The 57,671-nt window shown below is 44.3% G+C and carries 53 protein-coding genes, 1 riboswitch and 1 other annotated feature (1 of these 55 running past the window's edge); of the genes, 31 read left to right on the forward strand and 22 right to left on the reverse strand.

Going from position 1 to position 57,671, the window contains the following annotated elements:
• Positions 1–242 precede the first annotated feature (242 nt).
• The 3 genes from purB to mnmA form a co-directional block, all read right to left on the reverse strand.
• Positions 243–1,613 carry an adenylosuccinate lyase gene (gene purB, locus OQJ75_RS08905; RefSeq protein WP_265972612.1) on the reverse strand — a complete coding sequence of 457 codons (1,371 nt, stop codon included), beginning with the start codon at positions 1,611–1,613 and terminating at the stop codon, positions 243–245.
• 143 nt (positions 1,614–1,756) lie between these two features.
• Positions 1,757–2,374, reverse strand: coding sequence for a high frequency lysogenization protein HflD (hflD, locus tag OQJ75_RS08910; RefSeq protein ID WP_009848813.1), 618 nt, complete (start codon positions 2,372–2,374; stop codon positions 1,757–1,759).
• Positions 2,375–2,417: 43 nt separating this feature from the next.
• Positions 2,418–3,554 carry a tRNA 2-thiouridine(34) synthase MnmA gene (gene mnmA / locus OQJ75_RS08915; protein ID WP_265972619.1) on the reverse strand — a complete coding sequence of 379 codons (1,137 nt, stop codon included), beginning with the start codon at positions 3,552–3,554 and terminating at the stop codon, positions 2,418–2,420.
• Positions 3,555–3,758: 204 nt separating this feature from the next.
• Here mnmA and OQJ75_RS08920 point away from each other — a divergent pair, with 204 nt between their 5' ends.
• Entirely contained in the window at positions 3,759–4,028 is a 270-nt protein-coding gene (locus OQJ75_RS08920; protein WP_010439986.1) for a hypothetical protein, read from the forward strand.
• A gap of 102 nt (positions 4,029–4,130) precedes the next feature.
• Positions 4,131–5,435, forward strand: a complete 1,305-nt coding sequence (locus tag OQJ75_RS08925) for an inosine/guanosine kinase (protein WP_017631378.1) — start codon at positions 4,131–4,133, stop codon at positions 5,433–5,435.
• Between the two features lie 215 nt (positions 5,436–5,650).
• On the opposite strand, the gene OQJ75_RS08930 is transcribed toward OQJ75_RS08925, so the two are convergent.
• On the reverse strand, positions 5,651–6,061 hold the full coding sequence (locus OQJ75_RS08930; RefSeq protein ID WP_017060262.1) for an H-NS family nucleoid-associated regulatory protein: 411 nt from the start codon (positions 6,059–6,061) through the stop codon (positions 5,651–5,653).
• Positions 6,062–6,425: 364 nt separating this feature from the next.
• Positions 6,426–6,603, forward strand: a riboswitch (Lysine riboswitch).
• 112 nt (positions 6,604–6,715) lie between these two features.
• Between OQJ75_RS08930 and OQJ75_RS08935 the strand changes: the two genes are divergently transcribed.
• The 9 genes from OQJ75_RS08935 to hisIE all read left to right on the forward strand — a co-directional run bounded on the left by OQJ75_RS08935 (position 6,716) and on the right by hisIE (position 15,978).
• Positions 6,716–8,308 (forward strand): Na+/H+ antiporter NhaC family protein, encoded by a 1,593-nt coding sequence (locus tag OQJ75_RS08935; protein WP_026084180.1) that lies wholly within the window; start codon positions 6,716–6,718, stop codon positions 8,306–8,308.
• 190 nt (positions 8,309–8,498) lie between these two features.
• Positions 8,499–8,634: a sequence feature (His leader region), on the forward strand.
• A 53-nt stretch (positions 8,635–8,687) separates the two neighbouring features.
• On the forward strand, positions 8,688–9,584 hold the full coding sequence (gene hisG, locus OQJ75_RS08940; protein WP_265972634.1) for an ATP phosphoribosyltransferase: 897 nt from the start codon (positions 8,688–8,690) through the stop codon (positions 9,582–9,584).
• Entirely contained in the window at positions 9,584–10,885 is a 1,302-nt protein-coding gene (hisD, locus tag OQJ75_RS08945) for a histidinol dehydrogenase (RefSeq protein WP_265972636.1), read from the forward strand. Before hisG ends, hisD begins: the two co-directional genes overlap by 1 nt.
• A gap of 9 nt (positions 10,886–10,894) precedes the next feature.
• Positions 10,895–11,935 carry a histidinol-phosphate transaminase gene (gene hisC, locus OQJ75_RS08950; RefSeq protein ID WP_265972637.1) on the forward strand — a complete coding sequence of 347 codons (1,041 nt, stop codon included), beginning with the start codon at positions 10,895–10,897 and terminating at the stop codon, positions 11,933–11,935.
• Positions 11,936–12,067: 132 nt separating this feature from the next.
• A complete protein-coding gene (hisB, locus tag OQJ75_RS08955) occupies positions 12,068–13,156 on the forward strand; it encodes a bifunctional histidinol-phosphatase/imidazoleglycerol-phosphate dehydratase HisB (RefSeq protein WP_176681632.1) in 1,089 nt (362 codons plus the stop codon).
• A 24-nt stretch (positions 13,157–13,180) separates the two neighbouring features.
• Entirely contained in the window at positions 13,181–13,795 is a 615-nt protein-coding gene (hisH, locus tag OQJ75_RS08960; RefSeq protein ID WP_017630681.1) for an imidazole glycerol phosphate synthase subunit HisH, read from the forward strand.
• Between the two features lie 43 nt (positions 13,796–13,838).
• Positions 13,839–14,576, forward strand: coding sequence for a 1-(5-phosphoribosyl)-5-[(5-phosphoribosylamino)methylideneamino]imidazole-4-carboxamide isomerase (gene hisA / locus OQJ75_RS08965; RefSeq protein WP_017073339.1), 738 nt, complete (start codon positions 13,839–13,841; stop codon positions 14,574–14,576).
• A complete protein-coding gene (gene hisF / locus OQJ75_RS08970; RefSeq protein WP_017630683.1) occupies positions 14,558–15,331 on the forward strand; it encodes an imidazole glycerol phosphate synthase subunit HisF in 774 nt (257 codons plus the stop codon). Before hisA ends, hisF begins: the two co-directional genes overlap by 19 nt.
• Positions 15,328–15,978 (forward strand): bifunctional phosphoribosyl-AMP cyclohydrolase/phosphoribosyl-ATP diphosphatase HisIE, encoded by a 651-nt coding sequence (gene hisIE, locus OQJ75_RS08975; protein ID WP_176681629.1) that lies wholly within the window; start codon positions 15,328–15,330, stop codon positions 15,976–15,978. Before hisF ends, hisIE begins: the two co-directional genes overlap by 4 nt.
• Before the next feature lie 183 nt (positions 15,979–16,161).
• Here the strand turns inward: hisIE and OQJ75_RS08980 are convergent, their stop codons facing one another.
• The 4 genes from OQJ75_RS08980 to OQJ75_RS08995 form a co-directional block, all read right to left on the reverse strand.
• Positions 16,162–16,686: a YchJ family protein gene (locus OQJ75_RS08980; RefSeq protein WP_265972645.1), complete on the reverse strand. Its 525-nt coding sequence runs from the start codon at positions 16,684–16,686 to the stop codon at positions 16,162–16,164.
• Between the two features lie 118 nt (positions 16,687–16,804).
• Entirely contained in the window at positions 16,805–18,022 is a 1,218-nt protein-coding gene (locus OQJ75_RS08985) for an EAL and HDOD domain-containing protein (RefSeq protein ID WP_265972647.1), read from the reverse strand.
• A 111-nt stretch (positions 18,023–18,133) separates the two neighbouring features.
• Complete coding sequence (gene lpxH / locus OQJ75_RS08990; protein ID WP_122082428.1) at positions 18,134–18,880, reverse strand: UDP-2,3-diacylglucosamine diphosphatase; 747 nt, start codon at positions 18,878–18,880, stop codon at positions 18,134–18,136.
• Between the two features lie 350 nt (positions 18,881–19,230).
• Positions 19,231–19,725, reverse strand: coding sequence for a peptidylprolyl isomerase (locus tag OQJ75_RS08995; protein WP_017060275.1), 495 nt, complete (start codon positions 19,723–19,725; stop codon positions 19,231–19,233).
• Positions 19,726–19,915: 190 nt separating this feature from the next.
• Here OQJ75_RS08995 and cysS point away from each other — a divergent pair, with 190 nt between their 5' ends.
• Positions 19,916–21,301: a cysteine--tRNA ligase gene (gene cysS, locus OQJ75_RS09000; protein ID WP_265972651.1), complete on the forward strand. Its 1,386-nt coding sequence runs from the start codon at positions 19,916–19,918 to the stop codon at positions 21,299–21,301.
• A 96-nt stretch (positions 21,302–21,397) separates the two neighbouring features.
• Positions 21,398–21,976 carry a thymidine kinase gene (locus OQJ75_RS09005; protein ID WP_048658319.1) on the forward strand — a complete coding sequence of 193 codons (579 nt, stop codon included), beginning with the start codon at positions 21,398–21,400 and terminating at the stop codon, positions 21,974–21,976.
• Positions 21,977–22,076: 100 nt separating this feature from the next.
• Here OQJ75_RS09005 and OQJ75_RS09010 read toward each other — a convergent pair whose 3' ends face one another.
• The 3 genes from OQJ75_RS09010 to OQJ75_RS09020 all read right to left on the reverse strand — a co-directional run bounded on the left by OQJ75_RS09010 (position 22,077) and on the right by OQJ75_RS09020 (position 23,934).
• Entirely contained in the window at positions 22,077–22,742 is a 666-nt protein-coding gene (locus OQJ75_RS09010) for a YdcF family protein (RefSeq protein ID WP_265972653.1), read from the reverse strand.
• A complete protein-coding gene (locus OQJ75_RS09015; protein WP_265972654.1) occupies positions 22,735–23,589 on the reverse strand; it encodes an NAD(P)H-binding protein in 855 nt (284 codons plus the stop codon). Before OQJ75_RS09015 ends, OQJ75_RS09010 begins: the two co-directional genes overlap by 8 nt.
• A gap of 114 nt (positions 23,590–23,703) precedes the next feature.
• Positions 23,704–23,934 carry a TIGR02647 family protein gene (locus tag OQJ75_RS09020; RefSeq protein ID WP_017630468.1) on the reverse strand — a complete coding sequence of 77 codons (231 nt, stop codon included), beginning with the start codon at positions 23,932–23,934 and terminating at the stop codon, positions 23,704–23,706.
• A 260-nt stretch (positions 23,935–24,194) separates the two neighbouring features.
• Here OQJ75_RS09020 and OQJ75_RS09025 point away from each other — a divergent pair, with 260 nt between their 5' ends.
• Complete coding sequence (locus tag OQJ75_RS09025; protein ID WP_017630467.1) at positions 24,195–25,499, forward strand: hypothetical protein; 1,305 nt, start codon at positions 24,195–24,197, stop codon at positions 25,497–25,499.
• A gap of 362 nt (positions 25,500–25,861) precedes the next feature.
• Positions 25,862–26,704 (forward strand): formate transporter FocA, encoded by an 843-nt coding sequence (gene focA, locus OQJ75_RS09030; protein ID WP_265972657.1) that lies wholly within the window; start codon positions 25,862–25,864, stop codon positions 26,702–26,704.
• Between the two features lie 344 nt (positions 26,705–27,048).
• Here the strand turns inward: focA and OQJ75_RS09035 are convergent, their stop codons facing one another.
• On the reverse strand, positions 27,049–27,843 hold the full coding sequence (locus tag OQJ75_RS09035) for an ABC transporter permease (protein WP_265972659.1): 795 nt from the start codon (positions 27,841–27,843) through the stop codon (positions 27,049–27,051).
• Between the two features lie 437 nt (positions 27,844–28,280).
• On the opposite strand from OQJ75_RS09035, the gene torE reads away from it, so the two are divergent.
• From torE to torA, 3 genes are read left to right on the forward strand one after another with little or no spacing between them, the layout of a single operon-like run.
• Positions 28,281–28,463, forward strand: coding sequence for a trimethylamine N-oxide reductase system protein TorE (gene torE / locus OQJ75_RS09040; protein WP_017060298.1), 183 nt, complete (start codon positions 28,281–28,283; stop codon positions 28,461–28,463).
• 50 nt (positions 28,464–28,513) lie between these two features.
• Positions 28,514–29,695 carry a pentaheme c-type cytochrome TorC gene (gene torC, locus OQJ75_RS09045; RefSeq protein ID WP_017060299.1) on the forward strand — a complete coding sequence of 394 codons (1,182 nt, stop codon included), beginning with the start codon at positions 28,514–28,516 and terminating at the stop codon, positions 29,693–29,695.
• 24 nt (positions 29,696–29,719) lie between these two features.
• Entirely contained in the window at positions 29,720–32,182 is a 2,463-nt protein-coding gene (gene torA / locus OQJ75_RS09050) for a trimethylamine-N-oxide reductase TorA (protein ID WP_265972661.1), read from the forward strand.
• A 291-nt stretch (positions 32,183–32,473) separates the two neighbouring features.
• Here the strand turns inward: torA and OQJ75_RS09055 are convergent, their stop codons facing one another.
• The gene (locus OQJ75_RS09055; RefSeq protein WP_265972662.1) at positions 32,474–33,700 is read right to left on the reverse strand and encodes a putative manganese transporter; all 1,227 of its coding nucleotides are present in this window, start codon (positions 33,698–33,700) and stop codon (positions 32,474–32,476) included.
• A 201-nt stretch (positions 33,701–33,901) separates the two neighbouring features.
• Between OQJ75_RS09055 and OQJ75_RS09060 the strand changes: the two genes are divergently transcribed.
• Together OQJ75_RS09060 and OQJ75_RS09065 are read left to right on the forward strand one after the other, a co-directional pair.
• Positions 33,902–34,807, forward strand: a complete 906-nt coding sequence (locus OQJ75_RS09060) for a manganese-dependent inorganic pyrophosphatase (RefSeq protein WP_017104082.1) — start codon at positions 33,902–33,904, stop codon at positions 34,805–34,807.
• A gap of 140 nt (positions 34,808–34,947) precedes the next feature.
• A complete protein-coding gene (locus OQJ75_RS09065; protein WP_004734596.1) occupies positions 34,948–35,337 on the forward strand; it encodes a DUF2750 domain-containing protein in 390 nt (129 codons plus the stop codon).
• A 98-nt stretch (positions 35,338–35,435) separates the two neighbouring features.
• Here OQJ75_RS09065 and OQJ75_RS09070 read toward each other — a convergent pair whose 3' ends face one another.
• The 7 genes from OQJ75_RS09070 to pspF form a co-directional block, all read right to left on the reverse strand.
• Positions 35,436–36,215: a DUF2927 domain-containing protein gene (locus OQJ75_RS09070; RefSeq protein ID WP_265972672.1), complete on the reverse strand. Its 780-nt coding sequence runs from the start codon at positions 36,213–36,215 to the stop codon at positions 35,436–35,438.
• Positions 36,216–36,251: 36 nt separating this feature from the next.
• Positions 36,252–37,034, reverse strand: a complete 783-nt coding sequence (locus OQJ75_RS09075; RefSeq protein WP_265972674.1) for an ATP-binding cassette domain-containing protein — start codon at positions 37,032–37,034, stop codon at positions 36,252–36,254.
• Positions 37,031–38,032, reverse strand: coding sequence for an oligopeptide/dipeptide ABC transporter ATP-binding protein (locus OQJ75_RS09080; RefSeq protein ID WP_265972675.1), 1,002 nt, complete (start codon positions 38,030–38,032; stop codon positions 37,031–37,033). The genes OQJ75_RS09075 and OQJ75_RS09080 overlap by 4 nt, the downstream gene beginning before the upstream one ends.
• On the reverse strand, positions 38,032–38,919 hold the full coding sequence (gene sapC, locus OQJ75_RS09085) for a putrescine export ABC transporter permease SapC (RefSeq protein WP_265972677.1): 888 nt from the start codon (positions 38,917–38,919) through the stop codon (positions 38,032–38,034). The genes OQJ75_RS09080 and sapC overlap by 1 nt, the downstream gene beginning before the upstream one ends.
• Positions 38,906–39,868: an ABC transporter permease gene (locus OQJ75_RS09090; protein ID WP_265972679.1), complete on the reverse strand. Its 963-nt coding sequence runs from the start codon at positions 39,866–39,868 to the stop codon at positions 38,906–38,908. Before OQJ75_RS09090 ends, sapC begins: the two co-directional genes overlap by 14 nt.
• The gene (gene sapA / locus OQJ75_RS09095) at positions 39,868–41,490 is read right to left on the reverse strand and encodes an ABC transporter substrate-binding protein SapA (protein WP_265972681.1); all 1,623 of its coding nucleotides are present in this window, start codon (positions 41,488–41,490) and stop codon (positions 39,868–39,870) included. The genes OQJ75_RS09090 and sapA overlap by 1 nt, the downstream gene beginning before the upstream one ends.
• 102 nt (positions 41,491–41,592) lie before the next feature.
• On the reverse strand, positions 41,593–42,615 hold the full coding sequence (pspF, locus tag OQJ75_RS09100; RefSeq protein ID WP_265972682.1) for a phage shock protein operon transcriptional activator: 1,023 nt from the start codon (positions 42,613–42,615) through the stop codon (positions 41,593–41,595).
• 274 nt (positions 42,616–42,889) lie between these two features.
• Between pspF and pspA the strand changes: the two genes are divergently transcribed.
• The 9 genes from pspA to OQJ75_RS09145 all read left to right on the forward strand — a co-directional run bounded on the left by pspA (position 42,890) and on the right by OQJ75_RS09145 (position 51,808).
• Positions 42,890–43,561, forward strand: coding sequence for a phage shock protein PspA (gene pspA, locus OQJ75_RS09105; protein ID WP_010440091.1), 672 nt, complete (start codon positions 42,890–42,892; stop codon positions 43,559–43,561).
• A 14-nt stretch (positions 43,562–43,575) separates the two neighbouring features.
• Positions 43,576–43,809, forward strand: coding sequence for an envelope stress response membrane protein PspB (gene pspB, locus OQJ75_RS09110; RefSeq protein WP_076654417.1), 234 nt, complete (start codon positions 43,576–43,578; stop codon positions 43,807–43,809).
• Positions 43,802–44,188 (forward strand): envelope stress response membrane protein PspC, encoded by a 387-nt coding sequence (gene pspC, locus OQJ75_RS09115; protein ID WP_265972702.1) that lies wholly within the window; start codon positions 43,802–43,804, stop codon positions 44,186–44,188. Before pspB ends, pspC begins: the two co-directional genes overlap by 8 nt.
• Positions 44,189–44,345: 157 nt before the next feature.
• Positions 44,346–45,380: an efflux RND transporter periplasmic adaptor subunit gene (locus tag OQJ75_RS09120; RefSeq protein WP_102435353.1), complete on the forward strand. Its 1,035-nt coding sequence runs from the start codon at positions 44,346–44,348 to the stop codon at positions 45,378–45,380.
• Between the two features lies 1 nt (position 45,381).
• A complete protein-coding gene (locus tag OQJ75_RS09125; RefSeq protein ID WP_102435352.1) occupies positions 45,382–46,467 on the forward strand; it encodes an efflux RND transporter periplasmic adaptor subunit in 1,086 nt (361 codons plus the stop codon).
• Positions 46,460–49,570 (forward strand): efflux RND transporter permease subunit, encoded by a 3,111-nt coding sequence (locus OQJ75_RS09130; RefSeq protein ID WP_265972704.1) that lies wholly within the window; start codon positions 46,460–46,462, stop codon positions 49,568–49,570. The genes OQJ75_RS09125 and OQJ75_RS09130 overlap by 8 nt, the downstream gene beginning before the upstream one ends.
• A 162-nt stretch (positions 49,571–49,732) precedes the next feature.
• On the forward strand, positions 49,733–50,299 hold the full coding sequence (locus OQJ75_RS09135; RefSeq protein ID WP_265972705.1) for a DNA-3-methyladenine glycosylase I: 567 nt from the start codon (positions 49,733–49,735) through the stop codon (positions 50,297–50,299).
• 109 nt (positions 50,300–50,408) lie between these two features.
• A complete protein-coding gene (locus OQJ75_RS09140; RefSeq protein WP_265972707.1) occupies positions 50,409–51,347 on the forward strand; it encodes a winged helix-turn-helix domain-containing protein in 939 nt (312 codons plus the stop codon).
• Positions 51,338–51,808, forward strand: coding sequence for a hypothetical protein (locus OQJ75_RS09145; protein ID WP_048614470.1), 471 nt, complete (start codon positions 51,338–51,340; stop codon positions 51,806–51,808). Before OQJ75_RS09140 ends, OQJ75_RS09145 begins: the two co-directional genes overlap by 10 nt.
• An 85-nt stretch (positions 51,809–51,893) precedes the next feature.
• On the opposite strand, the gene OQJ75_RS09150 is transcribed toward OQJ75_RS09145, so the two are convergent.
• Positions 51,894–53,078 carry a cystathionine beta-lyase gene (locus tag OQJ75_RS09150; protein WP_265972709.1) on the reverse strand — a complete coding sequence of 395 codons (1,185 nt, stop codon included), beginning with the start codon at positions 53,076–53,078 and terminating at the stop codon, positions 51,894–51,896.
• Positions 53,079–53,259: 181 nt separating this feature from the next.
• Positions 53,260–54,714 (reverse strand): cardiolipin synthase, encoded by a 1,455-nt coding sequence (cls, locus tag OQJ75_RS09155; RefSeq protein WP_265972711.1) that lies wholly within the window; start codon positions 54,712–54,714, stop codon positions 53,260–53,262.
• Positions 54,715–55,081: 367 nt separating this feature from the next.
• Here cls and OQJ75_RS09160 point away from each other — a divergent pair, with 367 nt between their 5' ends.
• The gene (locus OQJ75_RS09160) at positions 55,082–56,515 is read left to right on the forward strand and encodes a sodium-dependent transporter (RefSeq protein WP_265972712.1); all 1,434 of its coding nucleotides are present in this window, start codon (positions 55,082–55,084) and stop codon (positions 56,513–56,515) included.
• Positions 56,516–56,738: 223 nt separating this feature from the next.
• On the forward strand, positions 56,739–57,671 hold the 5' portion of the coding sequence (locus tag OQJ75_RS09165) for a methyl-accepting chemotaxis protein (protein ID WP_265972714.1). 684 nt of this gene lie beyond the right edge of the window; the window shows 933 of its 1,617 coding nt (coding positions 1–933); its start codon is at positions 56,739–56,741; its stop codon lies off the right edge, out of view.

Raw genomic sequence — 57,671 nt, forward strand, 5'->3', positions numbered from 1 at the left:
AACCAACTCCGTTATTACTCAATTGTAGTTGCAATAACGGGGCGGACCATACATTTTTGATCTTGGCGTTTAAGAATGTTTGTCTAATGTGATTTGCAGTATTTGAATGGGGGAGGTGAGTAGGAGAAGTCAGATTTGATTGACGACTGTTATTTTACTTAGGGACTAGTGTTCGAAACATTTGTTCTACCCAACAAAAAGGCTTCCACGTGGGAAGCCTTTGTTTATTCGTTTTTCGAATCTTACAGCTTGTCAGTCAGCTCGATTGCTTGACCGATGTAGTTCGCTGGTGTCATCTCTTTCAGGCGAACTTTCTCGTCTGCAGGGATTTCAAGACCGTCGATGAATGCACGCATGCCTTCGCCATCTACACGTTTACCACGAGTTAGCTCTTTTAGCTTCTCGTATGGCTTCTCGATGCCGTAACGTCGCATTACTGTTTGTACTGGTTCAGCCAATACTTCCCAGTTTTTGTCTAGCTCAGCAAGTAGCGCTTCACGGTTAACTTCAAGCTTGCTAATACCTTTCAGAGTCGAAGTGTATGCAATGATTGCGTAGCCAACACCAACACCTAGGTTACGAAGAACCGTAGAGTCAGTAAGGTCACGCTGCCAGCGAGAAACTGGAAGCTTTTGTGCAAGGTGGCTGAATACTGCGTTCGCTAGACCAAGGTTGCCTTCAGAGTTTTCGAAGTCAATTGGGTTAACTTTATGCGGCATTGTAGAAGAGCCGATTTCGCCAGCAATAGTCTTCTGCTTGAAGTGACCAAGAGCGATGTAGCCCCAAACGTCACGGTCGAAGTCTAGAAGAATCGTATTGAAACGAGCAACAGCGTCGAATAGCTCAGCGATGTAATCGTGAGGTTCGATTTGAGTTGTATACGGGTTCCAAGTTACGCCAAGAGATTCAGTGATGAACTCTTCGCTGAATTCGTGCCAGTTAACTTCTGGGTATGCCGAAAGGTGTGCGTTGTAGTTACCTACAGCACCGTTGATTTTCGCTAGGATCTCAACGTTTTCGATTTGCTTGTATTGACGTTCCATACGGTACGCAACGTTAGCCATCTCTTTACCCATAGTAGAAGGAGAAGCTGGCTGACCGTGTGTACGAGACAGTAATGGAATATCACGGTACTCGTTCGCAAGTGCTTTGATAGCATTAATTACGTTACGGATTTCTGGAAGAATTACTGTGTCACGAGCTTCTTTAAGCATAAGCGCGTGAGAGGTGTTGTTGATGTCTTCAGAAGTACATGCAAAGTGAATAAATTCGTTTACAGCGTGAAGTTCAGGAACGCCAGCAACTTTCTCTTTCAAGAAGTACTCAACCGCTTTAACGTCGTGGTTAGTCGTGCGCTCGATCTCTTTGATACGTAGAGCATCTTCTTCACTGAAGTTAGCAGCTAGTTCATCAAGAAACTGGTTAGCTTCTGCACTGAACGCTGGTACTTCTTTGATTGCATCTGTAGCTGCAAGCTTTTGTAACCAACGAACTTCAACGATAGAGCGGTACTTTAGTAGGCCAAACTCACTAAAGATGCTGCGTAATGCAACAGTCTTGCTTCCGTAACGGCCGTCTACTGGTGAAACAGCAGTCAATGCTGACAGTTCCATGGTGTTCTCCTGAATTGAATTTTCTAAATTTTGAGAGGTTTATACCAGTAACAATCTCAATTGTCACGCATATTGCGCAATCGTTTGCGTGATAATTGCATTGGTACAAAAAACAAGCTCGCGACGAGGCGCGAGCTAATAAATTACATGCGAGCTAGCAGGATTTGAGCCTGCTCGATCATTTTTTTGCGACCGAAGATAAGGTGGCGACGTTTGCCGCCAACTTGACGCCATAACACGGCGCTTCGAATTCCTGATAGCAGCAGAGCACGAACCTTGTGTTGGCTCGATGTCTGTTGAAGTACTGCTGGCGTACCAGAAACCTGAATACGAGGGCCAATAGGGCTCACTACATCTAAGTAGATGCTCGCAAGGTTGCTGATCATTTGCTCGTCAAACAGATCGAAGTGCTCAGTTTGACGCTCTGCAGTTTGAATACGATCGCCAAGCTGTGACATAGAGTCGTTGCGAGAAGATAGCTTACGCTCAAGCGCCATCAAGCTGATGATGTAACGAGTGATATCGCTACCTGCTGGAGTACTATCGATACCTTTTACTAAGCACTCAAGGCCAAGCTTTAGGTTCGCTTCACGTCCAAACACACCCACGGTATTCGCTGGGTTGGTATTTAAAATGGCACTGAGTGAAGCTTCGAAGGCATCTTTATCACAATGGCCGTCTTTCGCTACTTGTTGAACCAAAGCCACAGCTTGGCAAATTCCGGCGAAAGCAATAGTACGGTCATAAAGTGTATTAGCCACGTAGTAACTCCTAGTTGTCTTCTATCGTTTGTCGTTTGATTGATTAGATGCGCTTTTCGATGATACCACCACCAAGACATACTTCGCCTTGGTAGAACACTGCAGATTGACCTGGGGTCACCGCGATTTGTGGCTCATCAAAAATAACCTTAATGTTCTCATCATCAATTGGGATGATTGTACAAGGAATATCTGTTTGACGGTAACGTGTTTTTACCGTGCATGTCATAACTTCAGTAATTGGTGTGCGATTTACCCAATGAAGTTGAGATGCGATCAAACCTTCTGATTTCAAAAGAGGGTGGTCTTTACCTTGTACGGCGATAAGTACATTACGCTTAAGGTCTTTTTCACCAACAAACCATGGTTCTTCATTACCGCCGCCACCTTTAGTGCCGCCGATATGTAGGCCTTTACGTTGACCTAGTGTGTGGTACATCAAGCCTTGGTGTTGACCAATCACTTGGCCTTCTGGCGTCTCAATGTTACCTGGTTGTGCTGGTAGGTATTTGCCTAGGAACTCAGTGAATTTACGCTCACCAATAAAGCAGATACCTGTAGAGTCTTTTTTCTTCGCAGTGATCAAGTTTTGCTCTTCAGCAATGCGTCGCACTTCAGGCTTCTCTAGTTCACCAACAGGGAATAGGCTGCGTGCTACTTGATCTGAGCTTAACGTGTATAGGAAATAGCTCTGGTCTTTGTTGCTGTCTAGACCACGTAGCATTTCTGGTTTAACGCCAGCATCTAGCTCTTCTTGAGTTGGGAAAGTACGACGAACGTAGTGACCCATTGCGATGTAGTCTGCGTCTAGTACTTCATCAGCAAACTCTAAGAATGCTTTGAATTTGATTTCTTTGTTACAAAGGATATCTGGGTTAGGCGTACGGCCTGCTTTGTATTCTTCAAGGAAGTATTCAAAGACGTTGTCCCAGTATTCTGCAGCAAAGTTAATGGTGTGAAGGTGGATACCTAGTTTGTCACATACCGCTTGAGCATCAGCAAGATCTTCAGCTGCCGTGCAGTATTCTTCGTTATCGTCTTCTTCCCAGTTTTTCATGAAAAGGCCTTCTACCTGATAGCCTTGTTGCTGAAGAAGATACGCCGATACTGACGAATCTACACCGCCGGACATACCGACAATTACTTTCTTTTCGCTGTTTCCAGAGCTGATATCTGACATGTCTAAACACCGTTACTATTACTTGGTCGCAGATTCTAACAGAAAGAGAAACGCCGTGACAGATCCGAGACCGGAATCACAGTTTCATTTGCACAAATAGTGCGCTGACTTTGTTAGAGAATCGCATGAGAGCGAGGTGAGTCGCTAGGATGTCAGAAGTATATGTGGCATAGTCGCTCGAAATCCAAGACCTGAGATAAAAAAATGTCTGAACAAAATGAATTTATGCAAGAAGAAGAGCTGATCGAGATTATTGAAAATCAGCTTGAAGATGGCGAACCTGTAAAAGTAAAAGAGACGCTAATGCGTTTAATGATGACAGGCACTCCTCGTGAAGAGGCGATTGCTGCAATGGCATGTGCATTGGCTATTGAAGTATTTGACGTGATGAAAAACGGCGCTGAGTTTAATCAAAAGCGTTACGCTGAGCATTTGGGCATGCTGCCTGATTTAAGCTTTATGGAAGGCGAATAAAAAAATACCCTAGCAAACGTTTGCTATAGTTTGAAAGATTGCCGCGTTAAATATAGCGCGGTAGAATCCGCCACCTATTTCCCCTTGACTTAGACTAGCCCTATGAAATTCCCTGGACAACGTAAATCAAAGCACTATTTTCCGGTTCACGCACGTGATCCTCTAGTGAGCCAAGCTCAAAGCAGTAAAAGAATGTCACGCACTCATATTATCGGTATTGACCAAACTTTGGTGGATATTGAAGCAAAAGTGAGTTCTGAACTTATTGAGAAGTACGGTTTAAGTAAGGGACATTCACTGGTTATTGGTGACGAAGCCGCTGAATCTTTATATCAAGAATTAAAAGAACAGTGCCTGATTACCAATGAATACGCTGGTGGCACAATTGGTAATACATTACACAACTATTCAGTATTGGCGGATGACCGTTCAACACTATTAGGTGTAATGAGCCAAGATATTAAGATTGGTAGCTATGGTTACCGCTATTTATGTAATACATCAAGCAGAATGGATCTGAATCATTTACAAGGGGTAGATGGCGCAATTGGTCGCTGCTTTGCATTAATTACAGAAGACGGTGAACGTACTTTCGCAATTAGCGAAGGACAAATGAACCAACTAAAACCAGAAAGCATTCCTGAAAAGATCTTCAAAAGTGCTTCTGCTTTAGTATTAACCGCTTATTTAGTTCGTTGTAAGCCAGGCGATCCTATGCCTGAAGCAACAATGAAAGCGATCGAATACGCGAAGAAATATGATGTGCCAGTTGTTTTAACACTAGGTACTAAGTTCGTTATTCAAGACGATCCAGAGTTCTGGAAAGACTTCTTAGAGCAGCACGTAACGGTTGTTGCAATGAACGAAGACGAAGCGGAAGCCCTAACCGGTGAAAGCGATCCGCTGGCTGCTTCAGATAAAGCGCTAGAGTGGGTGGACTTAGTTCTATGTACGGCGGGCCCTGTTGGCCTATTCATGGCGGGTTACACGGAAGACGCAGCGAAGCGTGAAACATCACTGCCTCTACTTCCAGGTTCAATTGCTGAATTTAACCGTTTCGAATTTAGCCGTCCTGCACATAAAGAGTTATGTGAAAACCCAACTAAAGTGTATTCGCATATTGCGCCATACATGGGTGGTCCAGAAAAAATCAAAAATACTAACGGCGCAGGTGATGCTGCTTTATCGGCTTTATTACATGATATGGCTGCGAATAAGTACCACAAAGAAAACGTGCCAAACTCAAGTAAGCACCAACATTCATTTTTGACCTATTCTTCTTTCTCACAAGTTTGTAAATATTCAAACCGTGCTAGCTACGAAGTGTTAGTTCAACACTCTCCACGTTTATCTCGTGGTCTTCCTGAAAGAGAAGATAGCCTAGAAGAAGCGTACTGGGAAAGATAAGAGACTTTGTTTATCCGATGCGTACGAGTTTATCAAATGCGCATCTATGTTTATAAAGAACATTAAAGGGTAACAAAATATAAAAAAGGCTCCGAAAGGAGCCTTTTTTGTTTCTGAATATATTGAAGCCGTAAATAATACTTTGGTCGACTTAAATATTAATTCTATTGCTAAGTGTGTAATTGATTACCCACTCAGTAAACTGAACGCTTAACTTAGATAGCAAATTCTTCTAGAGATTTACCAGCATCTAGCTGTTCTTGGATAGCTGAAGGCGTACGGCCTTGACCTGTCCAAGTTTTCTCGTCGCCGTTTGCGTCTACATATTTGTATTTCGCTGGGCGAGGAGCGCGTTTAGCTTTAGTTGTTTTAGATTTTGCTTCGCCAGAAAGAGCTGCAATAAGATCTGCAACATCAATTCCATCTTTTGCAATTTGTTCAGCGATAGCAGAAAGCTTAGCTTCTTGTTCTGCTTTAGCTGCACGTTCTTCAGCTTCAGACTCTTGACGCTCTTGTACAACAATAGTTAGCTTGTCTAGCGCTTCTTCTAGTTGCTCAAGAGTTAATTCACGTGAGAATGCGCGAAGGCTACGGATATTTAATAGAGTTTTTGTTAATTCAGACATGATATTTTCCATCAAGGTAAACTAAATAATCATCCTAATAATAAACAGAGCTTAGGAATAAAACAAATAGTATTTCTTCTATTACATATTTAAATATAAAAGTGAGATGAATAGTTGAAATTTCAAAGGCACATTTCTATCGAATTTATAATAATTATTAAGATTATCTAAAAAACTGATATGTGACTGGTGGAGTAATTAACTTGTGTAGACTATTCTTCTATTGATTAGTTCATTAACAGAAAGCTATTTTTCTCGGAATGATATGTTGCATTGTTGCTCTTGATGAGTACAATTGCGGCTACCTGATGCGATGCTTTGGTTAATTTGTTGTTAAACTCTGGTTTACACGGTTAATAATGTTATCGCACGTAGAGGTGCAATTATAAAAAGTAACTTCCGTTGGGGTGATGCCAATGAACGGGAATGAAAGGTGTAATTGCCGAAGTAAATTGTATATCTAAGCAATTTGCTGGGGTTGTGCTCAATAGGTACAACACTGCCATAGTCTTAATTTTAAACTATGGAGCGCTACTGTAGGGTTGGGTGAAGTGTTCACTTCCCTTTCGCTTAGTTCAACATGAACTTGAACAGCCGTATCAAGTTTGTCTGCAGTAGATCTCTAGCCAAATAAAAAACTGGTTTTTGAAGATCATGAATTTAATAGATTTTGCAACATCGCCTTTATCTTTGCTTCCGCCCCTTGTGGCTTTAAGTCTTGCTATTGTTACCCGCCGTGTATTGGTTTCTTTGGGTGTCGGTATCATTATGGGTGCTATCTTACTTGCTGACTATTCAGTAGGTAACGCAGCGAGCTACGTGTTTACTAAAGCATCTGGTGTTTTCATCGAAGATGGTGGCATCAACACTTGGAACATGAGCATCATCGCATTCCTAATTATTCTTGGAATGACAACTGCACTATTAACACTGTCTGGCGGCACTCGTGCATTCGCTGAGTGGGCTCAGTCTCGCGTTAAAAGCAAACGTGGTTCCAAACTACTTGCTGCTTTCCTAGGTGTATTCATCTTTGTTGATGACTACTTCAACAGCTTAGCGGTAGGTGCTATCTCTCGCCCTGTAACAGACCGTTTCTACGTATCTCGCGCTAAGCTTGCTTATATTCTCGATTCTACTGCTGCTCCAATGTGTGTGATCATGCCGGCTTCTAGCTGGGGTGCTTACATCATTACTATTATTGGTGGCATCTTAGTAACACACGGTGTAACTGAATATTCAGCACTGGGTGCTTACGTTCGTCTTATTCCAATGAACTTCTACGCTGTATTCGCATTACTAATGGTGTTCGCAGTGGCATGGTTCGGTCTAGATGTTGGTAAGATGCGTGAGCATGAAATCGAAGCATCTCAAGGCCGTGGCTTTGAAGGCGACAACGACCAAAAGCAAGCTCACGATCTAAACGAAGAGCTAGATATCGAAGAGAGCGAAAACGGTTCAGTTTCTGATCTTGTTATGCCAATCGTATCGCTAATTGTAGCGACAGTGGCTGCAATGCTTTACACAGGCGGCCAAGCGCTGGCTGCTGATGGCCAAGCATTCAACCTTTTAGGTGCATTCGAAAACACGGATGTAGGTAAGTCTCTTGTTTACGGTGGTGTTATCGGCTTACTAGTAGCACTAGCGACAGTATTCAAGCAAAAGCTATCTATGGCTGATATCGCAAGAACAATGTGGATCGGTGCTAGCTCTATGTTTGGTGCGATTCTGATTCTTGTGTTTGCATGGACTATCGGTTCTGTAATCGGCGACATGAAAACGGGTTCTTACCTATCGTCTCTAGTAACAGGCAGCATTGATTACCACTGGCTACCGGTTATGTTGTTCCTTCTAGCGGGCGTTATGGCGTTCTCTACAGGTACATCTTGGGGTACATTCGGCATCATGCTACCAATCGCCGGTGATATGGCTGCAGCATCGGATATCGCACTGATTCTTCCTATGCTAAGTGCGGTTCTAGCGGGTGCAGTATTTGGTGACCATTGTTCTCCAATCTCAGATACGACGATTCTGTCTTCTACTGGTGCTCGTTGTAACCACATCGACCACGTATCGACTCAGCTTCCATACGCGTTGTCTGTAGCGTTCGTATCGTGCATTGGTTTCATCACTCTAGGTATGACATCTTCAATTGGCATCGCATTTGGCGCAGCGTCTCTAACGTTTGTTGCTGTATGTTTTGCATTGGCTTACTTCTCTCGCTGCAAAATGGCGACGTGCAAAAGCTAAAACTGAAAGTTAATCAGTAAACTATCAGGGAGGCGTTTGCCTCCCTTTTTTGTGCCTGTTAATTTAATTTTAAGTTTCGTGAAAAAAGTTCGAATAAATGGTTGAAAAAGGATGTCAGCTTAGTTAGTGTGGAGACAAGACAGCAAACAACCTAAGAGCTGATAAGTATGCGTAAATTAGTAATGAACATTCATCACCATCATCACCCTATCTAGTCTTTCGGGGAGATTTACGTATACCCGGGAGCAAGATTACTCCCGGAGGTTAAGTCAAAAGAATTTAGATTTAAACCCTCGGGATGACAAAGTCCCCGAGGGTTTTTTAGTTTTAGCGCTTTTAAATAATCAATAAATTCAAATATTTGCACAGGGATACAGCAATGCAGACACAACGCCTAAGAATCGCAATTCAAAAGAAAGGTCGCTTAAGTAAAGAGTGCCAAGACCTACTTAAAAAATGTGGTGTTAAATTTAACATCATGGGTGAGCGCCTAGTGGTTCACTCACTAAATATGCCAATCGACTTGTTATTAGTTCGTGATGACGACATCCCAGGTCTTATCATGGATGGTGTAGTTGACCTTGGTTTCATCGGTGAAAATGAGCTAGAAGAAGTTCGTCTAGACCGTGTTGCTCTTAAAGAGCCTTCAGAGTTCCACACACTACGTCGTTTAGACTTCGGTGGTTGCCGCCTTTCTATCGCTATCAACAAAGACGAAGAATACAACGGCCCACAAGACTTAGCGGGCAAACGTATTGCGACAACCTACCCACAACTACTTAAAGCCTACATGGACGAGCAGGGTGTTGAATTCAGCACTTGTATGCTAACGGGTTCGGTTGAAGTAGCGCCTCGTGCTGGCCTTGCAGACGCTATCGCTGATTTAGTTTCGACAGGTGCAACGCTAGAAGCTAACGGCCTAAAAGAAGCAGAAGCTATCTTCCAATCGAAAGCAACACTGATTCAACGTGTTGGTGACTTCGACGCAGATAAAACCGCACTGATTGAAAAACTACTGACTCGTATGCAGGGTGTCCAACAAGCGAAAGAGTCGAAGTACATCATGCTTCACGCGCCAACCTCTCAACTAGAGCAAATCAAAGCACTACTGCCTGGTGCTGAAGATCCAACGGTGCTTCCACTATCGACAGACAAAGACAAAGTTGCCGTTCACCTAGTAAGTACAGAGAACTTGTTCTGGGAAACAATGGAACAGCTTAAAGAGTTGGGTGCAAGCTCGATTCTAGTATTACCAATCGAAAAAATGATGGGGTAGTGACGATGAGAACCGTTGTTTGGCAATCTTTAAGTGAATCACAGCAAGACTCGGTATTAGAGCGTCCAGCTATTACTGAAGGTGCAAACATCACAGCGACTGTTTCTGATGTTATTGCAAAAGTACGAAATGAAGGCGATGCCGCGCTTAAAGAGCTGACTGCAAAGTTTGATGGTGTAACTCCAGAATCGATTCGAGTCAGTTCAAATGAAATCGAAGAGGCGTGTGCTCGTCTAACACCAGAGATGAAGCAAGCGCTTGAGCAAGCTTATCGTAATATCGCTAAGTTCCATGAAGCTCAAAAACCTCAATCAATTAAGGTTGAAACTCAACCAGGTGTGGTTTGTGAGCAAGTGACTCGCGCTATTAATACGGTGGGTTTGTACATCCCTGGCGGCAGCGCACCACTTCCATCAACGGTTCTTATGTTGGGTGTTCCTGCTCAGATTGCTGGTTGTCGCAAGGTTGTGCTTTGTTCGCCTCCGCCAATTGCCGATGAAATCTTGTATGTCGCTAAGCTTTGTAAAATCGATGAGGTTTACAATGTAGGCGGTGGTCAAGCGGTTGCAGCAATGGCTTACGGTACAGAGAGTGTTGCGAAGGTCGATAAAATCTTTGGCCCAGGTAACGCTTACGTAACGGAAGCTAAACGCCAAGTAAGTAACGATTTCCGCGGCGCGGCGATTGATATGCCTGCTGGCCCGTCTGAAGTGTTGGTGATTGCTGATGAAACCGCAGACGCGGATTTCATTGCGGCAGACTTACTAAGCCAAGCCGAGCACGGTCCTGATTCACAAGTGGTATTGGTAACACCATCTCCAATTGTGGCAGACCAAGTAACCGAAGCCGTGCAAAAGCAGTTGAAAGAGTTGTCTCGCGCTACGATTGCTCAGCAAGCATTAGCATCAAGCCTAATTATCATTGCAGAATCGATCACTCAAGCAATTGCGATTTCGAATTTCTACGGTCCTGAACACTTGATTGTTCAAACCAAGAACCCACGCGAACTGCTGCCATTGCTAGATAATGCGGGTTCAATCTTCCTCGGTGACTGGTCTCCGGAATCTGCAGGTGATTATGCGTCTGGTACAAACCACGTATTACCGACTTACGGTTACACGAAGACGTATTCAAGCCTAGGTTTGGCTGACTTCTCTAAGCGCATGACGGTACAAGAGCTAACAGCCGATGGTTTGAAAGGCCTAGCGCCGACTGTAGTAACAATGGCAGAAGCCGAAGGCTTGGATGCACACAAACGCGCTGTGACTATCCGAGTTGAAAAGTTAAATAAAGCGAAATAAGGGTAGGGCATGGAAAAGTTAGCAAGAAAACAAGTTCAGGCTCTAACACCTTACTTGTCTGCAAGACGCATTGGTGGCACGGGCGATGTATGGCTAAACGCCAACGAATCTCCGTTTGATAACGAGTACAACTTAAACCTGTCTCGTCTTAATCGCTACAGCGAATGTCAGCCTAAAGAGTTGATTGACGCTTACGCACAATATGCAGGTGTGAAACCAGAGCAAACACTGACGACTCGTGGTGCTGATGAAGGTATCGAGTTATTGATTCGTGCTTTCTGTGAGCCGAACGAAGACGCTATTCTTTACTGCCCACCTACTTACGGTATGTACGCTATCAGTGCAGAGACGATCGGTGTTGAGCGTAAAGTTGTGCCTCTAACTTCTGAATGGCAACTGGATCTTCCTGCGATTGAAGCGCAACTAGACAACGTGAAAGTGGTGTTTGTTTGTAGCCCAAATAACCCAACTGGTAATTTGGTTAATCGTAAAGACATCATCAAGTTGCTTGAGATGACTCAAGACAAAGCGATTGTGGTGATGGATGAAGCGTACATCGATTTCTGCCCTGAAGCATCAACTGTTGATTTGCTTGCACAGTACCCGAATCTAGCGATTCTTCGTACCTTGTCTAAAGCTTTTGCATTAGCCGGTTTACGCTGTGGCTTTACGCTAGCGAACCAAGAGCTTATCGATGTATTGTTGAAAGTGATTGCACCATACCCAGTGCCAATCCCTGTGGCTGATATCGCCGTTCAAGCACTTTCAGAACAAGGCCTTGCGAGAGCTAAGTTTCAGGTTCTGGATTTAAGTGCTAACCGTGCTTATCTACAAGCCGGTTTATTGGGCTTGCCTCAAGTGACGGTTTTTGATGGTTGGGGTAACTACCTATTGGTTAAATTCCCTAACGGTGACGAGTTATTTAAAGCGGCATGGGACAGTGGCATTATTTTACGTAACTCGCCAATCGAAGACTGTGTTCGCATTAGTATTGGTAACCGCGAAGAGTGCGAAAAGACACTTGGATTCATTCGTAACTTTTTTCAGTAACGAAAGGCTTACCAGTAATAACATTTGTCAGTCTTGAGTTGATTAATCGTAGGCTGACAAATGAAACCAATATTTTGGGTTAGCGTTTGATTTTAGCTAGGCCACCAGATTTAAAATTAAAAGGAAGTTCAAGTGAGTAAACAACAGAAAATACTTTTTATAGACCGCGATGGCACCTTAATTGTTGAGCCGCCAGTCGACTTTCAAGTAGACCGTTTAGACAAGCTAAAATTTGAACCGCTAGTGATTCCTAGCTTACTTGCACTGCAAGATGCTGGCTACCGTCTAGTAATGGTAACTAACCAAGACGGCCTAGGTACCGACAGCTACCCACAAGAAGATTTTGATGCGCCACACAATATGATGATGGAGTTCTTCGAATCTCAAGGCGTTAAGTTTGATGACGTGCTTATTTGTCCTCACTTTGACGAAGACAACTGTTCTTGCCGTAAGCCTAAACTAGGCATGGTTAAAGAATATCTACAGGGCGGCAAAGTCGACTTCCAACACTCTGTTGTAATTGGCGATCGAGTAACTGACCTGCAACTAGCCGAGAACATGGCAATCCGCGGTATTCAATATGGCCCGGATGCAGAAACGGAAGGCACGCTTAACTGGCCACAAATCGTTAAAGATCTGACGGTTAACGCTCGTGTTGCTGAAGTGGTTCGTACCACCAAGGAAACCGACATTAAGGTAGCCGTAAACCTTGATGAAACCGGCGGTAATAAGATCGATACAGGTATGGGTTTCTTCGACCACATGCTTGATCAAATCGCGACACACGGTGGTTTCCAAATGAATCTAACTGTGAAAGGCGACCTACACATTGATGATCACCACACAGTAGAAGATACAGCACTTGCTTTAGGTCAAGCTCTGAAAGATGCGCTAGGCGACAAACGCGGTATTGGCCGTTTTGGTTTTAGCCTGCCAATGGATGAGTGTTTGGCTCAGTGTGCGTTAGACCTTTCTGGTCGACCATACCTGAAGTTCGATGCGAAATTCAGCCGTGAGCAAGTGGGTGATCTTTCAACCGAGATGGTGGTTCACTTCTTCCGCTCTCTAACTGATACACTGGCTTGTACGCTACACCTTTCTTCTGATGGCAATAATGATCACCACATCATTGAGAGCCTGTTTAAAGCGTTTGGCCGTACTCTTCGCCAAGCAATCAAAGTTGAAGGTAATGAGTTACCAAGCAGCAAAGGCGTCTTGTAAGGCTAACGTTAGCAGGGAAAAACAATGAAAGATCAAAAAGTCGTCATTATTGATACTGGGTGTGCCAACGTTTCTTCGGTGAAATTTGCCATCGAACGTTTGGGTTACGCAGTTGAGATTTCAAAAGAACCAGAAGTCGTCCTTGCCGCTGATAAGCTTTTCCTACCGGGGGTAGGTACAGCAAGTGAGGCAATGAAGAACCTACAAGAGCGCGACCTTGTCTCTCTTGTGAAGAAAGTAGAGAAGCCTCTGCTGGGTATTTGTTTAGGTATGCAGCTGTTAGGCAAACTGTCTCAAGAGAAAGGCCAAAAGGCTGATGAGCTAGTTGAATGTCTAGGCTTGTGTGATGGTGAAGTGCGTTTACTTGAAACGGGCGATTTACCCCTACCACACATGGGTTGGAACACAGTAACCTCGACACCTAATCACCCTTTGTTTAAAGACATTGAAGAAGGCGAGTATTTCTACTTCGTTCACAGCTTCGCAATGCCAGTGGGTGACTACACAATCGCACAATGTGATTACGGTAATCCGTTCACAGCGGCAGTGCAAAGTGGCAACTATTATGGTGTTCAGTTCCACCCAGAGCGTTCTTCAAAAGCCGGCTCTAAGCTGATTCAGAACTTCTTGGAATTGTAATAAGGATTAGGCAGCGGCTAACGTTGCCATATAAGGAATGTAAATGATTATTCCCGCATTAGATTTAATTGAAGGCCAAGTAGTTCGCTTATTCCAAGGTGATTACGGGCAAGTAACAGAATATAAAGTAGACCCTGCAGAGCAGTTTAACCTGTATCACCAAGCTGGCGCAGGTTGGCTTCACCTTGTTGACTTAACGGGTGCAAAAGACACAACTGCTCGTCAACTTGACCTAATCGCAAAGCTACTAGCTAGTACACCTGCCAATATTCAAATTGGCGGTGGTGTGCGTAATGAGCAAGATGTGGTCGACCTACTTGAAGCTGGCGCGCAGCGCGTTGTTGTAGGCTCAACGGCGGTTAAGCAACCTGAACTTGTTAAAGGTTGGATGGAAAAATACGGCGCTGAGAAAATTGTACTGGCTCTGGACATCAACATCGACGAAAACGGCACACGTAAAGTGGCGATTTCAGGTTGGCAAGAAGATTCAGGCGTGACGATTGAAGCGCTGATTGAAGACTACCTAACAGTGGGTCTTAAACACGTTCTATGTACCGACATTTCACGTGATGGCACGCTAGAAGGATCAAACGTAGAGCTTTACGTTGATCTTTGTAAGCAGTACCCACAGGTTCAATTCCAATCATCGGGCGGCATCGGCAGCCTTGCGGATATCGAAGCTCTAAAAGGCAGCGGTGTGGCTGGTGTGATTGTTGGTCGCGCGTTACTTGATGGCAAGTTTACCGCAGAGGAGGCATTTGCATGTTGGCAAAGCGAATAATCCCTTGTTTGGATGTCCGTGACGGACAAGTGGTAAAGGGCGTTCAGTTCCGTAACCACGAAATCATTGGCGATATCGTTCCGTTAGCACAGCGCTACGCGGAAGAGGGCGCTGATGAATTGGTATTTTACGATATCACGGCATCGAGCGATGGCCGTGTCGTCGACAAGAGCTGGGTCAAGCGTGTCGCAGAAGTGATTGATATTCCTTTCTGTGTCGCTGGTGGCATTAAATCAGCAGAAGATGCAGCGCGCATTCTTGAGTTTGGTGCGGATAAAGTATCGATCAACTCGCCTGCACTGGCTAACCCTCAATTGATCACTGACCTTGCTGATAAATTCGGCGTTCAGTGTATCGTTGTTGGTATCGACTCATACTTCGACAAAGAGACAGGCAAGTATCAGGTTTACCAATTTACTGGTGATGAAGCGCGTACTAAAGCGACCAAATGGGAAACCAAAGATTGGGTGCAGGAAGTACAGAAGCGTGGCGCCGGTGAGATTGTATTAAACATGATGAACCAAGATGGCGTTCGTAACGGCTACGATATCGAGCAACTCAACATGGTTCGCGAAGTGTGTAACGTGCCTTTGATTGCCTCTGGTGGCGCAGGCGCGATGGAGCACTTTGCTGAAGCCTACAAAAAGACCAACGTGGACGGAGCACTAGCGGCTTCGGTATTTCACAAACAAGTCATCAATATTGGTGAACTTAAACAGTATTTAAAACAACAAGATGTAGAGGTGCGACTATGAGTTTTGAAACCGCAAGCTTATCAAAAGCAGCAGTAGGCGCATTATCAGAGCGTATTAACTGGGAAAAAGTAGATGGTTTAGTGCCAGCTATTGTTCAAGATTACCAATCGAGCCAAGTGTTGATGATGGGATACATGAATCCTGCAGCACTTGAGAAAACCGGCGAAACGGGTCAAGTAACTTTTTTCTCGCGTACTAAAGAGCGTTTGTGGACGAAAGGTGAGACCTCAGGCAATGTTCTGCGACTGGTGAACATGTCACTTGATTGTGACAATGACACCTTGTTGGTAAAAGTGAACCCAATTGGTCCAACGTGCCACTTGGGTAACACCACATGTTGGGATGTTGATCCGCAAGAAGAGACCCAGATGGTGTGGCTTCATCAACTTGAGCAGCTACTGGCTGCCCGCAAGGACGCAGATCCTGAGTCTTCTTATACTGCCAGTCTATATGCCCGTGGCACCAAGCGTATTTCGCAAAAAGTGGGCGAAGAAGGCGTTGAAGTCGCGCTTGCGGCGACGTCGGGCGATAAGGCGGAGTTAGTGTGTGAATCAGCAGATTTGATTTACCACTTAATGGTTCTTCTTCAAGACCAAGGCCTATCGATGAACGACGTAGTGAATAAACTTAAAGAGCGTCACAAGTAATCTCTCTTTAAATTCATTGAACCACGTAAAAGATAGATAAAAGCCCCGTAAACAAGAATGTTTACGGGGCTTTTAAATTATCTAATATATTAATCTACTTAAAAAGTACTGAGCCCCGTCATTCCGAGGAGCCTAAGCGACGTCAGGAATCTCTTTAGCACTCAGCTCTCTTAAGTGTCAGTATTACCCGCAACATTTTTTATACTTCTTACCACTACCACAAATACACGGGTCATTGCGGCCTATCTTGAAGCTCTCTACGGTTTGGTTTAGGCGAGGGTCAATCTCTGGCTCTGTTAGCTCTTCATGTTTGTTTTCTTGCTCTGGGAACTCACCATCGATATAGAACCAAAGGCCATCTTCACGAACGAAACGCGAGCGCTCTTGCATGCAGTATTGTGCGCCGTCTTCATTGAAGTAGGCTTTAAACTCGACAAAGCCTTCGTTTTCGTGTGAGCCAGCTGCGGTATCAATGACTTCTAAGCCCGCCCAGTCACTATCGATAGATTCTGCAATACCTTCTCTTTGAGCTTCTGCATTACAGCTAGGGTGGTAAGTCGCAATAACATAATCAACTAACCCCAACACGTGCGCTGAATAACGTGAGCGCATCAATTGCTCAGGTGTTTCAACTGAACTGTGATTCAGGTGCGCTGATTCGCAGCATTGTTGGTAAGTATTTTTGCTACCGCACGGGCATAAAGACATAGTCAAATCCTGTAAAAATGGCCTCTATTAAGAGGCCATAAATGAATGCGTTGGAGTTTACCAAGAAACGATCGCTCACCAAAGCTTAGTTTCTATTGAAGCGGTTATGAGAAGTGAATTATCTCAATGCTGGTGACAGCAGCTCTTGTGCCCAAGTTGTTGCTTCATCGTAAGCTTGGCCTAGTTGCGCCTCGCTGAGCTTGAGAAGCTTACGAATGCGCGTTGCTTCATCCCATCGAGCTTGCTCATAAGCAATAACCATAGCCAAAATTGCACCTAACACGCCCTTGCGTTGGATAAGGGCCTGTTTTATCTCGTCGTCGATTGGCACTGAGTCCAATACTTGCTTCAACGGTTGGTCAAACAGTGAATCCAGTAGCGAGAACATACCCGTCAAAAAGGCTTGTCCGGGCTCAACTTTCACATTCATCTTCTCGACTAATAGCTCACATTGACGCGCGCGTAATACCGCTAAACCGTAGAGTGAATCTGGCTTATCTTCTTTCGCCGATGCGATCGCTACAAGTGAAACGAACTTACGCAGCTTTTGCTCGCCTAGGTAAATAAGCGCTTGGCGGAATGAACGAATGGTCGTTGCCGATCCGCCTGCCGAGTTCACGTAAGCGAGTAACTTATAAGACAAGGTCACATCAAGAGTGATCAAACGTTCTACTTCACTAAAGTCGATGGGATCGTTAGCGATCTCTTTCAACAGTTGAACAATGGTCAAAAAAGCAGGGTTGAGCGCACGAGTTTGAATCATTTCTGGCTTACTAAAGAAGTAGCCTTGGAAGTAGGAGAAGCCAGCTTGGTTCGCTTCTTGATACTCGTCGTAAGTCTCCACCTTTTCTGCAAGGAACTTGATATCTAACCCTTTGAGAGAGTTCATGAACATCGAAGCTTTTGCAATAGAGATCAAACGGATATCAAATTTGATAATAGAGACGTAAGGCAAGAAACGCTTCCACGCTTTGCTTGGCACAAAGTCATCCAATGCGATGGTATAACCCGCATCGTAGATAGCTTTAATGGCTTCAAGTAGCTCGTCTGTTGGTTCGCAGTCTTCAAGAACCTCGACTACGAGGCTCTCTTTTGGAAATAGGGTAGGGACCAAGTTAATCAGGCTTGCATAAGGAAAGTTCACGAACCCCAACTTATCACCCAGCGTATTATAGTGAGTTGATAAAAAGTGGTCTGAAAGCAAACGGCTAGTAGCGAGCTCCGGTTCTACTTCAGGGAAAGTGTTCTTAGGACCATCCCTGAATAGCAACTCGTAACCTATGGTTTTCTTATCTGTATCGAGTATTGGTTGACGCGCTACGTATGAATATTTCAACTTGGTACTGTGTTCGGTTTATTTCTGATAGAGAGATAATAGCTAATTCAGTGGAAATTACCATACACAATCTAAGAAAGTCTGACCGACAATAATAATCAAAGTGAAAGTTTAAGACTGATGTTGAAAGCTATTGCTAAACTCTCGATTCTGTAGTTCAAAACTTTGCGGAGTGAACACCAGCACTGAGCCTTGCGTATACCAATCGCCAAGTACGATACGGGTTTTAGTGCAATTGTTAGCATTAAAAGTGTGAATGTCAGGACGATGAGTATGGCCGTGGATCATTAGATCAACGTTGTTTCGTTCCATCACATCTTCGACTTCTTGTTGTGTCACATCCATGATATCGAGAGACTTAGTTTGCTTGTCATCTTTGATATCAGATTGAACCTTCGAGACGATCTTCTTCTTGATGAAAAATGGAATTCTGTTGAAGACCCATTGCAGCCACGGTTGATGCACTTTTTCGCGGAAAGCGAGGTATTTTACATCTTCGGTGCATAGGGTATCACCATGCAACACAACCGCTTTTTGCCCGTAGATATCGATAGTCGATACTTCGTCTAGCAGTTTCACGCCGGTTTGCTTGGCAAATTTTTTGCCGACAAGGAAATCACGGTTACCTTGAGTGAAGTAGCAAGGTACGCCTGTTTTCACCAAATCAATAAATGCTTGGCGAATAGAAGTCGCGAACTCACTTTTGTCGTCGTCACCAATCCAGAATTCGAAAAGGTCACCCAATACGTAGAGTGCATCCGCTTCTACTGCTTCATTCTTCATGAAGGTTAGGAAGCAATCAGTGATGTCTTGTCGTGACGGAGCAAGGTGAAGATCTGATATAAAATATGTTTTCATAGGTCTAAAAAAAGGGAGCGATTCGCTCCCTATATCCTGATTTTATCGGCTCATCAATTATTAATACTAGGGCGTGTTGACCTTTGGCGGTTAAATTTTGTTCGAGATAAAAACGTTTTAATCGAGGCGAGGGATAGGAAGCCTAGTCATTCTAAGCAAATTTCCCTCAACAAAGAGTAAAACGCTTTTAACCGAACCCTTTGGGCAGCGTTTGCTGGTTATTTCTACTGCGTTATCGGCTTCTTATGTAGGCTAGCTACACATCAAAGCCTCTGCCTTGTATAAATCCCCAGCAACTCGCTGCAAAAATCAGCTCAAAAGGTCAATACGCCCTAACCGAAAGCAAGTAATTAAGCTTCGATTGTAGTACCAGTGATGATCACTTCTTCTAGAGGTACATCTTGGTGCATACCCATAGAACCAGTGCTAACACCTTTGATCTTGTTTACGATGTCCATGCCTTCAACAACTTCTGCGAATACACAGTAGCCCCAACCGTCTAGGCTTTCGCTACGGAAGTTTAGGAAAGAGTTGTCGTTCACGTTGATGAAGAACTGAGAGCTAGCTGAATGCGGTTCCATAGTACGAGCCATTGCTAGCGTACCAACTTTGTTCGCTAGACCGTTGTTTGCTTCGTTCTTGATAGTTGCACGAGTTGCCTTTTCTTTAAGGCCAGAAGTCATGCCGCCGCCTTGAATCATGAAACCATCGATAACACGGTGGAATAGTGTGTTGTCGTAGAAACCGTCACGGCAATACTGTAGGAAGTTTGCGCTTGTTTCTGGTGCTTTTTCTTCGTTTAGTTGAACTTTGATGTCACCAAAATTTGTGTGAAGGATGATCATGATTGTTACCTTACTGTCTTTTTAATATGAAGTTCGAATTCTAGCGCATGTTGGCAGACTTTCAAATCATCAAATCATTCACTTAACTCAGATGTTTAAAGTAATTCGTGCTTTTGGGGATTACCTATTAAGGTATGACTTGTTATACTGCGAGCTTATTTTTGATTAATCCATAAAATAGATAGAGATCATGCTGAAGATATATAACACGCTCACAAGACAGAAAGAGGAATTCAAACCAATTACAGCTGGCAAAGTCGGCATGTATGTCTGTGGGGTAACCATATACGATCTCTGTCACATCGGTCATGGTCGTACGTTCGTTTCTTTCGACGTAGTAACTCGCTACCTTCGTTACCTTGGTTACGATTTGAACTTCGTTCGTAACATCACAGATATCGATGACAAAATCATCAAGCGTGCTAACGAAAACGGCGAGTCTTGTGACTCTCTGACTGAGCGTCTAATCGGCGAAATGCACGCTGATTTCGATGCATTGAACATGAAGCGTCCAGACGTTGAACCTCGTGCAACGGAATTCATCACTGAAATCATCGAACTTGTTGAAAAGCTGATTGAACGCGGCTATGCATATGTTGCAAGTAACGGCGACGTAATGTTCGAAGTTAAGAAGTTCAAAGAATACGGTAAGCTTTCTAAGCAAGACCTTGACCAGCTTCAAGCTGGCGCTCGTGTTGACGTAGACTCTGCAAAACGTAGCCCACTAGATTTCGTAGTTTGGAAGATGTCTAAGCCAGGTGAACCAACATGGGAATCTCCATGGGGCCCAGGTCGTCCAGGCTGGCACATTGAATGTTCAGCAATGAACTCGTCTATTCTAGGTAACCACTTCGATATCCACGGTGGCGGCTCAGATCTACAATTCCCACACCATGAGAACGAAATCGCGCAATCTTGCTGTGCACATGGCACTGACTATGTAAACACATGGATGCACAGTGGCATGGTGATGGTAGACAGAGAAAAAATGTCTAAGTCACTAGGTAACTTCTTCACTATCCGTGATGTGCTAGCACACTACGATGCTGAAACAGTGCGCTACTTCCTAATGTCTGGTCACTACCGTAGTCAACTGAACTACAGTGAAGACAACTTAAACCAAGCTCGCGCATCACTAGAGCGTCTATACACGTCACTTCGTGGCCTAGACCTTACCGCAGCTCCTGCTGGTGGCGAAGAGTACGTAACTCGCTTCTCTACTGCGATGAATGACGACTTCAATACGCCTGAAGCTTACTCAGTGCTGTTTGAAATGGCGCGTGAAATCAACCGTATCAAGCCAGAGAGCATTGAAAAAGCAAGCGGACTTGGTGCATTGATGCGTGAACTAGCAGACATCATCGGTATTCTTCACCAAGAACCAGAAGCCTTCCTACAAGGTGATGCGGCTGGTAACGATGACGAAGTGGCTGAAATCGAAGCGTTGATCAAACTGCGTAACGACTCTCGTGCTTCTAAGGATTGGGCAAATGCCGACCTTGCACGTGACAAGCTCAACGAGTTGGGCATCGTTCTAGAAGATGGCCCAGAAGGCACGACTTGGCGTCGTAAGTAAATCTTATAAAAAGGGCTGATTTTCAGCCCTTTTTTCTAGCAAAAATTCTCTAATTTCACCTTTTCATATTCAATTTTATTTAACAGGAATATTTCTGTGGCTCAGATGTATTTTTACTACTCGGCAATGAATGCGGGTAAATCAACAACGCTTCTTCAATCGTCTTTCAACTACCAAGAACGCGGTATGACGCCAGTGATCTTCACGGCTGCATTGGATGATCGCTATGGTATCGGTAAAGTAAGCTCTCGAATTGGTCTGCAATCTGAAGCGCAACTATTTAAAAATGACACCAACATGTTTGATGCGATCAAAAAGCTAAACGACGAAGAGAAGCGTCATTGTGTTTTGATTGATGAGTGTCAGTTCTTATCGAAAGAGCAAGTTTACCAACTAACAGAAGTAGTGGATAAGCTGCATATCCCTGTACTGTGTTACGGTTTACGTACTGACTTCTTGGGTGAACTGTTTGAAGGCAGCCGTTACTTGTTGTCTTGGGCAGACAAACTTGTAGAACTTAAAACGATTTGTCATTGCGGTCGTAAAGCGAACATGGTGATTCGCACTGACGAGCACGGTGTTGCGATTGCTGAAGGTGACCAAGTTGCCATTGGTGGTAACGACAAATATGTGTCTGTTTGTCGCTTACACTATAAAGAAGCGCTTGGTAAATAAAGGCTTCTTAATACTTCGGCAATAGCTGGAATGCAAAGCAATAGAATAAGAAACGGTGGCCAAGTGCCACCGTTTTTGTTTTCTTATCATTCATCGCTATTTATTCGAAACCGAGCTTCTTAATCGTTGAATAGGCGTGATCCACTTCCTCTGAAATCGGCATTTCGATCTGGAAGCCTTGAGCAGGGTAGGACTTGATACGCTCAAAATCGGCCACTAACGCACCTAAAACCATATCCAATGGCAACTCTTCATTAAAGTAATCGACCCAATCTTGCCATTTAGACGTCACGGTGATTTCTGTCGCCGCTTCAGGCCACTGTTTACTGAAGGTCGCGTAAGTACGTTTCTCCATAAAAGGCTTCTGCACTAAGGTCAACCTTTGCGGAGATAACCCTCGCTCCGTGAGTAACTCGTGTGTGAAGCGGACGTTCTCTCCAGTATTGGTTGCGTATTTCTCTATGATAATGTCTGAATCTGGCACACCACAGTCGCGGGCAATAGCAGCGAAGGTTTCCGCTTCTGAGCGTTCAAAGCTGCCTTCGGTAAAGCGCCCAACACCACCAGAAAAAACGATGTATGGCGCAATCTTTTGGTGGTAGAGCTCGGCTGCGTATTCAGCAACACGAGTATCGTTGCTACACAACACAAAAATACAGTCTGAGGGTTCAACCTTGTGACCCATAGACATGAAGTTCCAAAGGGTGTCGATCGCGCGGTGCAGCTTAATATTGGGCTCTTTCTTAGCTATAGATTGTTCAGTCATGCAGTGCGTCCAATGTAGATTCGAATTTAAACGAATAACCTAAGTCGAGAATCTTTTTCGACGAGATCAACTTGTCTGGTGTATCAACAACTGGTGGCAGAGGCTCGCTGCTATTCGCGCTTTTCAGTGCCGCGGCATAAAACTCCGCCTTGCTCACGGTGTTTGGGGTAGTAACATTAACCACTTCATTATGTAGTTGGTTGATAGCGAAGTCGACTGCGCCAATGGCATCATCAAGATGAAGCATGTTGGCCGGAGCTTGAGTGCTCACTTGCTTCAGTTTACTTGCAAACCTTGATGGGTGGCGACTTGGGCCAATCAAGCCACTAAAACGAAGAATGGTGTAATCGATACCTGAATCTATCACCAATTGTTCAGCTTGTAGCATGACGCGTGCATTATCAGAAAATGAAGATGCGTGCTCTTTATCTGAGGTGGAGAGGAGAAGTGAGGCGTCTTGCTCATTTAATACACCGGGTTTAGTCGGATAAACCGTGGTTGAGCTAACCATAATGAGCTTCTTAACGTTCGCCTTCTGACAAGCACTCGTTAGTTGCTGCCAGTAATCGGCATACTCTTGACCTGCACCTTTTCGAAAACCTGGTGGGAAACTGCCTATTACAATCTCGGCATTGTTTTCGAGTAATAGCGAATAGAGTTGTCCGATAGTTTGGTCAGCCTGTGATGCGTTAAAGCTGAATACCTCACAGGGAATACGCTCATTACCGATAGTGTTTGCACCCGCTTGGGTCGTCTTGGTGACGACCACTCGGTTACCATGTCTCTCTAGATGCTCAGATAAAGGCGCGCCTACCCATCCTGCACCGACAATAAATATAGAAGCCATCTGTACCTCCCAACTGCAAAGGACGAATTTACAATAAGCCTAACAAACCTTTGGCCAAAAATGAAAAAACTCCACGGCCGAAGCGAGTGGAGTTTTTACTAGAACAATGAAGCTTTATTTAAGTACGCGAAGTAGTTTGTCTGCGCGCTCTGCCATTTCGATACCTTCATCTGTTAGGTAACCGCCGTCTGGCTGAGTACAAAGGTTCTTTTCGAATAGGCGCTTAACAGCGTCTTGAGTTTCTTGAGCAGCCTCTTGATGAACTTTAATGCCCGTAGCTGCGCTACTTACATCAAATTGAAGAAGGAGGTTTAAATCAGCAATATGTTCAGCGTTGTACTTCATAATTAACCTATATATTCATAACGTTCTCTACTTTCACCTTAGTGCGCATTCACAACTCAGGCAATAGCAAATAAATAGAATTGATAAGTGATACCAAATTGAATGATTAATCGACGTATGATGGGTTTATTTTGGTTAGATTGGGTGATTTGCAGCCACTTAAATTGCGAATGATGTTTATTGCTAAGTGGTTGTAATATATTGTGGGACTAGAAATATATTGCATTCAGCTAATATTGAATAAAAAAGGAAATGCATCAGTGAGAGCGAACAAAGTAGCATTAGTTATTAGTATGCTATTTGCTATCTCAGGTTGTCAAAGCACACCCTCAGAGCAGACAGACGCGAACCAAACCACGAACAACAATGAATCAACCGTAGAGGTCCGTTCTTTCCAGTCTGTCCAAAGCGTTTACTCCGAATGGGAAGTTAAGCTTGAAGACCATGCTCAATTGTCTCTCTATGCACCAGAGAATTACAATGAATTGTTAGACGCATGGGACGATGCTGAAAGCATTTATGCGGACTTACTGAAAGACGAATCTCGCCTGACTAAGAGCTACTCGATTTTTTCCAGCCTCACTTATGCTGAAGCTTTTGATGAAAAAATCGCCTTGATCAAATCGAACTATGATTCGATTTTAGCGCTTAAGAAAAAGGCTGACCGAGTATTAGCCGATTCGATTGTACAAATGGATTACCTTAAGTTTCTTGGCGCAGACACCATGTTTACGTCGAGCTATAAAAGGTTGTATTCAGAATACAGCGAGCTATTCGAGTACGTGTTAGTCGACGAACTGGAAGATGCACAAGAAGCTCAAGTTGAATTCCTCAATAACGCTCGTTTGCTAGAAGTGAAAGTGGCACACAAGAAATACATTGAGCCTTTGAAGGATGAATTAGAGTTCTTAGAAGATGAAGACTTTGATGACGTTGTTCCATTAACGTTTGCTAAGGCCGCTGCTCAAATCGCGCTGGCAGAAAACCAAGTGAAAGCAAGCCCACGTGAAAAGTCGATCATTCAAGGTGCGGTTCAAGCGGCCGAGTTTGAATTGAACCACGTGCGCAGCGTCGCTCATGAAGTGAAAGTGCTGGCGAGCGTGAAAGGGGACAAGTTTGAGCAGTCGGTATTGAACGCTGAGAACCAGTTGCTGAGCATTTCACAAGTGGTGAATGATGAAGATTACCGTGACGTTGTGCTGCGTATTCAATCTCAAAAGATTGTAGAGAGTGTCAAAGCGTTAAAAAGCTCAGACATGACCTCTTTATTAAAGTCAGAGATCGAAACGTTGACTGAGCAATTAGCTAAGCTTGAAAGTGAAAACCAGCAACAAGCACAGCAATTGTCTGAAGCGACCAAACACAATCAGCTATTGGATGAGCAGGTGACTAAGAGTGATGCTCATATAAAAAGCTTGGAAGAGTTGGTGGATAGCTTGAAAAGCTTAGGTGGTAAGGTAGCGAATGAAAGCGATTCCGACCTTACGCCAACTAACGTTGAATCTAACCTCGAAGATGCGGCTTTAGATCAATCATCAGAAGAAGTGATTGAACCTTCGGTTTAGCATCACTAATTTCTTTATTTGTGATTGAGTTAAAAGCGCCTAAGGGCGCTTTTTTACGTTCTGTTGATCTATGTCAAAATCTAGAAATAAAAGCGCTCAGTTAGCCGTTATAGTGTACGTTATTCTTTTGGTTTTAACGTAACTTGTTGATATTTATGGGTGTGTTGTTTTCTAAACTGATAACTAATCATTCAGCGGGGTTTTATTTTTACTACTAAAGTCTTATGAATTTAGAATGACTCGGACTATTTGCTTTCAACAAGGCTGTGATAGGTATTTTTAGCTTAAAATAGCTCTTGAATTCAGAAATGAAAGAGAGGATTATCGCGCTCCCGACGACATGTTTCAAAATGTAAATCATCATGAATCTAAACCAATTTGACTCATTATTACCGCCACAAATGGCTGAGCGCGCTGCAGATATTGGCGTAGGTAAAGCAACCAAAGATCCAATCAAATCCTTTCTTCTCGCGATTTCAGCGGGCATACATATCGGCATTGCGTTTGTGTTTTACACCATCGTGACGACCGGTGCTGGTGATTTACCGTGGGGCATTACTCGCTTACTCGGTGGCTTGGCATTTAGCTTAGGCTTGATCCTTGTGGTGGTTACTGGCGGCGAGCTGTTTACAAGTTCGGTATTAACTTTGGTGGCACGCGCAAGTGGCAAGATCACTTGGCGCACCCTGGTTAAGAACTGGGCGACAGTTTATGTAGGTAACTTGATCGGCGCGTTGCTGCTGGTGGCTTGTATGTTACTGACCAAACAGTACATGTTCGACCACGGCCAAGTGGGTTTGAATGCAATGGCGATCTCCCAACATAAGATGCACCACGATTTTATCCAAGCTATCGCATTAGGCATCATGTGTAATGTATTGGTTTGTATTGCAGTATGGATGACGTTTAGTGGACGTACACTGACTGACAAAATTGTGGTAATGATTCTACCTGTTGCGATGTTCGTATCAGCGGGTTTTGAGCACTGTATTGCGAACATGTTCCAAGTGCCTTTAGCTATCGGCATCAAAACATTTGCTCCAGCTGAATTTTGGACAATGACAGGCGCTAATCCAGCGGACTATGTTGATCTGAACATGATGGACTTTCTGATGAACAACTTGCTGCCCGTTACCATCGGTAACATTATTGGCGGCGGTATCTTTGTTGGCATGTGGTACTGGTTGATCTACCTACGTGACTAATAAAGGTTGTGCTACCGACAGAGGTGGTGTGATTAACTCAGTTGACGAGATGAGTTAAAGCCCAGTGAAAACACTGAACTGACTTATGACATTTACAAGACGGTCTGCATTGCAGGCCGTTTCTTATTTGTGGAAAACCTACTCCGTCATCTCTCTAATAATCATCTAAACGCTCAACATCATGTGTTTATATGTCTTTGAAATCACCCAAAGATCACAGGTAATGATCATTCCTTGGGTTTAAATGGACAAAAAAGGATCTATATTGATTTGGTTATCCACAGTTTCTGTGGATAACCTGTCTCAAATTCAGTGAGTAACCAGATCTAAGTGGATTAGGAAGGCTATTTCGAAGGCTGTATTTGCGCGAGAACTCGTCCTTCTTTGGTCAGACATGCCTTCAATGAGAGCTGAAGTGCAAGTGCTAATGAGCAGCTCATCATCACGAAAATCGCCAGCATGATCATTAGTTGATACTTAATCGCGATCATCGGCGAAGCACCCCCTAAGATTTGCCCCGTCATCATTCCCGGCAGTGTCACTAAGCCGGTGGTTGCCATGGAGGCCATAATGGGAGACATCGCTTTCTGTATCGCATTACGTACAAAAGGCGCAGCAGCGTACTTAGGAGACGCGCCTAACGCGATTGCCGCTTCATATTCTGATTTTTGTGTTTCAAAAGCACCAAACAGGTTCTGCAATGCAACTATGTTGCTGCTTAAGCTATTACCCAACAGCATCCCCGCAATAGGGATTAAGTACTGCGCATTGAAGAGTGGGGTAGGCTTGATAATAAAGAAGCAAATAAATAAGACGATTGGCACACAAGTTACAGCAAGACTAAACGCCACCGGTGCTAATAGCAGTTGTTTCGAAAGCCTAGATTTTTCAACAATCGAGCTTGCGCCGACGATAATCATTGCAAATAACCACAGCAAATTGACCCACAAACTATTCAAGTTGAACAAATATTCTAGGTAAACTCCAACCAGAAACAGCTGAATAATCATACGAATTATGCTGATAGAAGCCTCTTTTCCAAGGCCGAGTTTTAACTTGTGGTTGATGGTAATAGGTAGCAAGAGAAGTGAGCTGAAGAACAATAACTGCCACCAAGATATATCAATAACGTCTTGCATAATGCTTCCTTTTAAGTAGGTCCTCATCATATCTGAAAGTGCCAAATGATGCATTTCAGCTTCTCAGCCGCTTCTTTAAAAAACACTCAATAAATTAACAATCAAATCACAAAATATTGGTTGTTTGAGGCTTTTTTAGCTACTACTTAGTAGGTAAAACGTTAAAATTGGTTACAATGTAGTTATGTAAGTGTTGGAGTTTAACATTTGTGAAATATACTTAATTCTTCACATTTGTTAATACTTTTTAATAACTTTGTTTAACTAAAAACAAGTTTGGATGAGCTCAAAAAAGTATTGATTAGCAAGGGTTATAACGGGTGATTTGATTGAACCCTACTTTGGGTATGGTCTAAAATTTGTCGTTAGATACTTAAGAACTTTAGCCCCATAGAATGGGTTACTCGAAATTACTAAATACAAAATAGGCAAAATGTATGAGTGATGTTAATAAAATTGAAACTAGCGAAAAACATTCGTTGGAGTGGAAGTCTTTCCTCTTCATCGCGGTGGTTCTCTTCCCAATATTAAGTGTGGCTTTTGTAGGCGGCTACGGCTTCCTAGTTTGGGCACTGCAAGTGTTTGTATTCGGACCTCCTGGTGCTCACGGCGGCATGTAATGCCCTCTAGTAACAACATTTTTTAAAATCAATATTTAAGAGAGCTAAACATGAAATCATTTTTAGTTAAATTATGGCGCACAATGACTCGCCCAGCAGTACACATCAGTCTTGGTGTACTAACAATGGGTGGCTTTATCGCCGGTGTTATTTTCTGGGGCGGTTTTAACACAGCTCTAGAGCACACAAATACAGAAGAGTTCTGTGTAAGCTGTCACACCATGCGTGACAACGTATACGTAGAACTACAAGAGACGGTTCACTGGAAAAACACTTCTGGTGTACGTGCTACTTGTCCTGACTGTCACGTTCCACATGAATGGACAGCAAAAATCGCTCGTAAGATGCAAGCATCTAAAGAAGTATTCGCTCAAGTGTTTGGTGACTTAGATACGCCTGAGAAATTCGAAGCTCGTCGTATCGAACTGGCTAAACACGAATGGGATCGTTTCTCTTCGAACAAATCTCTAGAGTGTAAAAACTGCCACAACTACGATTCAATGGATTTCGAAAACATGCGCCCAACAGCGCGTATCCAGATGAAGAACGCGGCAGAGCGTGATCAAAGCTGTGTTGACTGTCACAAAGGTATTGCTCACAACCTTCCATTAGACATGGCATCAGCAAGCGGTATTGTTGGCGAGCTAGAAAACGTAGCAAGCAGCACATCTTACGCAAATGGTTCAGACGTGATCTCTATTCGTCACCTACCAATGTACACAGATGAAACAGCTGAAGTTGAAGCGGGTCTATTAAGCCCTGCAAGTAAAGTTGCTGTGATCGACGAAAAAGGCGACATGATCAAGATTCAAATCGACGGTTGGCGTAAAGCGAAAGGCTTCGGACGTGTAATCCAAGAAGACTTCGGTATGAACATCTCGACTGCAATTTTGACGAAAGAAGTATCTCAAAGTGACGTAATCACTGTTGGTGAGAAGAAAGAAGATGAGCTAACTGGCCTTCCTTGGGAAGAAGTTAACCTAGCACTTTGGATGAAGAAAGAGTCTATGGTTGATAACTTCGATCCAATCTGGAACGCAGCTGGTCAAGCGTACCAATCTAACTGTTCAACGTGTCACTCACAGCCAGACGAAGCTCACTTCAGCGCTAACGGTTGGGTAGGCATGCTAGATGGTATGATTGCGTTCGTTAACTTCGATACAGATACAGAAGCACTTGTTCTTAAGTATCTACAGAAGCACTCATCAGATTTTTCTGAAGGCCATCACTAATAAGACGTCAATTGGAGTAACACAATGGCAATTACAAGAAGAAGTTTTCTGAAAGGTGTCGCGACGACAAGTGCGGCATCGGTTATCGGTCCAAGCTTATTGGCGTCGGCTTCAGCATCTGCTGCAGAAACAGACGGCGTGTGGAAAGTCTCTGGTTCTCACTGGGGTGCATTCCGAGCTCGCGTTTACGCGGGTAAAGTACAAGAAATTAAACCTCTAGAAATCGATCAGCACCCAACAGAGATGCTGAAAGGTATTAAAGGTATTATCTACAGCCCATCACGTGTGCGTTACCCAATGGTTCGCCTAGATTGGTTGAAGAAGCATAAGTACAGCGCAGACACGCGTGGTAACAACCGCTTTATTCGTGTGACTTGGGACGAGGCACTAGACCTTGTTTACCGCGAGCTAGAGCGCGTACAGAAAGATTACGGTCCATGGGCGCTTCACACAGGTCAAACTGGTTGGAGACAAACAGGTCAGTTCCACAGCTGTACTAACCACATGCAACGTGCAATGGCACTTCACGGTTACTCTGTGAAGAAAATCGGTGACTACTCAACAGGTGCTGGTCAAACGATCATGCCTTACGTGCTAGGTTCTACTGAAGTTTACGCACAAGGTACATCTTGGGAACTTATCCTAGAAAACAGTGACAACATTGTTCTTTGGGGTAACGATCCAGTTAAAAACCTTCAAGTAGGTTGGACATGTGAGACTCACGAGTCGTTCGCATACCTAGAACAGCTGAAAGAAAAAGTTGCTAAGAAAGAGATCAACGTTGTTTCTGTTGACCCTGTTAAAAACAAAACAGGTCGTTATCTAGAAAACGAGCAAATGTACATCAACCCGCAAACAGATGTGGCGTTCATGCTTGGTGTTGCTCACGTTCTTTACAACGAAGGCCTATACGACAAGAAGTTCATCGAAACTTACTGTCTAGGTTTTGAAGATTTCATCAAGTACGTTCAAGGTGAAACGAAAGACAAAGTTGAGAAGACACCAGAATGGGCTTCAGCTATCTGCGGCGCAAGCGCGGACTCTATCCGTGACTTCGCTAAGATGCTGGTTAACGGTCGTACACAGATTCTTGTAGGTTGGAGTATCCAACGTCAGGAGCACGGTGAACAGCCTTACTGGATGTGTGCAGTTATTGCAGCAATGGTTGGCCAAATTGGTCTACCTGGCGGTGGTATCTCTTACGGTCACCACTACTCTGGTATCGGTGTATCTTCAACTGGCTTCGCTGCTCCGGGTTCATTCCCGCTGAACATCGACCAAGGTCAATCGCCTAAGCACACTAACACTGATTACAACGGTTACAGCCGCGTAATCCCTGTTGCTCGTTGGGTAGATAGCCTGCTAGAGCCTGGCAAGAAGATCAAAGCAAACGGCGCAACAGTGACACTGCCTGACATCAAGATGATGGTATTCAGTGGTAACAACCCGTGGCACCACCACCAAGATCGCAACAAGATGCGTAAAGCATTCAAGAGCCTACAAACTGTAGTGGCTGTTGATTTCGCTTGGACTGCAACTTGTCGTCACTCTGACATCGTGCTTCCAGCATGTACTCAGTGGGAACGTAACGATATCGATGGTTACGGCGCATACTCTGGCCGTGGTTTGATCGCGATGCACAAATTAGTGGATCCTCTGTTCCAGTCTAAGACTGACTTCGAGATCATGTCTAGCCTGACTAAGCGTTGGGGTCGTTACGACGATTACACGCGTGGTATGGACGAAATGCAGTGGGTTAAATCTCTGTACGACGAATGTCGCGCTTCAAACGAAGGCAGCTTTGAAATGCCTGAGTTCGCTGAGTTCTGGGAAAAAGGTTTCCTAGACTTCGGTAAAGGTAAGCCATGGACTCGTCACGCTTCATTCCGTGAAGATCCAGAGATCAACGCACTAGGTACACCTTCTGGTTTCATCGAAATCACAAGCCGTACAGTTGGCAACATGGGTTACGAGCACTGTCAAGAACACCCAATGTGGTTCGAGAAATCTGAACGTTCACACGGTGGTCCAGGTTCTGACAAACACCCGTACTGGCTACAATCTTGTCACCCAGACAAGCGTCTTCACTCACAGATGTGTGAATCTGAAGAGTGGCGTGCGACTTACGCGGTACAAGGCCGTGAGCCAATCTACATCAACCCAACGGATGCTAAGAAGAAAGGCATCAAAGACGGCGATGTAGTCCGTGTATTCAACGATCGTGGTCAACTACTAGCAGGTGCTGTTCTAATGGATAGCTATGCTCCTGGTGTTGTTCGTATCGAAGAAGGTGCTTGGTACGGTCCGATCAACGAGAAAGTGGGCGCGCTAGATACATACGGCGATCCAAACACACTAACTCAAGACATCGGTTCATCTGAGCTAGCTCAAGCGACCTCAGCAAACACATGTTTGGTTGATTTCGAGAAGTTCCAAGGCAAACTGCCTCCAGTAACTTCATTCGGTGGTCCAATCGAAGTTTCTTAAGCATATCGCTTAAAAGCTAAGATTAAAGTTTGAATTAAGGCCCCTGTAAGCACTCTTACAGGGGTTTTTTGTATTTTGGATGTCTGTGTTGGTGTTTCTAAATAAGCATTGTAACAGGGCTAATAGAGGGCGTTTTGAGACAGGCTGTAACGTGCTGTTTGAGAGAGGTGGTAGAAGCAATGAAGCCGGAAGGGAATGTATAAAACCTATGGTAAGACTGTAGGTTGAAATAAAAAAGGCCGATACAAAGTACCGACCTTACAGAAGCCTATGGAGTTAACTCTACTCAAGTTAGATCTCAAATATAAACCAGTAGCTATAAGCACAGATTAGTGCGGGGACACTTGAATATAAGGTCGCGACCAGTGCTGCTTTCGGTGCCATCGCAATCGCAGGAAATAGTGCGTCACCATCATTTGAAATTGCGTTACCTACCTGAGCCGAAAGTGGCAGTGCGCCTGAAAGGTATAAGCTAGTGACCAATAATTGTGGACCACAGCCAGGTAGCAAACCCATCAACACGCCCGCCAGGGGGAGCATGATCCCCCAACTTGAGAATAGCGTCGCAAAATCCACATTTGCTAGCACAGAGCCAAATTCGAAGAAAAGAAAGGCAACCACAACCCAAGCGGTAACAAAGTTTGTATCTTGAGCGGTCTTTTGCAATGGGTGAGAGCCTACACACTTTTCATCTTCACTTACGGCCGATTTGTAATCTTCAATTTCCCGAGTGAGGCCCCATAGAAACATTGAGCTAATCAGTAAAATTGTTCCCGCCCATTCCATCGACATTTCAGGTAACGCAAGCAACTCGTTTACGTCGACTTGAAAAGAGCCAAGTAGGGCTACCGCAGCACCGGGAATAATAAGTACAGACCATAAGTAGCCCTGTAGGTTAATCGCCTTTTTAGAAACAGCTTCTTTGTCTTCCTCTTGAGATTGAGATTGTGATGAGCAGCTACGCGCAGCTTCATTTTTCTCTGACTGTTTTGGACGTAAGAAGTCATCAGCGTGAAATAGGTTGATGATGCGACCTGATGCTGTGCCGACAATGACGCCCATTGCCATCATGGCTAAGCCTGTTTTAGGTTCGCTCGCAATCAACAAGAAGGCTGCGTCACCCATGGTGGAGACCAGTACAGCAACGACGGCTCCAAATCCCAGCTTCCCGGAAATAAATTGTGTGGTAACGACTATCGCACCACCACAACCGGGCAATGCCCCCATCAGCGCAGCAAACACCACTTGGTTAGACCGAGACTGATGCACGAGCTTATTGAAGACGTTGTCTTTGTTGATGTACAAGCTTAACCAGTGGTAAATGGCTAACGTTAAAGCGACATAACAAGACACCGCCCAGAATGCGTCTGACAAGGTCGTTACCGTCAGCTCTCGTGTAGCAGGGGCTGCAACCAATGCTGCAAGTGAAATCGGCAATAGCAAGCGCTTAAAAGACAATGAAAACTGAGTTGTTTTCGCGGCGCTACTGCTTGGCAAAAAAGAGATTAGTCGATCCATAGGTGTTACTCAAAATTAGTGGCTTGAGATAAATATATACGAATGATAATAATTATCAATTGCATTTGTTGTTTTTTTATCTATTGTTACCATTGGCTAAACCTAGGAAACATGACCAATCTAAAAAAATGAGGTAAAGTATGGCTAATAAAGAGAGGCTCTAAAGGTAGAGTCATAATTGTTAGTGTAATAGGAAGAAACATGATTTTAGTTGTTGGTCACAAAAACCCTGATAGTGACAGTATTTGTAGTGCGTTAGTTGCAACGGAGCTTCTTAAAGCTCGTGGCGAGGAAGCGACACCAATTCGCCAAGGCGAGATCAACCGCGAAACTCAACACATTCTTGAAGTCGCTGGTGCTGAAAAGCCAGAGCTTCGTACTTCTGTTGCTGGTGAGAAAATCTGGCTAGTAGACTACTCAGATCTAGCACAAGCACCAGACGATGTTGCTGAAGCAGAGATCGTAGGCATTGTCGATCACCACCGTCTAGGTGACGTGATGACAGTTAACCCTATGGAAGCTTGGATCTGGCCTGTTGGTTGTACAAACACTGTGCTTTTCAACATGTTTAAGATTGAAGGTCACGCTATATCTCAACAGATCGCTAAACTGATGATGTCTGCAATTCTTTCAGACACAGTTGGTTTTGCTTCTCCAACATGTACTCAAAAAGACAAAGACGCTGTTGCTGAACTTGCTGAAATCGCTGGCGTAACAGACGTTGATGCTTTCATCAAAGCACTTCTAATTGCTAAAACAAACATCGAAGGCCTATCTGCTGCACAGCTAGTAGAAAAAGACCTTAAAGGCTACCCATTCAACGGTCGCGATGTTGTTGTTGGTCAAGTTGAGCTTGCGACTCTTGAGCAAGTAGACGGCATGATCGAAGCGCTAGAAGCTGATCTTGAAGCACGTTGTGAGAAAGATGGTCTAGCGTTTGCTGCGGTAATGCTGACAGATATCACTACAGCTCAAACTCGTCTTCTATACAAAGGTGAGTGGGCTGATAAGCTGGTTAAATTCGAGAAAGACGGTGTATTGATGATGGAAAATACATTGAGCCGTAAGAAGCAAGGTTGGCCTTGGCTTCAAGGCGAGCTTGTTTAACCAAGTCGCTTAATTATAAACGCCTGCTAATTTAGCAGGCGTTTTTCTTTGAAGTAGACTTTCTTCTCAATAGAAATATTTGAAGTTAATGCTACTCAGCATAAAATGAACAAAGTTACTGACTAACGTAGGAAATTAAGATGACTACACAGCTAGACGATAAAAAAATCGCTGAAATTAATAAGTATACGGGTGAGCAACGCCTGAAATACTGTGTGAAAGAAATCGTAGCAAACCGTGAAGTATGGATCTTAACCGATGAGCACGGTTGTGTGATGCTGAACACAGAAGATGAAGACTGCGTTCCAGTATGGCCAAACCAAGAGTTCGCAGAATCATGGGCAACGGGTGATTGGTCTGAGTGTAAAGCTGAGTCTATTTCGTTGAACAAATGGCACAGTCGCTGGACGAACGGTCTAGAAGACGACGAACTTGCTGTTGTAGTATTCCCGAACGAGCAAGAAGAAGGCGTTATCTTGTTCCCGGATGAGTTCGACTTCGAATTGAAAAAGCAGGCTGCTAAGCGCTAGTTCTTTCGTAATACAGTAACATCGTAAGTCAGCGTTGCCTTTCTTAGGCAGCGCTATTATTCAATTATCCCATCTAAGTTGCTTCCCACGCCTTTTCGTCAATACCCAATCAACTGGTACAAAGGCGCTTGCTGTGCGGCTTTAGAAGCTTGTTGAAGCACACCTGTTTTGCTGTATCTCTTGAGTATCTTTCGAACGATAGGTTTTACTTCAGATTTTGTCATTCTAGCTTTCAATTCTGGTTCATACAGCAGTTGCAGTAGCACTACGTCTAAGGGCGATAATAAGTCTTCTGGCGTGTGGTCGTTGAAAATAGAAGGGTAGGCTTTATCTGAATCATTTGGCAGACCTAGAACCTGTGTGATCTCTTCCACGATGCAGGCGACTAGCTTACCTCGCGATCTGGCCTGATCAACGGGAATTACAATCCCGGCGTATACAATCTCACCTTTAGAATTGGTTCGATAACCTGCCGTGCAGATGGCGCCATTTAAATGCTGAGTTGATTTGAGTTTGAGCACTGATTTCGCCTCAGATACCCACTGACTTTGCCTTGTGTATATCCATTTAACGTTCGCTTCGGACTCTTTATTGACGATTGTTATTGGGTGTTGGGTGACTTCAGATAAGTGTTGGATATGAAGCTCTGTGAGCTCTTGATGCAGTTCCTCGTCGCCAACTCGATGATCGATCCAAATCTTGATAGGTTGTTTCCACTTGGCGAGCGGTTTGCTGCCTTGGGAGTATTCGTGTTGAAGCGCGACGTTATAAAAGGCAGTTTCGACGAAGCTTCTATCTAGCCATGTGAGCGGTGTGCTTATCGCGTTAAAGGACAACAGCACCAACAAGAGGGGAAGCATTGAAGCTGTTCGATACATACTTTTCCCCTCAGTTGAATGTCGCGTGATTCCAGATTAGTGGTTGGGTGCTTTGGAGAAATGGCTCTCAACTAATCTTTGGGTGATTTGGTGAGTTGGATTGGTCAGTACTTGATCCGTTTCCCCACTCTCAACCACATTGCCTTCGTGCATGACGATGATCTTGTCGGTAATGTGCTTAACAATACCGAGGTGTTGAGATACATAAACAAATGATACGCCCATCTCTTCTTGCAGTTCTAAGAACAGGTTGATGATCTGAGAACGCATCGCCATGTCTAAACCATTCAACGCTTCGTCTGCAACAATGATAGAAGGTTGAAGGATTAAGGCGCGCGCCAAACATACCCTTTGTTTTTGACCTGCGGCCAGCATTTGCGGGTAAAAGTAAGCGTGCTCTGGTAAGAGTCCAACACGCAACAAAGTTTCCTTCACACGCTTCATACGGGCTTCTGGAGGCATGCCCGTGTTTCGCTTTAAAGGGCCTTCAAGGATTCGACCGATCTGTATGCGCGGATTAAGCGATGTGTTGGGATCTTGGAAGATCATACGAATCAGTTTACAGCGCGTTGAATAGTCTTTGTGCTCTAGCCTTTCACCGTTAACACGAATCTCGCCTGAGGTTGGTTCAACCATACCAGCAAGCATTCGTGCTAATGTCGATTTCCCGGAGCCATTTTGGCCGATAAAACCAATAGTTTGACCGGCTTCCAGACTAAAGCTCACAGGTTTCACTGCCTGATGGATCTTCTTACGGAAAAGACCAGAGCGTGTCGTAAAGTCTTTTGATAACTCGCTGACTTCTAATAATGCACTCATGATTTCTTTTTCTTCTCCATATTGAGAGGGAAGTGACAATTAAATTTGTGGCTTTTAATACGTTTGGTATGAGGGATCTCAACACACTGTCTTTGTGCGTAAGGACAGCGTGGCCCTAATCGGCAACCAATCGGTAGATGCTGCAATGGAGGGATTGACCCTGGCAGCGACTGCAATTTTTCTTTGTGTGGAATCCAATCGTTGAAGTCTGGCATCGCTTTGAGCAGCGCGACGGTATAGGGGTGCTTTGGCACATCCAACAGTTTGGCTGTATCCGCTGATTCTACTGACTGGCCACAATACATCACGGTGATTCGTGTTGCCCATTGAGTAATGGTCGTTAAATCGTGTCCGATGAGGAGAATCGTCGTGTTGTGAAGTTGATTCATCCGACTCAGCAGGCGCAAAATCTGTGATTGTGTAATTGGATCGAGATCGTTTGTCGGCTCATCGGCAATCAAGATCTTGGGTTTGGCTGCAATCGCCATCGCAATCATGACTTTTTGACATTCACCGTCAGTCAGCTCATACGAATAGCTGTCCATAAGGCGAGAGTGATCTTTAATGCCGACTTTATGGAGTAGAGCAACAGCCTGCTTCTTACGCCATTTGAATCGTTGCCACCATCGACCTTCGAAGGAATATGAAGGAATCGATTCAATAAGTTGATGACCCACTTTTTCAGAGGGATCAAGACAGGAGGATGGTTCTTGGAAGATCATCGCGATATCGCGGGCAATCACTCGGCGCCTTTCTTTCGGCGTTAGTTGCAGTAGGTCGATATTGCCTAAGCGCATTCGGTCTGCAGAAACCTTCCAGTTTTCTTTACAAACCCCGACGATCGCTTTCGCGACCAAGCTCTTACCAGAGCCTGATTCACCTACTAAGCCACGAATTTCCCCTTCATTTAGGGTAATACTCATTCGGTCAACGGCTTTAACCATCCCTTGCGGGGTTTCAATTTCGATGGTTAGGTGTCGAATATCAAGTAACGGCATTATTCGATTCCTGCATTTAGCGCTTGGCGAACACCTTCACCCACGAGGTTAACAACGATAACGGTAAACATAATAGCTAAGCCGGGTAGGGTTACTGTCCATGGCGCTAGATAAATCAGCTCTACTGAGTCACCCAAGATTGAGCCCCATTCTGTACTTGGTGCTTGAGCGCCAAGTCCCAAGAAACCCAAGGCCGTGATATCAAGAATGGCGACTGACAGTGCCAGTGTAACTTCAAGTGCGACCACGGTAAGAATGTTTGGAAGGATAGAGTTCCATAGTAGGTAAAAATCGTTCGCACCATCAAGGCGAGAAGCTAGAATATAGTCTTTTTCTACTTCAGCATGTACGGCAATATATACCGAGCGAATAAAGCGCGGAATTAATGCCAGGCACAAGGCAAGCAAGATATTAAACTCACCAAAGCCTAGGAACGCCACGAAGATAATCGCCAGCAGAAGAGATGGAATCGACATAACCGTATCAAGCAGGTGGTTTAGCGTACTTGATAACAACCCACGAGTCATACCCGCTAGAACGCCAATCAGGCAGCCTATGACCGCTGCGATGAAGGTAATTATAACCGCTGCACCAAAGGTCAGCTGTGAACCAATGATCAGACGAGAAAGAATGTCTCGACCCAAGTCATCAGTACCAAGGAAATATTCAACCGTGCCAGCAGGGTCCCAAGAAGGCGGCGTTAACAGATGCCCCGTTTGCTCTTGAGAATCGTGCGGCGCTAGCCACGGTGAAGTGACGGTAACCAGAATGATAAGTACCAAACACCACAAGCCAAACATGGCTAGGTTGTTGGCACGGAAGCTTCGCCAGAAACGTTCGAACTGGGTTGGAACTTGCTCTTCCTGGTAGACGTTATTTGTTAGCATACCATTCCTTCCTTACCAGTGGATTGACCATCGCGCCCAGTAGATCGGACAGAATATTCGCAGTCAAAACCAGTGTCGCAACTACAATCACACCTGCTTGAATTGATACGTAATCTTGATTCGATAAGGCATCCAATAACCAGCGGCCTATGCCCGGCCAGTTAAAGATAGACTCGGTAATAATAGCAAGTGTTAACATACTCGATAACTGAACACCGACTTTAGGAATAATCGGTGGAATCGCATTTCTTAATACGTGTTGAGTGACGATCTCTCTGGTTGAAAGACCTTTTATACGCGCAGCACGGATGTAGTTTTGTGTCATCACTTCTGCAACCGATGCACGCATGAGTCGGATAACCTGAGTGGTTGGAGCGAGAGCTAAAACAAGACAAGGCAGTGCCATGTGCTCGATAACGCTTTGCAATGCGTGTGTTCGGTAGCGACCTTCAGCAAAAAAAGCATCAATCATAGCGAATCCGGTCACGTGTTCAATCTCGTAAAGTAGGTCGTATCGGCCACCAACCGGGAACATTTCAAAGTGCAGCGAAAACACCATGATCATCAACAGTGCGACCCAAAATATAGGTGCCGAGTAGCCCGCCATTGAGGTGAACGATATTGTGGTATCAACAAATTTACCTTGTCTCATACCTGCGATGGTACCGAAAGGAATACCAATAAAGAGTGCCAGCACAAAGGCGAAGAAGCACAGTTCCAGGGTCGCAGGGAACACCACAACCAATTCATCAATAATGGGCACACCGTGTTTACTCAAACCGAAGTTGAGCGTTGACAACTCAGTGACATAGCTAATCCATCCTGGCCAGAAATCTTGAATTGCCCACGGCGACGTTTGGTCGAGTCGAAGTAGCGAAAAGCCAACTAGCGTTAAAATCGCTAAGGTAATAACAAATAAGTTTACACGCCTTAATGTATACCAAAACATCACCGCACCTCTCTTCTGACTTGATCAAAAGGTTGCGCATTGAATGGGCTCTGTTTAAAGCCTGTTAGCGAGCTATCATGTACGCGGAATTGCACGCCATGCGCCAGAGGAATCACAGGAACTTCTTCATTGAGAATGTTTTGCGCTTGTCGATACAAGTTCACACGGTGCCTTTGTTGATTGATCTCTAATGCTAAGTCGAGAAGGAAATCAAAGTCTGAATTACACCACATCGAGACGTTTAACCCTGCACGCTCAGAGTTGCATGAGAGCAGCGGGCGTAAGAAGTTGTCTGGATCACCTGTATTGCCTATCCAGCCTGTAAGCAACAAGTCCGTTGAGGAAATAGAGGACAATTGTGTGCGGTCAAATCGGTCGTCGGTATAGAGTTTCAATTCAATACCAATATCGGCCAGGTTTGCTTGGATAAGTTCTGCCGTTTTTCGTGGACTTGGGTTATATGCGCGTGGCTCTAATGGCACCCACATTGAAAGCTCTAACCCAGGTTCAACACCAGCTTCTTTGAGAAGCGCAATTGCGTAGTTCCGGTCGTAGCGAACTTGAACGCTGTCTTTTTGATGAGCCCAAGAAGTAGGAGGAAGCAAGGTGTAGGCTTTGGTTCCTGTACCGTAATACACAGAATCAAGAATGTTCTGACGATTGATGGCTAAGTTGAGCGCTTTACGCACTCGAGCGTCACGGAGTGCAGGGTGCTCAGTATTCAGCGCAATGAAAGAGACATTAACCGCCGGTGTGGTGGAAATCTTCAACTCTTCATGAGCCTGAATAATAGGAATTTGGCTAGAAATCGGTGAGTTGAGCACGTCACACTCACTACGTAGAAGCTTGGCGAGTGTGCCTGTTCCACGTTGTGAAATATCGAACACAACTTGGTCCATTTGAACTTCATCCTTCCAGTAGTGCTTGTTCTTTTTCAAGCGCACTAGATCGTTGATTTGGTATTCATCTAAGTAGAAAGGGCCAGTGCCGACTGGGTTGGAATCGATTCGATTTTTCTCATCCGCAGCAATGAGCTTGTTGGCATACTCTTTAGAATGAATGACCGCATAGCTGGTGGCGATATTATTGAGAAATGAATTGTCTGGGCGACTTAATTGGAATTTCACTGTTAAGTCGTCAACTGCAGTGATAGCGACAATCAGGTTTTTGAAGTCGATTCCGGCAAACCACGGATATAGACCACCGCCCACATAATGAAAGGGGTTTGAACTATCAATAACACGTTCAAAGCTAAACACTACATCTTGTGCATTCATGCTACGAGTTGGGGTGAACCAGTCTGTAGTTTGGAACGCAACATTTGGGCGCAGTTCGAACGTGTACTCTGTACCTAACTTATCAACAGACCAACTTGTCGCCAAGTTCTGTTTTGGTCGGTACGTCATCGGATCAAGAGTGAGCAGTGTATCGAAGATTTGTGGGCTCAGTGATTCTGCGGTAATGCCACTATCAACCAGCTGTGGGTTGAACGTACTAGGATTACCTTGGCCGCAATAAATGAAGCCTTTTTCACGGATTTGCTCGTGATTCACACTCTCACCACATCCAGCGAGAAAGCTCAGCGTGCAGATGCTCAGTGATAGTCTTATTAGTGCTTTCATAAAAAGAAATACTTTTCGAAACGAGGCGTTAGAGGAGCCTCAAGATCCGGACAATTTAACATTTTATTTATTCGGCTCCAAATAATAATCAAGCGTGGACAGCTATTTATCGTTAGCTTGTCCGACAATCGCGTACTTCCTCACCATTCCACGTAATTGGTTGTAGGTTAACCCAAGTAATTCTGCGGCTTGTTTCTGGTTATATTTGCTCTGTTTTAAGGCCTGATTGAGTAGCTTGATGTCTTGCTGTTCTTGCCATGCCTTGTAATCAAGCGGTAAAGAAAACGAGCTCTCTGATGAAGTATGGCTGTTAGACGGCTCATTGCCAATTTCTAGCGTCGAATCTCGTTCTGTTTTCCATGCGGGTTTGAATGGGTTAAACACCAAAGATTCAATAGGATACGGATCTTTACCGTGCTGGTAGATCGCGCGCTCAATGACGTTTTTGAGCTCTCGTACATTCCCTGGCCAAGAATAATCTAAAAGCGACTCAACGGCAGAAGGCGCAAAGCCAACAAACAACTCCAATTCCAATTCACGACACATCTTAATCGCGTAGTATTCTGCCAGTAGCGTGATGTCTTCTTTTCGCTCACGCAAAGGAGGGATAGTAATGACGTCAAACGCCAGTCTATCTAATAGGTCTGCTCTGAATTCGCCCTTTAATGCCATGTCTGGCAAGTCGGCATTGGTTGCACACACCAACCGTACATTGGCACTTAGCGCCTTTTGTCCGCCGACACGTTCATATTGCCCGTATTCAATAACGCGCAATAGCTTCTCTTGAACCGCAAGGGGAGTGGTAGCAAGCTCATCCAGAAACAGCGTTCCTCCTTCTGCTCTTTCAAACCGACCTTGATGTCGACCTTTCGAACCCGTAAAGGACCCCGATTCATGACCAAACAGTTCTGAATCAATCAAACCTTCACTAAGGGTTGAGCAGTTCAAGGAGATCAAAGGTTGATCCCAACGTCTTGAAAGGTAATGCAGTCTTTGTGCGATCAGCTCTTTACCTGTGCCACGCTCACCAATGATCAGAATGGGTCTTTCGATTGGTGCGAGTTGGGATACTTTATCTAAAACAGAGAGAAAGCTCGGTGATTCACCAATGAGGTTCTGCTGCATAGCGGGTCCTTGTATGAATTGAACGTTGGAGAAGGTCATGTAAGAGCCGTAGTGGTGAAAAATACCAATACTTGGCTAAATTCATCATAGCATGGTTAGGGTTAATCACCATTTTATTGTAAGTGACTGATAATAAATGGCTTAAAAGTTGGCACGCTACTTGGATTACTTATGGTAGGTTTAACAACAAACGTAAATTTTTGAGCAAGTGGATTGATAAAGTCGCATAACGATTTGAAACGCATTTGCCATCATTGTAATTAAGGAGTTCCTCATGGGTATTTTTTCTCGCTTTGCAGACATTGTAAATTCAAACATCAGTGCACTATTAGATAAGGCTGAAGATCCTGAAAAGATGATCCGCCTGATTATCCAAGAAATGGAAGATACGCTGGTTGAGGTTCGTACTAACTCAGCAAAAGCCATCGCAGACAAGAAAGAGCTAGCACGTAAAGTTGAAGCCATCGAAACTCAGATTCTAGATTGGCAAAACAAAGCGACACTCGCACTGACTAAGCAACGTGAAGATCTGGCTAGAGCGGCGCTGATCGAAAAGCAAAAACTGGAAGACATCATCAAGAGCCTTCACACCGAGCAAACTTTGGTTCATGAAACCATCGAAAAGCTAACCAGTGAGATCGGCAAGCTTGAAACCAAAATTGCAGAAACTCGCGCAAAGCAACAAGCATTAATGATTCGTAATAATGCGGCGAGCAATCGTCGTGATGTTCAAAAACATCTGCATTCAAGCAAAACCAACGAAGCAATGGCGAAGTTTGAGCAATTCTCGCGTAAAGTGGATGAATTAGAAGCTGAAGCGGATGTTTACGCTAAAACGGGTAACGCAAAATCTCTAGACCAAGAGTTTGCCGAACTACAAGCTCAAGATGAAATTGAAAAAGAGCTAGCGAAACTGAAGCAACAAGTTGAAAACCGCGATAAATAATTTAGGAGTTGTCTATGTCAACATTTCTAATTGCAGGTCCACTGATTGTCTTTTTGATCTTCGTGGCACCGCTATGGTTGTTCTTGCATTACCGTAGCAAGAAGAAATCCAGCAATGGTCTTTCAGAAACCGATCTTCAACGTCTGCATAAGCTTTCTGCGCAAGCCGAATCCATGCAAGAGCGAGTGAAAACGCTAGAAAAAATACTGGATGCGGAGTCGCCAAGCTGGAGACGAAACTATGAGTAGAGAACTGTATCGCGACCCAATTAACGGTAAGTTATCTGGAGTGTGCGCAGGGTTAGCGAACTATTTTGGCCTGGAAGTTTGGTTGGTTCGCATCTTGGTTATCTCTGCGGCGCTGCTTGGTGGTAGCTTTCTCGTCCTATTAGCGTATTTAGCTTTAACGTTTATGATTGAAAAACAACCACCTAAGTATGTCGATGAAATGAAAGCCAAGCAAGAGCACACGCTAAAACAAAAGCCTTGGGAAAAAGGGCAAACGGCTGAGTCGCTATTGAACACTTTAGAGGGTGATTTCCAGACGTTAGAGACCAGTGTACGCAACATGGAAGCTTATGTTACTTCTGACACCTTTAAAGTCGATCGTGCATTTAAGAACATGTAGTTTGTTACCCTAAAAATAATAGAGAACGGTTTAGGAAAATTTATCCCAAGCCGTTATTTTTTATTAATAATTTTGTCTAAATAAATATTACGATAACTGGTAACTTACATGTGATTAATCTATGTTAATAAGATACTTATAGATATGGATGATCACCATGTACAAAGCCTCCCTAGTCCTGTTGGTAACCCTGTCCGGGTTATCTGGGTGTGGTAAGGAGCTGCCTCCTGTTCCAGAGCCCGAATCAAGACCTGCTAAACTTTTCACTGTCTCCGTTGGTAATAATGCCTTTGAACGAAATTTCCCTGCCACTACCGAAGCGGGCGATAAAGCTGTCTTGGCCTTTCGTGTTCCAGGTTTACTGCAAACGCTCGATGTTACTGCTGGTCAACAGGTATCAAAAGGCGAAAAACTCGCGATGCTCAACCCTGATGAGTATCAGCTACTAGAGAAACAAGCCAGAGCTAACTTCAAACTTGCCGATGTGCAGTATCAGCGTGCGATTAAACTGCGTAAAGATAGAGTGGTCTCAGAGCAAGATTTTGATCAAGCGAAAGCCAACCACAACTCTGCTCGAGCTGTACTTAATCAAGCCAAAGCCAACTTACGCTACACCACATTAATTGCGCCTTATGAAGGCACCATTTCTATTATTCCTGCTGAAAACCATGAGTATATTGCGGCAAAGCAAGGGGTAATGAATATTCAAACCAATCAAATCCTCAAAGTCGTCTTCCTATTGCCTGATCAATTAATTACTCGCTTTTCTTCAGGTTTTGAAACAGACGCGACAATGGTATTCGATGCTTTTCCAGAACATTTTTACGAACTGACTTTTCAAGAGGTCGATACCGAAGCGGATCCAAAAACAGGTTCTTACAAAGTCACCATGATAATGGAGAGACCGACGGATATCGGGATCTTGCCGGGTATGTCTGGCACGGTGAAGCTGGTGTCAGCAATAGCGGCAGCAACCAAGATTCCAACTTCAGCGATGATGACTGATGGAGATGATGTCTCTGTATGGCGCGTGAATAACGATGGTATTGTTGAACAAGTTGCAATCGTGATTGACGAAAAACGTCATATTGTTTCAGGTTTAAATGATGGTGACCGCGTGGTGACTTCTGGTGTTAACGGTCTTGAATCTGGCGTTAAGGTTCGCGAGTGGATCAAGGAAAGGGGGCTTTAACATGAAGACAATTCAAATGGCTCTCGGCCTATCTTGTCTAGCTTTGCTGACTGCTTGTAAAGACAAGGGCAGCACGGAATCCGACAAGCTTCCTCTTGTCAAAGCTATTGAAATCTCTGTTCTCGACTTTAATGACAAGCTCTATTTCCCAGCCGTCGCCAATGCTGCTGAAAAAGCTCATCTTAGCTTTCGAGTGGCAGGTGAGATATTTAAGCTGGATGTTAAAGAAGGCGAGCGCGTAAAAGAGGGCGACATTCTTGCTGAGCTTGATCCGACTGATTACCAATTAGATGTCGACAACGCTCAAGCGAGATACACCGTAATTGATAGCCAATACAGACGTTCGAGCCCACTGGTTAAAAAAGGCTTATTGGCTAAGTCTCAGTTTGATGAAATCGCAGCTCAACGCCAAATTGCTTACGCCGAACTTGAATTGGCAAAACTGCGTTTGTCGTTTACTAAACTTCGTGCCCCTGTGGATGGGATTATTTCACGTGTCAGTGTCGACCAATATGAAAATATTCAAGTTGGACAACAAATCGTGAATATTCACAGCGTGGAAGATGTGGAAGTTATTATCCAACTTCCGGATCAAATCTACGTAAATCAACCTAGTGAGACGATCCTTTCTAACGTTGAAGCTTTAGTGAGGGTACCAAGCGGTAATGAGTACTCGGCGGGAATCAAAGAGTTTACGACTGAGCCCGATCCAAGCACGGGAACTTTCACCGTAACGTTAGCACTGCCGATGCCCAAAGATGATTTGATTCTTGATGGTATGGCGGTTGAAGTGACTTCGCACGGTAGAGATATCGGCCTTGAGCTAAAAGCTGGTGTGCTTATCCCAATTGAAGCGGTGTTCAATGCCGATGGGGATGACCTGACTCGTACAAATTCTTACGTATGGGTTCTCAATGATGACGATACTGTCTCTAAGCAGCAAGTCGTGTTAGGCAAAGCAAATCAGAAAACATTGCAGATTATCAAAGGATTAGAAATGGGGCAGCATGTCGTTGTTGCGGGCGTATCTCGATTGCGTGATGGGATGACAGTGGAAGTATTGTCTCAGGAGACGAACAATGAGTGAAGTGAATAACAAGCCTCAAAATGACGCTCCACAAGGTGATGACCAGATCACAGGTGTCGCGTCTTACTTCATACGTAACAAAGTCATCAGTTGGATGCTATCGCTGATCTTTCTGATTGGCGGTGTTTCTGCGTTTTTTGGCTTAGGTCGTTTAGAAGACCCAGCTTTCACCATTAAAGATGCAATGGTGGTTACCTCATACCCTGGGGCTACGCCACAACAAGTGGAAGAGGAAGTGACTTACCCGCTAGAGAAGGCGATACAACAGCTGACTTATGTGGACGAAGTTAACTCGATTTCAAGTCGTGGCCTGTCACAAGTTACGGTCACCATGAAAAACAACTACGGCCCAGACGACCTTCCGCAAATTTGGGATGAACTGCGTCGTAAGGTGAACGATCTCAAGGTGGAATTACCGCCCGGGGTGAATGATCCTCAGGTCATTGATGACTTCGGTGACGTTTACGGTATTTTGCTTGCCGTAACGGGGGATGGTTACAGTTATAAAGAGTTACTCGATTACATTGATTATCTAAGGCGAGAGCTGGAACTGGTTGATGGGGTCAGTAAAGTCTCTGTTTCCGGTCAACAGCAAGAGCAGGTTTTCATTGAAATATCGATGAAGCGGATAAGCTCTCTTGGGATATCTCCAAGCACCGTCTTTAACCTACTATCCACCCAAAATATTGTCTCCAGTGCTGGCGCAGTGCGGATAGGCGATGAATATATACGTATCCATCCAACCGGCGAGTTTCAAAACGTTGAACAACTTGGCGATTTGATTCTGACGGAAGGTGGCGCTCAAGGGCTTATCTACTTAAAAGATGTTGCCGACGTGACTCGTGGTTATGTTGAAGTGCCCACCAATATTATTGGTTACAACGGAAAACTGGCCCTCAACCTCGGGGTGTCCTTTGCTCAAGGCGTGAACGTGGTGGCGGTGGGTGAAGCTTTTGACCGAAGACTCGCCGAGCTAAAATATCAACAACCCGTCGGTATCGACATTTCTGAGGTTTATAACCAACCCAAAGAGGTAGACAAGTCGGTAAGCGGGTTTGTGGTGAGTTTAGGACAGGCGGTTGCGATCGTAATCGTAGTGTTACTGTTCTTCATGGGACTACGCTCGGGTCTGTTGATTGGCTTGATACTGTTGTTGACCGTTTTCGGTACCTTCATTTTTATGCAGTACTTCAAGATCGATCTACAACGTATTTCATTGGGCGCGTTGGTTATCGCCTTAGGGATGCTGGTGGATAACGCCATTGTAGTGGTGGAAGGGATATTGATCGGCACGCAAAAGGGTCGAACCCGGATGCAGGCCGCCACTGATATCGTAACCCAAACCAAATGGCCATTGCTTGGTGCAACGGTTATTGCGGTGACCGCGTTTGCTCCAATTGGTTTATCTGAAGACTCAACAGGTGAATACTGTGGCACCTTGTTCACGGTTCTACTGATCTCCTTGATGCTGAGTTGGTTTACTGCCATCTCGCTCACGCCGTTCTTTGCTGACATGTTCTTTAAAGGCCAGAAGGTTGATCCAGACAACGAAGGTAAAGACCCATACAACGGGATGGTTTTTGTTATCTACAAAAACTTCCTTGAGTTCTGTATGAAACGTGCATGGTTGACCATGTTTGTTCTGATTATTGGCTTAGGGGCGAGTGTATACGGCTTCGGTTTCGTTAAACAAGCTTTCTTCCCATCTTCAACCACACCTATGTTCCAAGTGGATGTATGGATGCCGGAAGGTACTGATATTCGAGCGACGAATACCAAGCTTAAAGTGCTTGAAGGTTGGTTAGCAGAGCAGGACGAAGTTGAACACATCACGACAACGGCGGGTAAAGGTCTGCAACGTTTCATGCTGACTTACTCTCCTGAGAAAAGTTATAGCGCATACGGCGAGATAACGGTTCGAGTGAAGAGTTATGAAGTACTTGAGGGGCTAATGCTGCGTTTCCGTGAACACGTAAACGGTCAGTTCCCTGAAATAGACTACAAGTTGAAACAAATCGAATTAGGTCCTGGTGGCGGTGCGAAAATTGAAGCACGAATTGTTGGCTCTGATCCAACGGTACTACGTTCAATTGCAGCGCAAGTGATGGATATCATGCGTGCTGATGAAGGCGCGTTTAACGTTCGTCACGATTGGCGTGAAAGAACTAAGGTATTAGAGCCTCAGTTCAATGAAAGCCAAGCGCGTCGTTATGGTATTACCAAATCTGACGTTGATGATTTCCTAGCGATGTCTTTCTCTGGTAAGTCGATTGGTGTGTATCGTGATGGTACAACGTTGATGCCGATTGTGGCTCGTTTACCTGAAGATGAGCGTGTCGATATTCGTAACATCGAAGGCATGAAGATCTGGAGCCCAGCATTAAGTGAGTACATTCCACTTCAACAAGTAACGTTAGGTTACGAGCTAGAATGGGAAGATCCACTGATCATCCGTAAGAACCGTAAGCGTATGCTGACGGTAATGGCGGATCCTGATCTATTGGGCGAAGAAACAGCATCAACGCTTCAAAAGCGTTTGCAGCCACAAATCGAAGCGATCGAAATGCCACCGGGATACTCGTTGGAGTGGGGTGGTGAATACGAGTCGTCAGCAGATGCACAGGCGTCACTGTTCACAACCATGCCTCTGGGTTACTTGTTCATGTTCTTAATCACGGTGTTCTTGTTTAACTCGGTGAAAGAGCCTCTGATTGTTTGGTTAACGGTTCCATTGGCGTTGATAGGAGTGACGACAGGCTTGTTAGCCTTGAATACACCATTCGGCTTTATGGCATTGTTGGGCTTCTTGAGTCTATCTGGGATGCTTCTGAAGAACGGTATCGTACTGCTTGATCAAATTGAGATTGAGATGAAGTCAGGTAAAGATCCATATGTAGCGGTTGTTGATGCGGCACTGAGTCGTGTTCGCCCGGTATGTATGGCGGCGATCACCACGATTCTAGGTATGATCCCTCTACTACCGGATATCTTCTTCAAACCAATGGCAGTAACCATCATGTTTGGTTTAGGCTTTGCGACAGTACTGACACTAATTGTTGTTCCTGTGCTTTACCGTTTATTTCATAAAATTGAAGTAAGGTAATATCCGTTACTCTAAGAATGAATGCCCCTTAATGGGGCATTATTTTTTGCTAAGTTGCTAAGTTGCTAAGTTGCTAAGTTGCTAAGTTGCTAAGTTGCTAAGTTGCTAATGGCTAATAATTAATGGTTAAAGGTCTAAAGACCCTAAATAAAGAGGCTTAAAATGGAAATAAATGCATCGGATCGAACATGTGCATGGGCACTCAAGCACGAGCTTGAAAGGGAATATCACGATAAGGAATGGGGTGTACCAGTTTACGATGACCAAGTTCTGTTTGAGTTCATTACTTTAGAAGGTGCTCAAGCGGGTCTGAGTTGGATTACGATCCTTAAAAAGCGTGAAGGGTATCGTGCCGCGTTCGATAATTACGATCTAAACAAGCTAGCTGAGTTGAATGAAGACAACGTGCCGCACATCATTGAAAACTTCGATGTGGTTAAACACAAGGGCAAGATTACTTCGGTATACAACAATGCGCGAGCAACGCTTGAATTACAGAAAGAGTTCGGCTCTCTATCAAATGCTTTATGGCAATTTGTCGATAATGAAGTGATCGTAAATCAATGGACCGAGATGTCTCAAGTTCCCGCTTCTACTGAGCAATCTAAAGCGATGAGTAAGTTTTTGAAGAAGAGAGGCTTTAAGTTTGTAGGGGAAACAATCTGTTACGCATTCATGCAAGCTACAGGTATGGTTAATGACCATATCGTAGGTTGTCCGTACAAATAAAAGTGTTATTTATCGTCGAAAAATAATTGCGTTAATATAGGAAAATTTACTGGTCATTTATAAACTATTCAATATCATATGCGACCAAATTCAAACCTAGAAGACGATAGTGAAACAACAAAGCTACCAAATCTGTGATGCTCGTTATGACCCTTTGCTTAGGCAGTTTGTGCGTGGAGATGGCCACGTAGAAACTATCGCGCCGATAGAAGGTAAGGTGTTTCTGTTTTTACTTGAAAATACCGGTGAGTGCATTGAACGAGGCCTGATATTTGATAGGTGCTGGGGCAATGTGATTGTCTCAGAGCAAGCGCTCACTAACGTGATATCTAAGATTAGAAAAACGCTGTCAAGAGTGACTTGTGGCTGTGCGACGATTCGCACGGTCAGTAAAACGGGCTATTTGCTTGAAATCGATGAGTCAATAAAGCCTAGCAAAACTGAAACTGTGCCTTTTCAAGTGACTGAGAAGGTATCTAAATCAAACTTTTCGCCTGTCGAGCAGGAAGTGTTGGCTGAGACTGAAATCTCTACAGATGTTAACGCGGCAACGGTCACTGATTCAGATCTCAAGACGTCTTCCAACCAAGAACTGAACTTAGCTGAATTAGAACCTTCAAATTCAAAAAGTAATACGCACCTAATTAAAGCGGGCTATTTAGTCGCATTGATTTGTGTCGTCGTAACGGCGTTCAACCTTTTCCAAACCTATTATACGCCACTGCCTTATTTTATTGATAAAGCCGAATATCGCGACAGCTATACAGATAATACCAATCACTATTTTTTCCATATTGCGCATAATGAATCCTATTCGTTACCTGCGATCACTCAAAAGTTAACGGGTGTGATACCTAGCCACTGCAACGTTGATGTTTTTGTCCGTATCTATCCGTCTGTAGACCAACCTGAAAATGATACGTTATACATGTTGGTGCAAAAGAAGGATGGCGAAGCGTTGAACTATAGCGCTTCTATTTTTAATGTAGCGTCGTCTTTTGATTCGTTTGCTCAGTACATGGAAAAGAGGGGTGATTTTTGCGATTAATTGGCTTACTCATTCTTTGTGCAATCGCCGCTTCGAGCTTCTTGTTAGAGCAAAACGAATTAGCAGGCACTCGATGGCACTGTAAAACGATCAAAACGGATTTCTTATCTCAGGCATTCCAACCATATCAAGCACTGTACGAACGCATAAGCCTTACTTTTCAGTCTGACCATACTTTTAGCATTAGAGAGTTTGTGACGATTACTGAGCAAGACGGTAACGAGAGTACGATGGAAAACCTTTATTCCGGCTACTACGGGCTGGATGGAAACAATCTGTCGATGAGCATTCTTGATGTGAGAACGGCAACGCCTTTTCATGATCCTGTTATTAATCAGGATTACAGTGAGTATAAAGGGGTGACGATTGACTACGCTATTGCAGTGAAGGATCAGTCTTTGTATATGTTCAATGAACATCGAACTGAAATATTCAATTGGGCGTGTTTTAACGTTCAGTAGCTTTTTAAAGCTATGTGTCTAATACGCTAATCTGAAAAAGGCAGGAATATCCTGCCTTTTTGGTCTGAGTCTGTTAACGCTTTAATCAAACGAGGGCGTTATAACGTTCTAACCCTGCTTCTAAGTCTGCAATCAGGTCATCAACGTCTTCTAAGCCGATATGAACACGAATCAAAGTACCTTCGAAGTTTGGATTCGCTACGGTTCTTAGGCTATCAAAACTGCTTGGTTCGTTTGCTAGAATCAAGCTCTCGAAACCACCCCATGAGTAACCCATGCTGAAGTGTGTCATGCCATCAAGCAGTGCAGTCGTTGCTTTTGTGTTTGAGTTCTTTAGAACAAAAGAGAACAGGCCATTGCCGCCAGTAAAATCTCGTTTGAAGAATTCATGACCCGGACAAGACTCAAGAGCAGGGTGACGAACATGGTCAACCTCAGGGCGAGTTTCTAACCACTTAGCGACTTTCAAGCTGCTCTCTGCGTGTTGGCGCAGACGAACATCAAGAGTGCGGATACCACGAAGACCAAGGTAAGCGTCATCTGGTGAAACGCATTGTCCCATTAAGTAACTCTGCTCACGTAGTTGATCCCAACATTTGTCGTTGGCTACCGCTGTACCTAGCATCACATCTGAGTGACCCACTATGTACTTGGTCGCTGCTTGAATCGAGATATCAACACCAAAATCAAATGGTGAGAAATTAACGCCTGCTGCCCAAGTGTTATCTAGCATCACTATGATGTCGTGCTCGTGGGCAATACGCGCGAGCGTTGGAATGTCTTGGACTTCCATGGTGACTGAACCAGGAGACTCGGTAAATAGCACCTTAGTGTTTGGTTTGATGAGGTCTTGGATGCCTTCACCAATCGTTGGTTCGTAGTAAGTTGTCTCTACACCCATCTTCTTCATGATGGTGTCACAGAAATCGCGAGTTGGCTCGTAACAGGTGTCGACCATCAAAATATGGTCGCCCGTTTCTACAAAAGAGAGAATGGCATTAGAGATAGCTGCCGTACCACAAGGGTAGAGTGCACAGCCTGCGCCACCTTCCACTTCCACCATGGCATCTTGGAAGGCGAAATGAGTGTTGGTTCCACGACGTCCGTAAAAAAGTGTTTTGTTAGCGCGGTTAATCGTAGCTTTACGCTTCTCTTCTACTGAGTTGAATACGACAGTTGAAGCGCGCTGTACTGGTGGGTTAACGACACCATTGGTCCACTTCTTATCACGACCTGCAGTGATCAGCTTAGTGGTTTTGTTCTCGGACATGCTGTGAATTCCTTATCAATCGGTTATGTCCTATTTAAAACATGCCAATAGCCTTCAAAGCAAGAGGGGAGCGGGAGTTTTTACGCTTTTCTTTCGCTTTTTAACCTTTCACTTAGTTAATGGTGAAAGGTTAAAAACTTACGGTAGGAAGTGATGAGTCGCAATCGACTCATCATATGTATTACAGCAGAGGGTTGAACAAATAGAACAATCTTTCAAAGAAGCGATTTCGTAAGTTTCTCTGCTCCCACTGCTCCAGTTCTACTGGATGCGATGACTCGATGTAAGACTGCTGAAGTTCAGATAGCTGCTGAGTGAAATGCACATCGTCAACGGCTAGCGTCACTTCGAAGTTAAGCCATAAGCTGCGCATGTCGATATTGACCGTTCCGATCAAACAAAATTCTTCATCGATAACAACCGACTTAGTATGAAGAAGGCCACCGTAAAACTCGTAGATCTTCACGCCAGCTTCAAGTAATTCCGTATAGAAAGCACGAGATGCCCACTTCACCATCAGTGAATCGTTGTTATGTGGAATGATCAGTTCTACGTTGACGCCTCGTTGCGCTGTCATTTTCAGTGTCTCTAACAAATCGGCACTTGGGACGAAATAGGGCGTCGTGATACGTACAGAATGATTCGCCTGATTGATCGCAATGGTTAGTACTTGCAGGATTAAATATTCAGGCATGCCAGGACCAGATGGCACGACTTGAACTGGATGATGCGTCATGACCTCTTCAACCGGACATTCTGGTAAATCAGGAAGGATTCGTTCGCCGGTTTCCACTTCCCAATCCCAACCATGAATGGCCGACAGCACATTTACGGTAGGGCCAGTTACACGAACCATTACGTCAATCCACTGGCCCACACCTGAACTTTGTTTGAAGTGAGCAGGGTCAACCATGTTCATTGAACCGGTATAGGCAATGGTTTCATCAATCACGATGATCTTACGGTGTTGTCTCAGATCTAGACGGCGTAAGAAAATACGCCAAGGGCTAACCTCTAATGCTTGGACAACTTGCACACCTGCGTCTTTCATCATTGATAGCCAATGGCTTTTGAAAAAGCGCGGGCTACCGGCTGAGTCAAGTAGGACCTTAACATCTACACCACGTTTGGCTGCTCGAATAAGAGCTGAAGCTACGGAATCGGTCAGGCCACCAGGGTGCCAAATGTAGAAAACCATCTTGATGCTGGTCTGGGCGTTTTCTATATCTTCGATAATGGCGTGTAGGATCTCATTGGGTGAAGATTGCAGTGAAAGTGTGTTTCCACTAAGCGCAGGAATACCCATTCTGTTATTACAGAGTTCATCGATTTTGTGGATAGGGGATCCCACTTTGCCGGGAAGATGCAGTTGGCAATCATTTAATTGGCGGAACCAGTCACCAAAGGGAGTAAACATACGATGTGCACGCTCAGCCCTTTTTCTTCCTAGGTTTAGCTCTCCGAAAAGGAAGTAACAAGCGACACCTACAATTGGGATAATGTAGATAACCATCAACCACGCGAGAGAAACGCTGACAGAGCGTCGTTTTAGTACGACACGGAAAGTCACACCGGCTACAAGTACCCAGTACAAAGCGACAGAAGCCAAAGTTAAAAAATGGTAGAGCTTTTCCACATTGAATACTCGAAAAAAGAGACACTTAGATAGTAATGCTATTTTACGGATATGGGAATTTAAGGAATCAACTATTTACAAAATAGAGCAAAAGCTGTAAACAGGTTAAAGTTGTTAAGTTTTGGTTAACTTAAGAAGAAAACGATTGTTTTGTATGAAAAGTCGGCATTTAACCATAAAAATTTACATTGGTAACGAAATATGTACGGTTCGGACTTCCAATTTTATTCTTAAACTGGTTTACTTGCCATACAACGAGCGTCAATCAAATCTTTTAGGTGTGTAAATTTATCTGTACACCTTATCTTTTAAAGACGCCACCCAAAGCAAAACACAACATCACATAACACAAAAGTTTGGAGTACACGTGGCTACTAGTAATACAACCACAACACCCCGCGATACCTGGGGTTCGAAGTTAGGATTCGTAATGGCTGCAGCAGGTTCTGCTGTTGGTCTAGGTAACATTTGGAAATTCCCTTACACAGCAGGCGAAAGTGGCGGCGGTGCATTCGTTGCAATTTACCTGTTTTTTGTAATCTTCATCGGTTTCAGTGTCATGCTGACTGAATTTGCTATTGGCCGTCATACGCAAAAATCAGCAGTAGGCGCATTTAAAACAACTGACCGTCGTTGGACGTTCGCTGGTGTTATCGGCGTAGTCAGTGGTCTACTTATCATGGGTTTCTACCCTGTAGTAGGTGGCTGGTCTATCGCATACATCGGTAAGATTGCTGGTGGTCTACTAGATGCACCTGAAGCAATCGGTGACAGCTTCGGTGGCTTTATCTCAAACCCAGTTCAACCACTTATGTGGATGGGCCTATACCTACTACTTAACATTGTTATTGTTATGAAGGGTATCTCTGGTGGTATTGAGAAAGCGGGTAAGATCCTGATGCCACTTCTTTTCATTATCCTTATCGTGGTATCAATCAAAGGCATCATGCTTCCGGGCGCGATGGCTGGTCTTGAATTCCTATTCAGCCCTGATTTCTCTAAAGTAGACAGCGGTGTAATCCTAGCTGCACTAGGTCAAGCATTCTTCTCACTATCTCTTGGTATGGGTTGTATGTTGACTTACGGTTCTTACCTTAAGAAGAAAGAGAACCTAGTTCAAACTACAGCTATGGTTACTGCAATGGATACTGGTGTTGCTATCCTAGCTGGTGTTGCAATGTTCCCTGCAATGTTCGCATTCGGTATGGAGCCTGCAGCTGGTCCTGGTCTAGTATTCGTTGTTGTCCCTCAGCTATTCGCTGAAATGGGCGGCGTAGTTGGTCTTCTATTCGCTCTAATGTTCTTCGTTGGTCTAAGTGTTGCGGCACTGACTTCTTCAGTATCTCTACTTGAAGTTGTGGTTTCTTACCTAATCGACGAGAAAGGCATGAAGCGTGTGACTGCAGTACTGTCTGCAAGTGTAGTTATGGCGATTCTATGTATCTTCGCTTCTCTATCACTTGGCGGTTTCGGTCCAACACTGTTTGGTACTGGTGCATTCGATATCTTCGACTTACTAACGGATAAAATCTTCCTAGCAGTTGGCGGTATGTTGGTATGTATCTTCGCTGGTTGGAGACTAAACCGTGCTGACCTAGAGAAAGAAATCACTAACGACGGTGAAGTACCTTTCCCTCTATTCGGTCTATGGTACACACTAGTTAAGTACATCATCCCAGTAGCTATCGCTATCGTAGCGTTCATGGGTATCTCTTCTGGCTTCGACAGCGGTAAAGGTGCAATCATGCTACTAGGTATTGGTATTATTGCTGGCTCTGCGCTTATCTCTAAGAAGTTATAGTTCTAAGAAGCTACAGTTCTAAGAAACCATAGCTCTTAGAAGCTACAATCACAAGTTAAAGCAAGTTAAAAAACGGGAGCCATTGGCTCCCTTTTTTTTGTTTTAAATACTTAATTCTTATCGAAAAATAAAAGTTATGCATTCACTAAAGTTATCCGTTTGCTAGCCGATATATTTATTGGTTAGGGCTGTTCAGTCCGTATTTAATTTAAGTAGGTGTTGTGTGAAATTGTCAGTGAGAAAGAAACTGTATGCCGGTTTTGGCTCTATATTGGCGGTGCTTGTCACGTTAGTCAGTATTGTATGGATAGAGGTTATTGGCGCTCATAAAAGTGCTGATGAGATCAGAATGGACGATGTACCGGGCACTGTTACCTATCTTGTTCTGATCGATGAAGCTGGAGATGTCTATCGAGATGCTCTGGGTGCAATCACTCTGGTCGATAATGCACTCAATGATTATCGAACCAACAAGAACGAATTTACTCAAGCAATCGAACAAGCAAAACGTTTGGAGAGTCGAGGATCTGAAGACCATCGCCGTATTCAGCGAATTGAAGACCTGATGGGGCGTTTCACTCAAGAGTTTGAATCAAAGCTTGTACCGAAGATCAATGATGAAGCTGCGCTACTAGCTAACATTCAACAGCTACGATCTTTGTATGAGAGCAATCTTATCCCTATTGAGAACTTGCTGGATCAAGCATCAGCAAGTGAGCGCGCAGATACAGAGCAGTCATTACTGACACTAACCGATACGTTTACTACCATCGAGCGCACCATTATGGTGTTGTCTGCGATTGCTATAGTCTTTGGTTGTGTGATTGCGTACGTATTGTCTAGTTCTATAACCAACCGTCTGACTCGTGTTGAACAAGTAGCACGACGTGTAGCAAATGGTGACCTAACGGCAGGCGATATTATTGATGATTCTGGTGATGAATTGGCTGAGCTTGCTAAGTCGATTAACCAGATGCAGAAATCGCTAGTAGACCTACTAGGTTCTATCTCGTCTGTGACTCATCAAGTTCAATCTGTGACAGGGGAGCTCTCTTCTATTAGCCAAGACATCGTGACTGGCGCATCAGCTCAAGCAGACAAAGCTAACTTGATTGCAACTGCTGCTGAAGAGCTAAGTTTGACCATTTCTGAAGTG

It is taken from the genome of Vibrio sp. 14G-20, from assembly GCF_026241515.1.
In the GTDB taxonomy this organism is placed as follows: domain Bacteria; phylum Pseudomonadota; class Gammaproteobacteria; order Enterobacterales; family Vibrionaceae; genus Vibrio.

Bases quoted from the DNA above. Each gene is read 5' to 3' on its own strand.
- sapC (WP_265972677.1), bottom strand. From the start codon at position 38,919: ATGCTAACAAATAACGTCTACCAGGAAGAGCAAGTTCCAACCCAGTTC.
- OQJ75_RS08980 (WP_265972645.1), bottom strand. From the start codon at position 16,686: ATGTCTTTATGCCCGTGCGGTAGCAAAAATACTTACCAACAATGCTGC.
- OQJ75_RS09080 (WP_265972675.1), bottom strand. From the start codon at position 38,032: ATGCCGTTACTTGATATTCGACACCTAACCATCGAAATTGAAACCCCG.
- cysS (WP_265972651.1), top strand. From the start codon at position 19,916: ATGCTGAAGATATATAACACGCTCACAAGACAGAAAGAGGAATTCAAA.
- purB (WP_265972612.1), bottom strand. From the start codon at position 1,613: ATGGAACTGTCAGCATTGACTGCTGTTTCACCAGTAGACGGCCGTTAC.
- OQJ75_RS08920 (WP_010439986.1), top strand. From the start codon at position 3,759: ATGTCTGAACAAAATGAATTTATGCAAGAAGAAGAGCTGATCGAGATT.
- OQJ75_RS09015 (WP_265972654.1), bottom strand. From the start codon at position 23,589: ATGGCTTCTATATTTATTGTCGGTGCAGGATGGGTAGGCGCGCCTTTA.
- OQJ75_RS09120 (WP_102435353.1), top strand. From the start codon at position 44,346: ATGTACAAAGCCTCCCTAGTCCTGTTGGTAACCCTGTCCGGGTTATCT.
- OQJ75_RS09090 (WP_265972679.1), bottom strand. From the start codon at position 39,868: ATGTTTTGGTATACATTAAGGCGTGTAAACTTATTTGTTATTACCTTA.
- OQJ75_RS09060 (WP_017104082.1), top strand. From the start codon at position 33,902: ATGATTTTAGTTGTTGGTCACAAAAACCCTGATAGTGACAGTATTTGT.
- hisIE (WP_176681629.1), top strand. From the start codon at position 15,328: ATGAGTTTTGAAACCGCAAGCTTATCAAAAGCAGCAGTAGGCGCATTA.
- OQJ75_RS08925 (WP_017631378.1), top strand. From the start codon at position 4,131: ATGAAATTCCCTGGACAACGTAAATCAAAGCACTATTTTCCGGTTCAC.
- OQJ75_RS09065 (WP_004734596.1), top strand. From the start codon at position 34,948: ATGACTACACAGCTAGACGATAAAAAAATCGCTGAAATTAATAAGTAT.
- mnmA (WP_265972619.1), bottom strand. From the start codon at position 3,554: ATGTCAGATATCAGCTCTGGAAACAGCGAAAAGAAAGTAATTGTCGGT.
- OQJ75_RS09075 (WP_265972674.1), bottom strand. From the start codon at position 37,034: ATGAGTGCATTATTAGAAGTCAGCGAGTTATCAAAAGACTTTACGACA.
- lpxH (WP_122082428.1), bottom strand. From the start codon at position 18,880: ATGAAAACATATTTTATATCAGATCTTCACCTTGCTCCGTCACGACAA.
- OQJ75_RS08935 (WP_026084180.1), top strand. From the start codon at position 6,716: ATGAATTTAATAGATTTTGCAACATCGCCTTTATCTTTGCTTCCGCCC.
- OQJ75_RS09070 (WP_265972672.1), bottom strand. From the start codon at position 36,215: ATGTATCGAACAGCTTCAATGCTTCCCCTCTTGTTGGTGCTGTTGTCC.
- focA (WP_265972657.1), top strand. From the start codon at position 25,862: ATGAATCTAAACCAATTTGACTCATTATTACCGCCACAAATGGCTGAG.
- pspC (WP_265972702.1), top strand. From the start codon at position 43,802: ATGAGTAGAGAACTGTATCGCGACCCAATTAACGGTAAGTTATCTGGA.
- hisC (WP_265972637.1), top strand. From the start codon at position 10,895: ATGGAAAAGTTAGCAAGAAAACAAGTTCAGGCTCTAACACCTTACTTG.
- OQJ75_RS09130 (WP_265972704.1), top strand. From the start codon at position 46,460: ATGAGTGAAGTGAATAACAAGCCTCAAAATGACGCTCCACAAGGTGAT.
- torC (WP_017060299.1), top strand. From the start codon at position 28,514: ATGAAATCATTTTTAGTTAAATTATGGCGCACAATGACTCGCCCAGCA.
- OQJ75_RS09010 (WP_265972653.1), bottom strand. From the start codon at position 22,742: ATGACTGAACAATCTATAGCTAAGAAAGAGCCCAATATTAAGCTGCAC.
- sapA (WP_265972681.1), bottom strand. From the start codon at position 41,490: ATGAAAGCACTAATAAGACTATCACTGAGCATCTGCACGCTGAGCTTT.
- hisF (WP_017630683.1), top strand. From the start codon at position 14,558: ATGTTGGCAAAGCGAATAATCCCTTGTTTGGATGTCCGTGACGGACAA.
- hisA (WP_017073339.1), top strand. From the start codon at position 13,839: ATGATTATTCCCGCATTAGATTTAATTGAAGGCCAAGTAGTTCGCTTA.
- hisH (WP_017630681.1), top strand. From the start codon at position 13,181: ATGAAAGATCAAAAAGTCGTCATTATTGATACTGGGTGTGCCAACGTT.
- torE (WP_017060298.1), top strand. From the start codon at position 28,281: ATGAGTGATGTTAATAAAATTGAAACTAGCGAAAAACATTCGTTGGAG.
- torA (WP_265972661.1), top strand. From the start codon at position 29,720: ATGGCAATTACAAGAAGAAGTTTTCTGAAAGGTGTCGCGACGACAAGT.
- OQJ75_RS08930 (WP_017060262.1), bottom strand. From the start codon at position 6,061: ATGTCTGAATTAACAAAAACTCTATTAAATATCCGTAGCCTTCGCGCA.
- pspA (WP_010440091.1), top strand. From the start codon at position 42,890: ATGGGTATTTTTTCTCGCTTTGCAGACATTGTAAATTCAAACATCAGT.
- pspB (WP_076654417.1), top strand. From the start codon at position 43,576: ATGTCAACATTTCTAATTGCAGGTCCACTGATTGTCTTTTTGATCTTC.
- OQJ75_RS09055 (WP_265972662.1), bottom strand. From the start codon at position 33,700: ATGGATCGACTAATCTCTTTTTTGCCAAGCAGTAGCGCCGCGAAAACA.
- OQJ75_RS09150 (WP_265972709.1), bottom strand. From the start codon at position 53,078: ATGTCCGAGAACAAAACCACTAAGCTGATCACTGCAGGTCGTGATAAG.
- OQJ75_RS09125 (WP_102435352.1), top strand. From the start codon at position 45,382: ATGAAGACAATTCAAATGGCTCTCGGCCTATCTTGTCTAGCTTTGCTG.
- OQJ75_RS09135 (WP_265972705.1), top strand. From the start codon at position 49,733: ATGGAAATAAATGCATCGGATCGAACATGTGCATGGGCACTCAAGCAC.
- OQJ75_RS08995 (WP_017060275.1), bottom strand. From the start codon at position 19,725: ATGATCATCCTTCACACAAATTTTGGTGACATCAAAGTTCAACTAAAC.
- OQJ75_RS09035 (WP_265972659.1), bottom strand. From the start codon at position 27,843: ATGCAAGACGTTATTGATATATCTTGGTGGCAGTTATTGTTCTTCAGC.
- pspF (WP_265972682.1), bottom strand. From the start codon at position 42,615: ATGCAGCAGAACCTCATTGGTGAATCACCGAGCTTTCTCTCTGTTTTA.
- hisG (WP_265972634.1), top strand. From the start codon at position 8,688: ATGCAGACACAACGCCTAAGAATCGCAATTCAAAAGAAAGGTCGCTTA.
- OQJ75_RS09020 (WP_017630468.1), bottom strand. From the start codon at position 23,934: ATGAAGTACAACGCTGAACATATTGCTGATTTAAACCTCCTTCTTCAA.